The 57,671-nt window shown below is 67.3% G+C and carries 47 protein-coding genes (2 of these 47 cut by a window edge); 23 read left to right on the top strand and 24 right to left on the bottom strand.

Translation table 11 applies throughout. The annotated features are described in order from the left end of the window. Together ACGVWT_RS01075 and ACGVWT_RS01070 are read left to right on the top strand one after the other, a co-directional pair. Positions 1 to 1,470 carry the 3' portion of a hypothetical protein gene (locus ACGVWT_RS01075; RefSeq protein WP_394425113.1) on the top strand. 753 nt of this gene lie to the left of the window's left edge, so only the last 1,470 of its 2,223 coding nucleotides appear in the window; its start codon lies off the left edge, out of view; the stop codon is at positions 1,468 to 1,470. A gap of 2 nt (positions 1,471 to 1,472) precedes the next feature. Further along, positions 1,473 to 2,207 carry an SDR family oxidoreductase gene (locus tag ACGVWT_RS01070; RefSeq protein WP_315462149.1) on the top strand — a complete coding sequence of 245 codons (735 nt, stop codon included), beginning with the start codon at positions 1,473 to 1,475 and terminating at the stop codon, positions 2,205 to 2,207. 116 nt (positions 2,208 to 2,323) lie between these two features. Here the strand turns inward: ACGVWT_RS01070 and ACGVWT_RS01065 are convergent, their stop codons facing one another. Further along, entirely contained in the window at positions 2,324 to 2,614 is a 291-nt protein-coding gene (locus tag ACGVWT_RS01065) for a hypothetical protein (RefSeq protein ID WP_315462150.1), read from the bottom strand. 766 nt (positions 2,615 to 3,380) lie between these two features. Here ACGVWT_RS01065 and ACGVWT_RS01060 point away from each other — a divergent pair. Next, the gene (locus ACGVWT_RS01060) at positions 3,381 to 4,109 is read left to right on the top strand and encodes a ZIP family metal transporter (RefSeq protein ID WP_315462151.1); all 729 of its coding nucleotides are present in this window, start codon (positions 3,381 to 3,383) and stop codon (positions 4,107 to 4,109) included. Between the two features lie 78 nt (positions 4,110 to 4,187). Here ACGVWT_RS01060 and ACGVWT_RS01055 read toward each other — a convergent pair whose 3' ends face one another. The 7 genes from ACGVWT_RS01055 to ACGVWT_RS01025 form a co-directional block, all read right to left on the bottom strand. Continuing rightward, entirely contained in the window at positions 4,188 to 5,270 is a 1,083-nt protein-coding gene (locus ACGVWT_RS01055) for a hybrid-cluster NAD(P)-dependent oxidoreductase (protein ID WP_315462152.1), read from the bottom strand. A gap of 22 nt (positions 5,271 to 5,292) precedes the next feature. Then, positions 5,293 to 6,543 carry an aromatic ring-hydroxylating dioxygenase subunit alpha gene (locus tag ACGVWT_RS01050; protein ID WP_315462153.1) on the bottom strand — a complete coding sequence of 417 codons (1,251 nt, stop codon included), beginning with the start codon at positions 6,541 to 6,543 and terminating at the stop codon, positions 5,293 to 5,295. A 118-nt stretch (positions 6,544 to 6,661) separates the two neighbouring features. Continuing rightward, complete coding sequence (folB, locus tag ACGVWT_RS01045) at positions 6,662 to 7,120, bottom strand: dihydroneopterin aldolase (protein WP_315462154.1); 459 nt, start codon at positions 7,118 to 7,120, stop codon at positions 6,662 to 6,664. A 13-nt stretch (positions 7,121 to 7,133) separates the two neighbouring features. Next, positions 7,134 to 9,695 (bottom strand): FAD-dependent oxidoreductase, encoded by a 2,562-nt coding sequence (locus ACGVWT_RS01040; protein ID WP_315462155.1) that lies wholly within the window; start codon positions 9,693 to 9,695, stop codon positions 7,134 to 7,136. A gap of 74 nt (positions 9,696 to 9,769) precedes the next feature. Continuing rightward, positions 9,770 to 10,627 carry a formyltetrahydrofolate deformylase gene (gene purU, locus ACGVWT_RS01035; RefSeq protein ID WP_315462156.1) on the bottom strand — a complete coding sequence of 286 codons (858 nt, stop codon included), beginning with the start codon at positions 10,625 to 10,627 and terminating at the stop codon, positions 9,770 to 9,772. Positions 10,628 to 10,645: 18 nt separating this feature from the next. Next, positions 10,646 to 11,578 (bottom strand): electron transfer flavoprotein subunit alpha/FixB family protein, encoded by a 933-nt coding sequence (locus ACGVWT_RS01030; RefSeq protein ID WP_315462157.1) that lies wholly within the window; start codon positions 11,576 to 11,578, stop codon positions 10,646 to 10,648. Between the two features lie 22 nt (positions 11,579 to 11,600). Beyond that, a complete protein-coding gene (locus tag ACGVWT_RS01025) occupies positions 11,601 to 12,350 on the bottom strand; it encodes an electron transfer flavoprotein subunit beta/FixA family protein (protein WP_315462158.1) in 750 nt (249 codons plus the stop codon). Between the two features lie 165 nt (positions 12,351 to 12,515). Between ACGVWT_RS01025 and ACGVWT_RS01020 the strand changes: the two genes are divergently transcribed. Further along, entirely contained in the window at positions 12,516 to 13,562 is a 1,047-nt protein-coding gene (locus ACGVWT_RS01020; RefSeq protein WP_116462199.1) for a GlxA family transcriptional regulator, read from the top strand. Position 13,563: 1 nt separating this feature from the next. Here the strand turns inward: ACGVWT_RS01020 and ACGVWT_RS01015 are convergent, their stop codons facing one another. From ACGVWT_RS01015 to ACGVWT_RS00965, 11 genes are all read right to left on the bottom strand, one after another. After that, the gene (locus tag ACGVWT_RS01015; protein ID WP_315462159.1) at positions 13,564 to 14,529 is read right to left on the bottom strand and encodes a LysR family transcriptional regulator; all 966 of its coding nucleotides are present in this window, start codon (positions 14,527 to 14,529) and stop codon (positions 13,564 to 13,566) included. A 106-nt stretch (positions 14,530 to 14,635) separates the two neighbouring features. Next, positions 14,636 to 15,121: a prolyl-tRNA synthetase associated domain-containing protein gene (locus ACGVWT_RS01010; protein ID WP_315462160.1), complete on the bottom strand. Its 486-nt coding sequence runs from the start codon at positions 15,119 to 15,121 to the stop codon at positions 14,636 to 14,638. Between the two features lie 10 nt (positions 15,122 to 15,131). Then, a complete protein-coding gene (locus ACGVWT_RS01005) occupies positions 15,132 to 16,493 on the bottom strand; it encodes an L-serine ammonia-lyase (RefSeq protein WP_315462161.1) in 1,362 nt (453 codons plus the stop codon). 3 nt (positions 16,494 to 16,496) lie between these two features. Next, positions 16,497 to 17,036 carry a sarcosine oxidase subunit gamma family protein gene (locus ACGVWT_RS01000; RefSeq protein WP_315462162.1) on the bottom strand — a complete coding sequence of 180 codons (540 nt, stop codon included), beginning with the start codon at positions 17,034 to 17,036 and terminating at the stop codon, positions 16,497 to 16,499. Beyond that, positions 17,029 to 20,010, bottom strand: coding sequence for a sarcosine oxidase subunit alpha family protein (locus ACGVWT_RS00995; RefSeq protein ID WP_315462163.1), 2,982 nt, complete (start codon positions 20,008 to 20,010; stop codon positions 17,029 to 17,031). The genes ACGVWT_RS01000 and ACGVWT_RS00995 overlap by 8 nt, the downstream gene beginning before the upstream one ends. Next, positions 20,007 to 20,291: a sarcosine oxidase subunit delta gene (locus tag ACGVWT_RS00990; RefSeq protein WP_116462204.1), complete on the bottom strand. Its 285-nt coding sequence runs from the start codon at positions 20,289 to 20,291 to the stop codon at positions 20,007 to 20,009. The genes ACGVWT_RS00995 and ACGVWT_RS00990 overlap by 4 nt, the downstream gene beginning before the upstream one ends. An 11-nt stretch (positions 20,292 to 20,302) precedes the next feature. After that, complete coding sequence (locus ACGVWT_RS00985; protein WP_315462164.1) at positions 20,303 to 21,556, bottom strand: sarcosine oxidase subunit beta family protein; 1,254 nt, start codon at positions 21,554 to 21,556, stop codon at positions 20,303 to 20,305. Continuing rightward, positions 21,556 to 22,866, bottom strand: coding sequence for a serine hydroxymethyltransferase (glyA, locus tag ACGVWT_RS00980; RefSeq protein WP_315462305.1), 1,311 nt, complete (start codon positions 22,864 to 22,866; stop codon positions 21,556 to 21,558). Before glyA ends, ACGVWT_RS00985 begins: the two co-directional genes overlap by 1 nt. 340 nt (positions 22,867 to 23,206) lie before the next feature. Then, positions 23,207 to 24,865, bottom strand: coding sequence for a choline dehydrogenase (betA, locus tag ACGVWT_RS00975; RefSeq protein ID WP_315462165.1), 1,659 nt, complete (start codon positions 24,863 to 24,865; stop codon positions 23,207 to 23,209). 10 nt (positions 24,866 to 24,875) lie between these two features. After that, the gene (gene betB / locus ACGVWT_RS00970) at positions 24,876 to 26,888 is read right to left on the bottom strand and encodes a betaine-aldehyde dehydrogenase (protein WP_394425103.1); all 2,013 of its coding nucleotides are present in this window, start codon (positions 26,886 to 26,888) and stop codon (positions 24,876 to 24,878) included. A 173-nt stretch (positions 26,889 to 27,061) separates the two neighbouring features. Next, complete coding sequence (locus ACGVWT_RS00965; protein WP_315462167.1) at positions 27,062 to 28,711, bottom strand: APC family permease; 1,650 nt, start codon at positions 28,709 to 28,711, stop codon at positions 27,062 to 27,064. Between the two features lie 1,114 nt (positions 28,712 to 29,825). Between ACGVWT_RS00965 and ACGVWT_RS00960 the strand changes: the two genes are divergently transcribed. The 10 genes from ACGVWT_RS00960 (at position 29,826) to ACGVWT_RS00915 (ending at position 43,376) form a co-directional block, all read left to right on the top strand. Continuing rightward, positions 29,826 to 32,150: a TonB-dependent receptor gene (locus tag ACGVWT_RS00960; RefSeq protein ID WP_394425100.1), complete on the top strand. Its 2,325-nt coding sequence runs from the start codon at positions 29,826 to 29,828 to the stop codon at positions 32,148 to 32,150. A 561-nt stretch (positions 32,151 to 32,711) separates the two neighbouring features. After that, a complete protein-coding gene (locus ACGVWT_RS00955) occupies positions 32,712 to 32,846 on the top strand; it encodes a hypothetical protein (RefSeq protein ID WP_315462170.1) in 135 nt (44 codons plus the stop codon). Then, positions 32,843 to 34,924: a TonB-dependent receptor gene (locus tag ACGVWT_RS00950; protein WP_315462171.1), complete on the top strand. Its 2,082-nt coding sequence runs from the start codon at positions 32,843 to 32,845 to the stop codon at positions 34,922 to 34,924. Before ACGVWT_RS00955 ends, ACGVWT_RS00950 begins: the two co-directional genes overlap by 4 nt. A 216-nt stretch (positions 34,925 to 35,140) precedes the next feature. Next, a complete protein-coding gene (locus ACGVWT_RS00945; protein WP_315462172.1) occupies positions 35,141 to 36,130 on the top strand; it encodes an alpha/beta hydrolase in 990 nt (329 codons plus the stop codon). A 276-nt stretch (positions 36,131 to 36,406) separates the two neighbouring features. Next, entirely contained in the window at positions 36,407 to 38,425 is a 2,019-nt protein-coding gene (locus ACGVWT_RS00940) for an HAD family hydrolase (protein WP_315462173.1), read from the top strand. Continuing rightward, positions 38,422 to 39,564, top strand: coding sequence for a glycosyltransferase (locus tag ACGVWT_RS00935; RefSeq protein ID WP_315471924.1), 1,143 nt, complete (start codon positions 38,422 to 38,424; stop codon positions 39,562 to 39,564). Before ACGVWT_RS00940 ends, ACGVWT_RS00935 begins: the two co-directional genes overlap by 4 nt. Further along, positions 39,561 to 40,487, top strand: coding sequence for a galactosyltransferase-related protein (locus ACGVWT_RS00930; protein WP_315462175.1), 927 nt, complete (start codon positions 39,561 to 39,563; stop codon positions 40,485 to 40,487). Before ACGVWT_RS00935 ends, ACGVWT_RS00930 begins: the two co-directional genes overlap by 4 nt. Beyond that, complete coding sequence (locus ACGVWT_RS00925) at positions 40,484 to 41,557, top strand: glycosyltransferase (protein WP_315462176.1); 1,074 nt, start codon at positions 40,484 to 40,486, stop codon at positions 41,555 to 41,557. The genes ACGVWT_RS00930 and ACGVWT_RS00925 overlap by 4 nt, the downstream gene beginning before the upstream one ends. Continuing rightward, complete coding sequence (locus ACGVWT_RS00920) at positions 41,554 to 42,444, top strand: polysaccharide pyruvyl transferase family protein (protein WP_315462177.1); 891 nt, start codon at positions 41,554 to 41,556, stop codon at positions 42,442 to 42,444. Before ACGVWT_RS00925 ends, ACGVWT_RS00920 begins: the two co-directional genes overlap by 4 nt. Beyond that, entirely contained in the window at positions 42,441 to 43,376 is a 936-nt protein-coding gene (locus tag ACGVWT_RS00915) for a glycosyltransferase family 2 protein (RefSeq protein WP_315462178.1), read from the top strand. The genes ACGVWT_RS00920 and ACGVWT_RS00915 overlap by 4 nt, the downstream gene beginning before the upstream one ends. A gap of 3 nt (positions 43,377 to 43,379) precedes the next feature. On the opposite strand, the gene ACGVWT_RS00910 is transcribed toward ACGVWT_RS00915, so the two are convergent. After that, entirely contained in the window at positions 43,380 to 44,465 is a 1,086-nt protein-coding gene (locus ACGVWT_RS00910; RefSeq protein ID WP_315462179.1) for an anhydro-N-acetylmuramic acid kinase, read from the bottom strand. A 138-nt stretch (positions 44,466 to 44,603) separates the two neighbouring features. On the opposite strand from ACGVWT_RS00910, the gene rimO reads away from it, so the two are divergent. The 5 genes from rimO to ACGVWT_RS00885 all read left to right on the top strand — a co-directional run bounded on the left by rimO (position 44,604) and on the right by ACGVWT_RS00885 (position 49,971). After that, entirely contained in the window at positions 44,604 to 45,929 is a 1,326-nt protein-coding gene (gene rimO, locus ACGVWT_RS00905; RefSeq protein WP_315462180.1) for a 30S ribosomal protein S12 methylthiotransferase RimO, read from the top strand. Positions 45,930 to 46,004: 75 nt separating this feature from the next. Continuing rightward, complete coding sequence (locus ACGVWT_RS00900) at positions 46,005 to 46,118, top strand: ATP-binding protein (protein ID WP_315462181.1); 114 nt, start codon at positions 46,005 to 46,007, stop codon at positions 46,116 to 46,118. A 6-nt stretch (positions 46,119 to 46,124) separates the two neighbouring features. Further along, positions 46,125 to 47,162: an AAA family ATPase gene (locus ACGVWT_RS00895; RefSeq protein WP_315462182.1), complete on the top strand. Its 1,038-nt coding sequence runs from the start codon at positions 46,125 to 46,127 to the stop codon at positions 47,160 to 47,162. A 30-nt stretch (positions 47,163 to 47,192) separates the two neighbouring features. Further along, positions 47,193 to 48,605, top strand: coding sequence for a serine hydrolase (locus tag ACGVWT_RS00890; RefSeq protein ID WP_394425092.1), 1,413 nt, complete (start codon positions 47,193 to 47,195; stop codon positions 48,603 to 48,605). 1 nt (position 48,606) lies between these two features. Further along, the gene (locus ACGVWT_RS00885) at positions 48,607 to 49,971 is read left to right on the top strand and encodes a M17 family metallopeptidase (RefSeq protein WP_315462184.1); all 1,365 of its coding nucleotides are present in this window, start codon (positions 48,607 to 48,609) and stop codon (positions 49,969 to 49,971) included. Between the two features lie 66 nt (positions 49,972 to 50,037). On the opposite strand, the gene ACGVWT_RS00880 is transcribed toward ACGVWT_RS00885, so the two are convergent. The 3 genes from ACGVWT_RS00880 to tpiA all read right to left on the bottom strand — a co-directional run bounded on the left by ACGVWT_RS00880 (position 50,038) and on the right by tpiA (position 52,070). Continuing rightward, complete coding sequence (locus tag ACGVWT_RS00880; protein ID WP_315462185.1) at positions 50,038 to 50,403, bottom strand: glyoxalase superfamily protein; 366 nt, start codon at positions 50,401 to 50,403, stop codon at positions 50,038 to 50,040. 99 nt (positions 50,404 to 50,502) lie between these two features. After that, positions 50,503 to 51,264, bottom strand: coding sequence for an energy transducer TonB (locus tag ACGVWT_RS00875; protein ID WP_315462186.1), 762 nt, complete (start codon positions 51,262 to 51,264; stop codon positions 50,503 to 50,505). A 59-nt stretch (positions 51,265 to 51,323) separates the two neighbouring features. After that, positions 51,324 to 52,070 (bottom strand): triose-phosphate isomerase, encoded by a 747-nt coding sequence (tpiA, locus tag ACGVWT_RS00870; protein WP_116462224.1) that lies wholly within the window; start codon positions 52,068 to 52,070, stop codon positions 51,324 to 51,326. A 128-nt stretch (positions 52,071 to 52,198) separates the two neighbouring features. On the opposite strand from tpiA, the gene ACGVWT_RS00865 reads away from it, so the two are divergent. Together ACGVWT_RS00865 and trpE are read left to right on the top strand one after the other, a co-directional pair. After that, positions 52,199 to 54,139, top strand: coding sequence for a peptidylprolyl isomerase (locus tag ACGVWT_RS00865; RefSeq protein WP_315462187.1), 1,941 nt, complete (start codon positions 52,199 to 52,201; stop codon positions 54,137 to 54,139). A 1-nt stretch (position 54,140) separates the two neighbouring features. Continuing rightward, positions 54,141 to 55,643 (top strand): anthranilate synthase component I, encoded by a 1,503-nt coding sequence (trpE, locus tag ACGVWT_RS00860; protein ID WP_315462188.1) that lies wholly within the window; start codon positions 54,141 to 54,143, stop codon positions 55,641 to 55,643. A 173-nt stretch (positions 55,644 to 55,816) separates the two neighbouring features. Here the strand turns inward: trpE and ACGVWT_RS00855 are convergent, their stop codons facing one another. Then, positions 55,817 to 56,248 carry a hypothetical protein gene (locus tag ACGVWT_RS00855; protein WP_315462189.1) on the bottom strand — a complete coding sequence of 144 codons (432 nt, stop codon included), beginning with the start codon at positions 56,246 to 56,248 and terminating at the stop codon, positions 55,817 to 55,819. A gap of 163 nt (positions 56,249 to 56,411) precedes the next feature. Here ACGVWT_RS00855 and ACGVWT_RS00850 point away from each other — a divergent pair, with 163 nt between their 5' ends. Together ACGVWT_RS00850 and trpD are read left to right on the top strand one after the other, a co-directional pair. After that, positions 56,412 to 56,996, top strand: coding sequence for an aminodeoxychorismate/anthranilate synthase component II (locus ACGVWT_RS00850; RefSeq protein ID WP_315462190.1), 585 nt, complete (start codon positions 56,412 to 56,414; stop codon positions 56,994 to 56,996). Beyond that, positions 56,993 to 57,671, top strand: partial view of an anthranilate phosphoribosyltransferase gene (trpD, locus tag ACGVWT_RS00845; RefSeq protein ID WP_063685274.1) — the 5' portion only. It continues 317 nt past the right edge of the window; 679 of the gene's 996 nt are visible here — the first part of the coding sequence; its start codon is at positions 56,993 to 56,995; its stop codon lies off the right edge, out of view. The genes ACGVWT_RS00850 and trpD overlap by 4 nt, the downstream gene beginning before the upstream one ends.

Here is a 57,671-nt window from a genome sequence, read left to right as displayed (position 1 = left end):
GTCCAGATGCTGGGCAGTGCCTACGATCTGCTGGACCCACCCCCCGTTGCCTATCGCGACTGGCTCGGCCGCGCGGAGCGATCCGCCCACGACCTTTCGACGGCGCCCACCGCGACGATCCGTCATTACGGCCATCGTTACGTCCACCCCTACACCGGCGCCGAATATCCCGACATCATGGTGCAGATGTCGGTCATCACGGCGCTTCACCAATGGGGTCGGTGGCGCGGCGAACCGCATCCGCTGGAGGCCGAACTCCGGGCCGGGTTGCGCAAATTCTTCGACGACGGACTGGGTACGTTTCGCCGCTATCTGCCCAATGTCGGCCCGGACAAGAACGCCGACGCGGTCGACAGCTGGTACCTCTACCACCCTCTGCTCAACCTGGGCTCGCTTGCCCTGGACAACGACGACGACGCGCGGGACCTGTTCCTGAAGGCGATCGGCTATGGCGTGAAGGCCGCGCATCATTTCCAATATCGTTGGCCAATCGAATATGACGTCACCGACTTCTCGATCATTACGAAGGAAGCGCCCGTCGATGGCCGCGGCCAGACTGATGTCGGCGGCATCTATGCCTGGGTGATGCTCCAGGCGTTCGAACTGACCGACGACAAGACTTATCTCGACGAGGCACGCGCGGCGATCGATGCCGCCATCGGCCTGCGTTTCGACATCAATTACCAGGCCAATCTCACCGCCTGGGGCGCCGCCGCCTGCATGCGGCTGTGGCGGATCACCAATCGCGACGTCTATCGCGAGCAGAGCTACGTCTATCTCGCCAGCTTCCTGCACAATGCCGTGCTGTGGGACAGCCAGATCGGCCACGCCGAGCATTACGAAACGTTCCTCGCCGTCACCTGCCTTCAGGATGCGCCGTACATGGCGATGTACGAATGTTTCGACAGCTTCGTCGCGTTCGAACATTATCTGGATGACGGCGGCCCCGACCTCGATCCCGAGGCGCGGATGCTGATCGGCGAATATTGCCGCCATGCCTTGTCGCGCGCCTGGTATTACTACCCCGACGCCTTGCCCGACGACACCATCGCGACAACGCAGCGCGAGGCCAACGGCCATATCGACCCGACTCTCTCCTTCCCGCTCGAAGACCTGTACCCGGACGGGCAGCCGGCCGGTCAGGTCGGGCAGGAAGTCTATGGCGCCGGCGCCGCCTTCATCTTCGCCAGTCGCGCCTTCCACCATGTCGAAGGCGCGCCCTTCCGCCTCTATTGCGACATGCTTATCCGCGCGGTGGAACGGATCGGCGACCACGCGCTGTCGATCATGCTCGATGGCGGCGAGACACGCACCGCCTGCCTTCGCCTCGTTCGCCTCAAACGGCGCAAGCTGACCCCCAGCCACGTCACCACGGCGACCGGCGAGACGATAGACCCCGAAGCGACCCATGACGACCGGGTCGATTATTGCGTGCCCGCGCAAGGGCGCCTCATTCTGACCTGGGAATAGCCATGACCAAAGCCCGCACCGACATCTCCGGCCGCCGGATCCTCCTGACCGGCGGCACCACCGGCATCGGCCGTGCCACGCTGACGGCACTGGCGGCGGAGGGCGCGCGCATCGTCACCTTCGGGCGCCATCAGGAGGCGCTGGACGAGGCGCTGGCAGGCGCGGAGGGCGACGTCAGCGGCCTCGTCGCCGATGCCGCCACGGCCAAGGAGGTCGACCGCGTCTTCGCCACCGTCGACGATCGGCTGGGCGGGATCGACATCCTGGTCGCCTGTGCGGCGCTGGGTGCCCAGCCGATCCACGAGATGGCGGATGCTGACTGGCGCTATGTCATCGATGCCAATCTGACCGGCTATCTCGCCTGTGCCCGCGCCGCCATTCTGCGCATGGAACAGCAGGGCGGAGGCCATTTGCTGTTCGTCGGATCGATCAGCGCCGAGATCAAGGCAGCGGGCGAAAGCGTCTATGCCGCGACCAAGGCGGGCATTCAGGCCTTTGCCGAGACGCTGCGCAAGGAAGTGGCGGACAAGCGCATCAAGGTCAGCGTCATCCAGCCGGGCTCGATCGACACCGAGATGCAGGAATGCAGCGACGACGAGAAACGTGAAGCGGTCGCCGACGGCCGCATGCTGGCTGCCGAAGAGGTGGCCGACGCAATACTGTTTGTCCTGACCCGCTCCGCGACCTGCGACGTCGTCAATCTTCGGATCGAACCGCTGCTCCAGAAAACGGCCTGAGGCGGGCCGTCACAGCCTCACGCTCCGAACACCGACACCCAACGTCCGCATCCTCTTCCGGAAAATCGGCGAACGCGCATTCTCCGGTTTTCAACGCCATCCCGCACGCCTTCTGGCTACGTGATCGCGATGGTGGCGGACAAAACCTCGTCATAGATGGATTGCAAGCTATCCTCCGGCACCAGCCGTGCGGAAAGGCTGCGCAGCCGTTCCGCACTAGCAAGATCAAATGCGAGCGCGTGCTCGCTCTCCCGCAGCGCCATTTCCGCCCGTTTGCGGGCATCGATGTAGATATTGCGCCCGGCCCAGCGGGTTATGATCCCGCCCGCGTCCGTCAGCGGCACCCCGCGGACGTTGGTCCATCGCCAACCGCCATGCGGCGCCCGAAGGCGAAATTCGGCGTCCACCGGACTGCGGCAATCATCGCCTCACGCCATTGCCGTTCCGCAAAGGCCCGGTCGTCGGGATGGATCGCAGTCGGCCGCCATAGCCCAGCCATTCGTCCACCGTCTGGCCAATATAGGCGCGCTAACTCGGACTATCGCTGACGACCGCGCCCTCGGCATCGGTCTCCCACATAGCCTGAGCAACGTCACGGAGCAGCAAGCGGAGCAGCATCGCGCTCTCGCTGCCGGTTTGCAGGGCGCCACTGTCTGCCGTGTCCTTGGGCAGCCTCACCCTATGCGATCGGACATGTCATTGAAGCAGATGTGTTTGTCAGGCCGATAGTTCCGGATATCGGCTCGCGGTGCGGCCAGCCTGCGCCATTTTCGTAGCCCCAAGAACCGACCGCGGATAATCCAATTGTCAGGTACGTTATACCATACCATACTGGATATATACAGGAGGGAGCCGAGACGAATGCCACCTGACCTGATCCCGTGGGCGGATGCATCCGCGACGTTCGCGCTTCACCGGCGCCATCAGGCACGACGAAACACCGGGCAATCGAAACCCCGGCCACCCGTATCCGGGGGCGCGATGCCAGCGGGTCTTTGCACCCGTCGGTAACGGACAAACGCGCAGCCCAGCTGCCAGCGCCATCGGGGGCGCAGGCCAGCGCAGCCCAGCTGCCAGCGCCATCGGGGGCGCAGGCCAGCGCACCCAAGCTTCAGGGCCTGCGACAAACGAACACCCAAACCTTCGACAGGATCGAACGGGAGCAGCCGCATCATGCACCGGGACCTTCTTCTTGGTCTTCTCACCGCCATATTGGTCGTCGTCGCGATGGCCGCAGCCGCACCGGTGTTTCGCACGCCCCGGTCGTCGCGCAGGTCCTCCATCGCCGCCACCGCGGATGCGCTCGCCGCCGGCATCTTCCTGGGTGCGGGCCTGATCCACATGCTGCCCGACTCGGCGCAGGGCTATCTGACCTATGGCGCCAGCTATCCCTGGCCGTTCGTCATCTGCGGCGCGACGATCCTGGGCCTCGCCCTGCTCGAACGTCTGGCTTGGGGCAGCGGCCGGTCCGCTGCCCCCGCGCTCGCCGCGGCCATCGCACTGGCCGCCCACAGCTTTCTGGCCGGCGCGGCGCTGGGGGCTACCTCGCGCCAGGCTGCCATTCTGGTGCTGTTTCTCGCGCTGATCGCGCACAAGGGCGCCGCGTCCTTTTCCCTGGCACAGATCCTGACCGAAAGCTCGCTGTCCCGCCGCAGGGCGTTGATCGTGCAGAGCGCATTCGTCGTCGCCCTGCCGCTCGGCGTCGTGCTAGGCGCGGTGGCCACGCGACAGGAGCAGGCATGGCCTCTGGTCAAGCCGACGATCCTCGCGCTCGGCGCCGGCACGTTCCTGCACTTCGGCATGCAGCGCCATCGCACGACGGCACAGGCGCTGGGCATGGCGCGTCAGCTGGCACCCTGGTGCGGCTTTGCGCTGATGGCGCTGATCGCGGTCGTGGACTGAGCACGCCAACGCCGCTCAGGCGCCCGCCGTCATCGTCGTCACCCGGACGATAGAGCCACGCGAGGCGCAACGCCCCCCTTAAGCGTCGACGTGCAGTTCCTGGTCAGGTCGGGAACAGCAGGCGAGGATATATCCCTCCTCGATCTCCTCATCCAGGATCCCGCCATCGTGCTCGATCACGACGCTGCCGTGTTGCTTCAGGATCTTGCACGTCCCGCAAAGACCGGCCTCGCAGGCCGCTGGAATACGGACGCCCGCTTGACGCGCGACCTCGAGCACCGTCTGGCCCGGCAGGCACGGCGCGGTAACGCCCGATGCGGTGAAGGTGATCGACACCGCCTCACCCGCTGCATGCTGCGCGGCCACCACCTGCTCGCTCGGCGCGCTTACCGGCGCCTCGCCGAAGCTTTCCTGATGATAACGGGCCATGTCGAGCCCCGCACCACGCACGATGTCACCGGCAAGCGCCATGAACGCATCCGGGCCGCAGCAGAACACCTCACGCTCGGTCAGGTCAGGCACCAGCATCGCCAGTCGCCCCGCATCCAGCCGACCGCGATGCCCGCTCCAGGTGTCGCCCGGCGGGTTGTCACGCACGACCATCGCAAGCGACAGGTTCGGCATCTGCCGGTCGAGCGATTCCAGCTCGCGACGGAAGATGATGTCCTCCGGCCGCCGCGCGACCGTGACGAACGCGACATCGCTGGCGGGCGCGCAATCGGCCATCCAGCGTAGCATCGACATCATCGGGGTGATGCCCGATCCCGCCGACAGGAACAGATAGCGCGCGGCGGGATGCGCGACATGCGTGAAATGCCCGGCCGGACCGTAAGCGCGGATGCGCGCGCCGACCCGCAGATGCTGAAACATCCAGCGCGTGCCGACGCTCTCCGCCTGCGCCTTCACCGTCACCGCAATCGAGAAGGGGCGCGACGGCGACGACGACAGCGTGTAGGTGCGCAACATCGGGCCACCGTCTGCGGGCAGTTCCAGCGTCACGAACTGGCCGGGACGATACCGGAACCAGCGGTCGGAATCGGACCGGAAAGTAAAGGTCTTCACCCCCGGCGCCTCGTCGGCGATGCCGATGACCTCCAGCTGGTACAGCCGATCGCTCCACGGCGACATCTCGTCGAGGTGCAGATACCGCCCGGCCGTCATCGATCGCTCCGTCGGCGTGCGATCACGCGACCCGCCGCACACGGTCCTGACCCATGTCGTCCAGCCGCGCCTCGATCGAAAGCGCATACCAATCGACGAACTGGATCACCCCGCCTTCGTGAAGCGGCGAATAGGGGCCGGGCTCATAGGCGGGCGATCGGATGCCAAACGCATTCTCCTCGACGATGCGGCGATCCTGGTCGTTGGTCTGCGTCCAGACGTGAGTCAGCGTGTCGAGGTCGTAATCGACACCCTCGACCGCATCCTTATGGACCAGCCATTTGGTCGTCACCGCCGTCTCGTTCGGGCCGATCGGCATCACGCGGAAGGTGACGGCGTGATCGACGAGCACGTGGTTCCACGTCGTCGGATAATTGAACAGCATCAGCGCGCCGATCCGGTCGGCCGTGACGCTATCCGACAGGCCGCGCGCCACCGCCCGCTTGCCGGTCATCGTATAGCTTTCGGCCTCGCGCAGCAGCGGCGCGCGGATCGCGCGGAATTGCCCGCTGTCGTGCATGCGGAACTGGGCGGGTAGCCCGGCGGCCTCGCACCGCGCCCAATGCTCCGCCATCTCCGGATCCTCCTCGCCGCCCGCCACGCCGGTGACGTTGGGCGATTCCGAATAGGTCTTGCACAATTCGGGATGGCTGCCCGCGCAATGATAGCATTCGCGATTGTTTTCCCAGACGAGCTTCCAATTGCCCTTTTCGACGATCGTCGACTGGAACGCGATCTTGGCGTCGGCCAGATTGTGAGGCGCGAAATAGGGGCGCATCAGGTCGTCGAAGGGCGCGAAGGCGGGCGGCCGATCGGCGAGGCAGATGAAGATGTACCCCGCGACGCTCTCGCAGGCGACGGGCTTCAGACCGTGCTGCGTACGGTCGAACCCCTCCCCCATCTGCCGCGCGAAGGCGAGCGAGCCGTCGAGATTGTAGGTCCATTGGTGATACGGGCAGACCAGCTTGGGCGCGACGCCGCGTTCGGCCTTGCACACCCGACTGCCGCGATGCCGGCAACTGTTGTGAAAGGCGCGTAGCGTGCCGTCGCGATCGCGCACCACGACGATTGGATAGGCGCCGACCTGCAGCGTGAAATAGCTGCCGGGCTTGGTCAGCTCGCAATCATGTCCGGCGAACAGCCAGTCCCGGTACCAGATCAGCTCCAGGTCCAGATCGAAGAACTGCTGGTCGATGTAAAAGGGCTGGGGCAGAGAATAGCCCTGCTTCCGGTGGCGGATCAGATCCAGCATCTCGCTACGGACGTTCATCATGCCACCCTTCCCCACGCAATCCCCGGCCCCGCCGCTCGTCGGCACAGCGGGGCCCATGCCATTCTTGCGCCGCCAGCATTATGGGCAACGCGATATTTCCTAATGGTCGCCACGATATTCAGGCGCGGTCTGCCGAACATAGGACAGGTGCGTCGCCCGCGCCCTGCGATCGCGACACCGTGGAATTGGCAGCAGTGATCGTCTCCGCCGGCGGCCACGCGACCTCCACCTCGACATGGTCCAGGATGCCGTCGATCGGCACGCACGGCTTGCGCAGCCGGATGCGTGCACCCGCGACGGCGGGAAAGCGGTCGCACAGCCCCCGCGCGATCTCCAGCGCGAGCGATTCGATCAGCAGGTGCCGTCGCCCGCGCACCAGTCGCTCGATCTCGGCGAAGATCTCGCCATAATCGACCGTGCCGACGATCCCGCGGCCATCGTCGCCGAGTTCGGCATCGACCTGCACCTGCGCATCGACATGGAAGCGCTGGCCGAGCCGTTCCTCCTCGTCGAACACGCCGTGACGCGCGAAGAAAGCGCAGTTCTCCAGACGGATGACATATCGCACGCTGGCCACCGGCGCCCGACGATCAACTCTTCGGCTTGCGATTGTCGGGGTCGTAGAGCGGGCGATACCCCACCGACGCGACCTCGACCGGATAGCGCTCACCGAAATATTCGACCTCCAGCATGCGCCCTTCCTGACAGAGCGCCCAGGGCAGATAGGCCAGCGCGATATTCTTGCCGATCGACGGGCCATAGGCGATCGAGCTGGTGTAGGAGCGCCTCCCCAGCGCGTCGACCGGCACCTCGCCCGTCTCGGGATCGATGACCGGCAGGATGCCGACCGGGTAGCGCCTCACGCCCTTCGCGTCGGTGTTGTCGGTCATCACCAGCGTGCAGAGCTTGGCGGGCTGATGCTCGCGGGCGCGGTGTTCCAGATGCTTGGCCTTCCCCCGGAAATCGGCCTCCTTGGCCTTGGGGCGGGCCAGATCGGCCTCCAGCAGGTTATAGTGCGTCAGCAGGTCGGCATTCTGCAGGCGCAGGCTCTTCTCCATGCGGCGCGAGTTCGCATAGGTCTCGATGCCCACCGCGATGACGCCGGTGGAGCGCAGCGCGTCCCACACCGCCAGCCCGTCCTCATAGGCCATGTGCAGTTCCCAGCCCTGCTCACCGACATAGGAAATGCGGAACGCCATCACGTCCTTGCCCGCGATGCGGACGGTGCGGATCGCCGCGAAGGGGAAATTCTCCAGCGACAGCGCCTCGGGGTCCTCGACGACCTTCTGCAGATTGACCCGCGCATTCGGCCCCCAGATGCCGACGGTCACGTACTTTTCGGTCACGTCGGTGACGGTCACGTCCAGCCCGCGATCCTGCGCGACGCGGCGCATGTAATGGACGTCGCGCGGCCCCGCATCGGCGCCGTTCACCAACCGGCAGCGATCGGGCAGGCGGAAGACGGTGAAGTCCGCCCGCACATTGCCTTCGTCATCAAGGAAGTGGGTATAGACGCCCTTCCCCACCGTCGCATCGCCGCCGACCTTGGCCGCGCACAGCCATTCCATCAGCGCGACATGATCCGGCCCCTCGATATCGGTGATATGGAAGTGCGACAGGTTGATGAGCCCGCAATCCGCGCTCAGCTCCAGTTGCTCGGCGTTCGACACGCGCCAGAAGTGGCGATTGTCCCACTCATTCTCGCGCACCGGCACCTGATCGGCGTATTTCTCCAGCAGATGCTCGTTCGCGGCATAGCCATGCGCGCGTTCCCAGCCGCCCAGCTCCATGAAATAGCCGCCCAACTCCTTTTCCCGCTCCCAGAAGGGCGAGCGGCGGATACCGCGCCCGCCCGCAAACGGCTCGCGCGGATGGACCGGCGGGTTGTAGATCTTGGCGGCGGTTTCGAGGCAGCGCTCCTCGATGAACCTGGCCTCCAACTGGAACGGGTTGAAGCGCGCATAGTCGATGCTGGCATGGTCGATCGCGGTGCGCCCGTCGGTCATCCAGTCGGCGACCAGCTTGCCCATGCCGGGGCCGTCCTTCACCCAGATGCCGACGGCATACCACAGGCCGCGCACCTTCTGGCTCTCGCCGATCGACGGCCCGCCGTCGGTGGTCGTCTGCAGCAACCCGTTGAACGAATGGCTTTCGTTATAGCCCAGTTCGCCCAGGATCGGCGTCAGCTCCATCGCGCGCTCCAGCGGCGCAATGATCTGCTCCATCTCGAGATCACGCTGCGACGGCGACAGGCGGGCGAATTCCTTTTCCAGCAGATCGCGCGGGTGAACGAGGCGCGGCGCATGCTCCTCGTAATAGCCCCATTCGATCTGGCCGCCCTCGGTCGTCTTGGGGTCGCCGGTGTCGCGCATATAGGCCGAATTGCCCTGATCGCGCAGCAGCGGATAGCCGATGTCCTTCCCCGTCCCCTCGAACTCGGTATACGGCCCGAAGAACGTCAGCGGATGGTCGACCGGGAAGACCGGCAGGTCTTCGCCCGCCATCTCTGCGATCAGCCGCCCCCACAGGCCGGTGCAGACCACGACATACTCCGCCATGATCGTGCCGCGCGTCGTGACGACGCCCTTGATCCGGCCATCCTCGATGATCAGCGATTCCGCCTGATTGTTGGCGAAGACGGTCAGTGCGCCGGCATCGACCGCCTGATCGATCAGCTTGCCCGCCACCGTCTGCGACCGCGGCACGACCAGCCCCGCATCCGGGTCCCACAGCCCGCCCTGGATCAGGCTTTCCTCGATCAGCGGGAATTTCGCCTTGATCGTCGCGGCGTCGACCAGCTCCGCCCGCGTGCCGAACGCCTTGCCCGAGGCGACCTTGCGCCGAATCTCGTCCATCCGCTGATCGTCGCCGACGCGCGCGACCTCCAGCCCGCCGATCCGCGAATAATGCCCCATCTTCTCGAAGAAATTCATCGAGTAGAGCGTCGTCCACGTCGTCAGATAGTCATGGCTGGTCGCGTAGCAGAAGTCGGAGGCGTGCGCGGTCGAGCCGATGTCGGTGGGTACGCCCGACTTGTCGATGCCGACGATGTCGGTCCAGCCCCGCTCGACCAGATGGTGGACGACCGATGCACCGACGATACCGCCGACGCCGACGATCACGACACGGGCCTTTTCGGGGAGCGCAGCCATTCTCTATTCCTCTCGGTACGGGATCGCGCCGACGCAGCGCAGTGATGGGGGCGTGAGCAGGGTCGACGCGGCGCTCAGGGCGTGAACACCACGGTCCGGTGGCTGTTCAGCATCACCCGCCCTTCGAGATGGTATTTGACCGCACGGGCCAGCACGCGCGATTCGATGTCGCGCCCGGCGGCAACGAAATCCTCGCTCGTCATCATATGGCTGACGCGCTCGGTTTCCTGTTCGATGATCGGCCCCTCATCGAGGTCCGGCGTCACGTAATGCGCCGTGGCTCCAATCAGCTTCACGCCCCGATCGTGCGCCTGATGATAGGGCTTGGCGCCCTTGAAGCTCGGCAGGAACGAATGGTGGATGTTGATCACCCGCCCGTACAGGCGTTCGGACAGATCGTTCGACAGCACCTGCATGTAGCGGGCGAGCACCACCAGCTCCGCGCCGGTTTCCTCGACCAGTGCGAGCAGCTTCTGCTCCTGTTCGGCCTTGGTTTCCTTGGTGACCGGCCAGTGATGGAACGGCACGCCCTCGATCTGTGCCGCGGCGCGCGCACTGTCGTGGTTGGAGACGATCGCGACCACCTCGGCATTCAGCCAGCGCACTTTGATCTGGTAGAGCAGATGGTGCATCGCATGATCGAATTTCGACACCATGATGATGATCTTCGGGCGTTCGGCGACGTCGACGACCGTCAGGTCGAGCGCGAAGCGGGCGGTGGCGGGGCGCAGCGCCTCTTCGATCGCATCGCGCGTGACCCAGGCGGGAACGGTGATCGCGATCCGCAGGAAGAAATGGCCCGCCTGCCGATCCCAGAACTGGTTCGATTCCAGGATATTGCCGCCCATATGCGCCAGGACGGTGGTCACGGTGGCGACGATACCGGGCTGGTCTTTGCAGCCCAGCCGTACGACATAGGATTTCTCGGTCATGGAAAGCCTTTCGATGGCTCAGAGCTGGCGTTCGAGTTCGGGCAGGACGTCGAACAGGTCTCCGACCAGGCCGTAATCGGCGACCTGGAAGATCGGCGCATCCGCGTCCTTGTTGATCGCGACGATCACCCTGGCGTCCTTCATCCCCGCAAGATGCTGGATCGCGCCGGATATCCCGCAGGCGATGTAGAGATCGGGGGCGACGACCTTGCCCGTCTGGCCGACCTGCCAGTCGTTGGGGGCATAGCCGGCGTCGACCGCCGCACGCGACGCGCCGACCGCCGCGCCCAATTTGTCGGCAAGGGGCAGGATCGTTGCCTGGAACTTCTCCGCCGAACCAAGCGCACGGCCACCCGATACGACGATCCGCGCCGCGCCCAGATCGGGTCGGTCGCTCGCCGCGAACCGGTTCTCGACGAAGCGCGACAGGCCGGCATCGACGGCATCGCCGATCGTGACGACATCGGCCGCGCCATCACCCGATGCCGTCGGCGCGAAGGCCGCCGTGCGGACGGTGACCACCTTCACGGGGTCGCACGATCGCACCGTCTGTATCGCATTGCCGGCGTATATGGGTCGCTTGAATGTGTCGGGCGCGACGACCTCGACCACTTCGGACAGCTGCATCACGTCGAGCAGCGCCGCGACGCGCGGCAGCACGTTCTTGCCGGTGCTGGTCGCGGGTGCGACGATCGCCCCATACTCTTTGGCCAGCGCCACGATCAGCGCGGCGGTCGGCTCGGCCAGTCGATGCTCGAATGCGGGCGCCTCGGCCAGCAGCACCCGGCGCACGCCGGACAGCCGCGCAGCCGCCGCCGCGACCCCTTCCGCGCCAAGCCCCGCGACGAGAATATCGACCGCCCCGCCCATGTTCGACGCGGCGGTCAGCGCCCGCGCGGTCAATTCGGACAGGGAGGCATTATCATGTTCGGCAAGCAGCAGGACGGTCATTTCCGGGCTCTCCCGATCGCGGTCACAGGACACAGGCTTGGGCCTTCAGCGTGTCGGCCAGCTCGGCGATCGATCCGACGCGGACACCCGGTCCGCGCGACGCCGGCTCTTCGGTCGACAGGATCGAGAGGCGCGGCGCGACATCGATCCCGAATTCCTCCAGCGCGCGCTCCTCGAGCGGCTTTTTCTTGGCCTTCATGATGTTGGGCAGCGTCGCATAGCGCGGCTCGTTGAGGCGCAGATCGACCGATACGACTGCGGGCAGCGCGACATCGATCACCTGCAGCCCGCCATCGACCTCCCGCGTCACCGTCGCCCGGCCTTCCGCGATCGCGATGCGGGACGCGAACGTCGCCTGCGACCAGCCCAGCAACGCCGACAGCATCTGTCCGGTCTGGTTGGCATCGTCGTCGATCGCCTGCTTGCCGAGCAGGACGAGGCCGGGCTGCTCGCTGTCCACCACCGCCTTCAGCAGCTTCGCCACCGCGAGCGGCTCGGGCATCTCGCCCGCGCGGATCAGGATCGCGCGGTCCGCGCCTACGGCCAATGCGGTGCGCAGCACGTCCTGCGCCGGTGCCGGGCCGATCGACACGACCAGGATCTCGCTTGCGACCCCCGCCTCTTTCAGACGAACCGCTTCTTCCAGCGCGATCTCATCGAACGGATTGATCGACATCCTCACGTTGGCAAGATCGACACCCGTACCGTCGCCTTTGACGCGAATCTTGACGTTGTGGTCGACCACCCGTTTGACCGGCACCAAGACTTTCATACTGCCGCCCCCCGCCGCGCCCGGAAGCGCGGATATGCAAGATTAGCCTTGAACCTCAGTAGGTTTGCGACAAGCTCTGCGGGGCGGGAAAGGATAATTGCGTCAGACCACCACAAACTCTACGACATGGGGTGCAAGATCTCTCGAACTGGGGCGGGGTGGAGCATGGCGCAATCGGTACTGGACGCGTCCTTGCGCCGTCGGGCTGCGGGGCTGCGATTGTCGGTCGGTTTCATTCTCGCCCGACGGTTTACGCTCTGTGCCTTCGCCAATTTCGTCGACGTGCTGCGCCTTGCCGCGGACGAAGGGGATCGCAGCCGGCACATCGCCTGCGACTGGAAGGTGATATCCGACAATTCGTCGCCGATCCCGTCCAGCTCCGGCATTTCGATCCAGCCCGACGAACAACTCGGCGACCCTGCCCGCTTCGACTATATCGTCGTGGTTGGCGGCCTGATCGACGAGATCGACGGGTTCGGCAGCGAATATACCGCCTATCTCCGCCGGGCCGCCGCGCTCGGGATACCGCTGGTCGGCGTCTGTACCGGTGCCTTCCTGCTCCACGGCGCGGGTCTGCTCGACGGGTATAAATGCTGTGTCAGCTGGTTCCATCATCGCGACTTTCTGGAACAGTTCGACGGCCTCGATCCGGTGTCCGACCGCATCTTCATCGTCGATCGCGATCGGCTGACCTGTTCGGGCGGCGCCAGCTCCGCGCATCTCGCCGCCTATCTGGTCGACCGCCACGTCGGCCGCGCACAGGCGAGCAAGAGCCTGCACATCATGATCATCGACGAGGCGCTGGGCGGTGAGAAGGCGCAGCCTGGCGCCATGCTCAACTATCGCACCGACGATCCGATTGTTTTGCGCGCGTTGCTGATCACGCAGCAGAGCATTGACATGCCCCTGTCGGTCGCGGGCATCGCCGAACGAATGGGCAAGAGCAAGCGGCAGCTCGAGCGCCGGTTCAAGACCGCGCTCGGCGTGTCGCCGCAGGTCGCGTTCATGGACGTGCGTCTGTCGCTGGCGCAGCACATGCTGGAAACCACCGACAAGTCGATCACGGCGATCGCGGTCGAATGTGGCTTCTGCGATTCCTCGCACATGAGCCGCATGTTCCGGCGCCGCTTCGGCCGCTCGCCGCTGGAAGAGCGCGCGTCGCTGTCGGGCGCCCGGCAAGCTGCCGCGCTGCCCCGTGCCGGGGCCGGTTAGGTTATTCGCTCCAGCTCACGCAATTGGCGATCCAGGGCAAGGTGTTGGTCAGCTGCTCCAGCTTGCCGGCCTGCAGCAGCGCGGTCGACCGCGTCGCGATCTCCTGCGGAAGGCCGCCGAACTCGCCCTTGCGTGCGACCAGCTGGATCCGGCGGCGGAAGCTCGCCCGCGGCATCGGCGCTACGCGCAGTTCCGGCAACAGCTCCAGCTGGCTCGCAAGGCACAACGGCGTGGTAATGCTCCATCCGACGCCCGCAGCGACGCTGGACACCTGCTGAAACGTCGAATCCACTTCGATCACGTTGGGCATTTGCATCCGCATCCGCGACAACTGCCTCTCAATCCGCTGCCCCATCGCCGACAGTAGCGAATAGCGCACGAGCGGGAGATCCGTCAGCGTTTCGATCGGCTCCAGCGGGCCCGCATAATCCGCCGGCGCGATGATGACGAAGGCCTCGTCCATGATCGGAAAGTGTTCGACCTCCTCCAGATTTTCGAGCTGGCTCGACCCCGTAATGAGGAGGTCAATGCTCCGCGACAGGAACTCGCGCTGCTGCATGAGCGATATACCCGATCGCATCTGCCAGCGTAGCGCGCGCGGACCAACCGCCTTCAACAGCGGCGCGGTCAGGTGATTGGCGAGGCTTTCGGCCATTGCGATCGTGATGCAATCCGCCGGCCGGGCGGTTTCGTCGCGCACCTCACGCGCCAGCAGCTTCGCCGCGGCGATCAGCTCGCCGCCATCCCGCCGCAGCAGCTTGCCCGCCGGCGTCAGCGCCACCGGGCGCATCGTACGATCGAACAGGCGGGCACCTAGCGCTTGCTCCAGTTTCGAAATCGTCTGAGACACGGCCGATTGCGTCATGCCCAAATGCCGTGCGCTTTGCGTCATCCCCCCGAGTTCGGCGGTGAGGATAAAGACCTCCACCGAATTGAGGTCAAAGCCGGATGACAGCTTGGTGGACATGATCGGCCTTTTCAGTGTCCCCTATCCGCGATGCGGACGTTCATTGTGATCCGCGCGATAGTGCGCCAACGTCGCTGACCGCATCCGCATGACCCCGCTTGACCGATCAAGGAAGCGGTACGGTGCGCACAGAGTGTCCGCGCGCTTCGAGCCACGTCACGAGAGCGGCGAAGGGCATCGCGACGGTCGCGGTGTTCCGCAACGGATGCACGGCGATCCGTTCAGACCCGGCGAATGCGGCGTCGAACACCAGCGAGACCTCACCAGGCGTCGTATTCGCGATCGCGAGCGGCGTCACCGAACCGGGCGAGACGCCGAGCACCTGCTCCATCTCGTCCGCCTTGCCGAACGAGAATTTGCCCGCCCCGAGCAGCTCCGCAAAGGCCTTCAAATCGGCACGCCGATCGCTTGGCAGGACGATCAACCACAGTCGCTTGTGCTTATCCTTCAGGAACAGATTCTTCGTATGCGCCGCTGGCAACGCGTCATGAATCGCGGTGCTTTGGTCGACGGTGTAGACGGGGGGATGTTCAATCGTCTCGGTGGCGATGCCGGCGCGGGCGAATTCTGCGTATAATTCGTCTTCGGTCATGATCCACCATTCAGCATTCGGGGAAATTCACGGCAAGGCCGCCCTGCGACGTTTCCTTGTATTTGGCGTGCATGTCGGTGCCGGTGCGCATCATCGTTTCGATGACCTGATCGAGTGACACGATATGCTTGCCGTCGCCGCGCAGCGCGAGGGAGGCGGCGTTGATCGCCTTGACGGCGCCGAAGGCGTTGCGTTCGATACAGGGCACTTGGACCAGCCCCGCGATCGGATCGCAGGTCATGCCCAGATGATGCTCCATCGCGATCTCGGCGGCATTCTCCACCTGCAGGTCGGTCGCGCCCATCACCGCGGCGAGCCCCGCAGCGGCCATCGCGCTCGCCGTCCCCACCTCGCCCTGGCACCCGACCTCCGCGCCCGAGATCGAGGCGTTGAGCTTGGTCAGCACGCCGATCGCGCTGGCGGTGAGGAGCATATCGTGCATCCCCGCACGGTCGGCGCCGGGCCAGAAGTCGCGATAATAGCGCAGCACCGCCGGCACGACACCTGCCGCACCATTCGTCGGCGCGGTTACGACCCGGCCACCCGCCGCATTCTCCTCGTTCACCGCGATCGCGAACAGGCTGACATGGTCCATGATGCTGTGCGGCGCCTGGCGGTTACGGAAGCGATCACCGTCCAATTTCTGCCGCAGCGGCCGGGCGCGGCGCGGCACCTTTAGCCGGCCCGGCAATATGCCATCGGTCTGCATCCCCCTGTCGATACAGGTCATCATCACATCGATGACGCGATCAAGATAGGCGTCGAGCTCCGCCGCCGACGTGCGCGACAATTCGTTCGCGCGCATCACCTCTGCGATACTGAGGCCATGGCAACGGCAGATGGCGAGCAATTCCTCGGCGCGTCGGAAAGGGAACGGCGGCGGCGCCTCATGCTCCTCCAGCGTGGCGTCGCCGACCAGATCCTCGCGCACGATGAAGCCGCCGCCGATCGAGCACCAGCGTTCGCTCACCACGACGGCACCGTCCGCATCAAAAGCGGTGAAGCGCAGCGTGTTGGGATGGACAGGCGTCTCGCTGTCGCGGTCGAACACGATGTCGGTTTCGGGATCGAAGGCGATGGCGCGACCCGCAACGATCAGGCTGCGATCGTCCCGCGCCTGCTCCACCACGCGGTCGATCTGCTCCGGCTCGATGGTGTCGGGCAAAAAGCCCGCAAGACCCAACACGACCGCCTTGTCGGTCGCATGACCCGCACCCGTCCAGGCGAGCGAGCCGAGCAGATCGCAGCGGATGCGGGCGAAGGCCGAACCGCGCAAGGTGCTGGCGAAATCGTGGGCGGCCCGCATCGGCCCGACGGTGTGCGACGACGACGGCCCGATGCCGATACGAAACAGGTCCCGTACGCCGAGCATCCCTTACGCCTCGGCCTCGGCGATCCGCAGCAGCCCTTCGACATAGCGGGCGAACGACCGCCACACCTCGAGGTGAAAGCGATCGGGCGCACGGCGCCACAGGACGATTTCCGCCTTGTCGTACATCGTGCGGGTACACATGCCGACGGGGAAGGCGCGGAGCGACAGGTCCAGCGCGCAGCCGCTCGCCAACAGCGTCTCCGCGCCGACGGCGCCGTCGATCACCTCCAGCGCGACCTGGCGGTGGCTGACGTCGACGAGCGAGCACAGCGCATCGCCCAGCCGCGACTGCAACGAGGCTACCCAATCGTCCGTCGCGCTCGGCGTCAGCAGCAGCCATTCGTCCGGCCCGAGCCACAGCGCCGACAGCCCGGCAGCATCGGCGGACCGACAGGCCTCGATCGGCAACGCGACGCCCAGACGCGCCGCGACCGTGTCGATCATCGTCGCCGGGCAGCGCAAGACGGCGCGGCCGGCATGCCCCACCCGGCGGATCGACGCGGTGCCGGCGGTGAAGGGCGTGGCAGGAGACAGGTCAGACATCGATGCGGGTGCCTTCCGGATCGTAGAAGATGGGCGAGACGACTTGCACCGCGATCGGCCCTGCCGGCATCGGGACATGCAGCATTTCGCCGAGCCGCGCGCGACCGCCACGCACAAGCGCCAGCGCGATCGGCGCGTTCACCGCCTCGCTGTAATAGGCCGAGGTGACATGACCGATCGGCGTCGTGGCGGCGGCCGGCGTGACGATCTGTGCGCCCTCCTCCAGCACCGTGCGGCCATCGACGGTCCTGAGGCCGACCAACTGCTTGCGATCGGGCGCGGACATCGCCGGGCGCGCCAGCGAACGCTTGCCGACGAAATCGGGTTTGGCCTTGCCGATCGCCCAGGAGAGGCCGACGTCGTCGGGGGTCACGGTGCCATCGGTTTCCTGGCCGACGATGATATAACCCTTTTCCGCGCGCAGGACGTGCATCGTCTCGGTGCCATAGGGAACCATGTCGAACGGCTTGCCCCGCTCCCAGATCGCCTCCCATACCATGCGGCCATAACCGCTCGGCACGTTCACCTCGAAGCCCAGCTCGCCCGTGAAGCTGACCCGCATCAGCCGCATCGGCACGCCGCAGATGCGCGCGTCGGCAATGCTCATATGCGGGAAGGCCTCGGCCGAGACATCCAGCCCCTCGATCAGCGGCGCGATCACCTCACGCGCGCGCGGGCCCTGTACGGCGATGACCGACCATTGCTCGGTGGTGGAGGTCAGCCAGACGTTGAGGTCGGGCCATTCGGTCTGGAGATAGTCCTCCATCATGTTCAGCACGCGCGCCGCGCCGCCGGTGGTGGTGGTGACGTGGAAGCGATCCGCCGCCAGCCGCCCGACCACGCCGTCGTCCATCACGAACCCGTCCTCGCGCAGCAGCACGCCGTAGCGACACTTGCCGACGCCCAGCTTGGTCCAGGCGTTGACGAAGAAGCGGTTCATGAATTCGGCCGCATCCGGGCCGACCACTTCGATCTTGCCCAGCGTCGAGGCATCGAAGATGCCGACGCCCTGGCGGACTGCTACGCACTCGCGGTTGACCGCCGCATGCATGTCCTCGCCAGCGCGCGGGAAGTAGTGCGCGCGTCGCCAGTTGCCGACATCCTCGAACGCGGCGCCGTGCGCCTTAGCCCAGTCGTTGATCGCTGTGATCCGCGCCGGATCGAACAGGTCGCCGCGCGCATGGCCCGCCAGCGTGCCGAAGGTGACCGGCGTATAGGGCGAGCGGAAGGTGGTCAGCCCGATCTCCGGGATCGACCGCCCGGTCGCCTCCGACACGATGCCCAGCGCGTTGATGTTGGACAGCTTGCCTTGGTCGGTCGCCATGCCGGTGGTGGTGTAGCGTTTGACATGCTCGATCGACAGGAACCCCTCGCGCGTGGCGAGCATGATGTCCTTGGCGGTCACGTCATTCTGCCAATCGACGAACGCCTTGGCCTTCGTCAGGTCGCTCGTCGTGGGCGCAGCGCCCATATAGCCGCCCACGCCTTGGAGGTGGCGGACGAACACGGCGGGCACCGATGCCGGCGCGGAGGGGGCGAAGCCCGCGGCCGACGCTGCGTCGCGTCCGGCGTCGATCCCGTCGGCGATCGCCTCCGCCAGCGCGAAGCGGCCGCGACACGCACCCGCCGATCGCTCCGCCTCGGCGGAGACGGACGGCAGATAGGCTTGGAGCCCCTCGTCCCAGGCGAGCTTTCCGCGCGACTGCGAGAAGAGGTGAACGCTGGGGGTGAAGCCGCCCGCCATCAGCACCGCATTACAGGGATAACGGCGCGTCGCACCATCGCCGGTGATGGTGATCGACGCGACGCGTAGACCGCCGGTCGTCCCGTCGATCTTCGCATCGGTGACGACCGGCAGGCCCGCCAGCCGTGCCGCCTCCGACACGGCGGAGCGTGGGCGGATATCCGCGACTGCCGCGATGGTGACGCCCGCCGCCGCCATTTCCTGCGCGACGCGATAGGCGTTGTCATGCGCGCCGACGATCACGATCGTCCGCCCCACCGCGACGCCATATTGCTGCAGGTAGGTGCGCGCCGCATCCGCTAGCATGATGCCGGGACGGTCGTTGTCGGGGAACACCAGCGGGCGCTCGATCGCGCCGGTCGCGAGCACCACCTGCGCCGCGCGCACCTGCCACAGCCGCTCGCGCGGGCGGCCCTGCGCCGGCGACGCGAGGTGATCGGTCAGCTTCTCGGTCAGGCCGATCCAATTGTGCGGATAATAGCCGAAGGCGATCGTGCGCGGCAGTAACGTGACGTTGGGCAGCGCGGCGAGCGCCGCCAGTGCGTCGTCCAGCCAGTCGGCCGCCGGATGGCCCGCGATCACGGTATCGACCGCCGCCAGCAGCGACCCGCCGAGCCGCGCGCGATCGTCGCACAGGATCACCCGCGCGCCGGTCTCCGCCGCCTCGCGCGCCGCGACGATCCCGGCGGGGCCACCGCCGATCACCAGGACGTCGCAATGGACGTAGCGCTGCGTATAATGATCGGGATCGGGATCGGACGGTGCGACGCCCAGCCCCGCCGCCTCGCGAATGCGCGGCTCGTACAGACGATCCCACGCCTTCTTCGGCCACATGAACGTCTTGTAGTAGAAGCCCGCCGGGATGAAGCGGCTGAGCAGCTTGTCGTTGACCGCCATGCGGTCATTCTCGAGGCTGGGGTGCCGGTTCTGGCTGACCGCGTCGAGGCCGTCATACAGCTCAACCTGCGTCGCCAGCAGATTGGGCGTGTAGCGCGCGCGGTCGCGCCGGACGCCGACCAGCGCATTGGGCTCGTCCGCGCCTGCGCCCAGAACGCCACGCGGGCGGTGATATTTGAACGATCGGCCGACCAGATGCACGCCGTTCGCGAGCAACGCGGAGGCGAGCGTATCCCCCTCCTGCCCCGCATAGCGTTTGCCGTCGAAGGTGAAGTGGATCGTCGTGTCGCGGATCACGGTGCCGCGCGCGATCCGGTGATCGGCGGTCTTCATGCGCAATCCACCTCCGGGGGCTGTTCGCCGACCTTGTACGTCGCCAGGAAAACGTCGCTTCGCGTGTCGCGGATGGCGTTGAAGAAGCGCCCGCACCCGTGCAGGTGCCGCCACCGCTCGGCATGCGCGCCCTTCGGGTTGGAGCGCGTATAGAGATACGTCGTCCAATCCTCGTCATTCAGGTCGGCCGGGCGCACGGGGCGGTCGATATGCGCCTCGCCGGCGTAGCTGAACTCCAGCTCGGGCCGCTGGCCGCAATAGGGGCAGGTGATGAGCAGCATCGGTGCGCCTCTCAGTGGGCGACGGCGGCGGCGGCCGCCTCGTCGATCATATAGCCGTCGCGGAAGCGCTCGATCGTATAGGGCGCGTTGATGGCATGCGGCGCGTCGTGCGCGATCGTATGGGCGAGCAGATGCGCCGCGCCCGGCGTCGCCTTGAACCCGCCGGTGCCCCAGCCGCAGTTAACGTACAGGCCGGGAACGGGCGTCTTGGCGATGATCGGCGAACGATCCGGCGTCACGTCGACGATACCGCCCCAGCTGCGCAGCATCCGCATCCGGCGGAACTGCGGGAAGAGCTCGCAAATCGCTTCCAGCGTGTGGGTCGCGATGTGCAGCCCGCCGCGCTGGGTATAGCTGGTATAGGCGTCGGTCCCCGCGCCGATCACCAGCTCGCCCTTGTCCGACTGGCTCATATAGGCGTGGATGGTGTTGGACATGACGACGCAGGGGAAGATCGGCTTCACTGGCTCCGACACCAAGGCCTGGAGCGGGTAGCTTTCCAGTGGCAGGCGGACGCCCGCCATGCCCAGCACGACGCTGGTGTGCCCCGCCGCCGAGACGCCGATCCGCTTCGAGGCGATGAAGCCGCGCGTCGTCTCCACCCCCGACACGGCGCCCGATGCATCGCGGCGGATGCCCGTCACTTCGCAATTCTCGATGATGTCGACGCCCAGCGCGTCGGCGGCGCGGGCATAGCCCCAGGCGACCGCATCGTGCCGCGCCGTACCGCCGCGCCGCTGCAACGCCGCGCCCAACACCGGATAGCGCATATTGGGTTCGATATTCAGCGGCGGGCAGAAGGCCTTGGCCTCTTCGGGCGTCAGCCATTCATTGTCGACGCCGTTGATCCGATTGGCGTGGACGTGGCGCTTGAACACCTGCACGTCGTGGATGTTGTGCGCCAGCATCATCACGCCGCGCTGCGAGAACATGACGTTGTAGTTGAGCTCCTGGCTCAACCCCTCCCACATCTTGAGCGCATGGTCGTAGAGCGCCGCGCTCTCGTCGAAGAGATAGTTGGAGCGGATGATCGTCGTGTTGCGGCCGGTATTGCCGCCACCGATCCAGCCCTTTTCCACCACCGCGACGTTGCGCATCCCGAACTGGCTGGCGAGATAATAGGCCGCGCCCAGCCCGTGCCCGCCGCCACCGACGATGATCGCGTCATAGGAGGGCTTCGGCGCGGCATTGCGCCATTGGGGCTTCCACCCCTTGTGACCGCCAAGCCCCTGTCGGAACAGCGCGAATGCAGAAAAGCGCTGCATCAGCCGCGCGCCGTGTCGTAGATCGGAAAGCGATCGCACAGGGCGATCACGTCGGCCCGCACCGCATCGATCAGCGCCGGGGGCACCTCCCCCTCCGACGCGGCGTCGAGGATGCGGTTGATGAGGCGTCCGACTTGCTGGACGGCGGCGACGTCGAACCCGCGGCTGGTCAGGGCGCCGCTCCCCAGGCGAATGCCGGATGTCACAGCGGGTTTCTCCGGATCGAACGGGATGCCGTTCTTGTTGCAGGTGATGCCGGCCTCATCGAGGACCAGCTCGGCGCGCTTGCCGGTCAGCCCCTTGGGGCGCAGGTCGACCAGGACGATATGCGTATCGGTGCCGCCCGAGACGATCGAATAGCCGTTGGCGGACAGCACGGCGGCCAGCGCCTGGGCATTCTCGACCACGCGGCGCGCATAGTCCTTGAAGGACGGCCGCAGCGCCTCGCCGAACGCCACCGCCTTGGCGGCGATGACATGTTCCAGCGGGCCACCCTGGATGCCGGGGAAGATCGCCGAGTTGAACTTCTTGGCGAGCGCCTCGTCATTGGTCAGGATCATGCCGCCGCGCGGGCCGCGTAGCGTCTTGTGCGTCGTCGTGGTGACGACATGCGCATGGTCGAGCGGGTTGGGATGCACGCCGCCCGCGACCAGCCCGGCAAAATGCGCCATGTCGACCATCAGCAGCGCGTCGACCGAGTCCGCGATCTCCCGGAACCGCGCAAAGTCGATTTGGCGCGGATAGGCCGATCCGCCCGCGATGATCAGCTTCGGGTGATATTCGCGCGCCAGCTCGGCGACCGCGTCATAGTCGATCCGCTGATCCTCCTCGCGCACGCCGTAGGGGATTGCGTTCAGCCACTTGCCCGAGAAGGTCGGCGCTGCGCCATGGGTCAAGTGCCCGCCGTGCGCGAGGCTCATGCCCATCAGCGTCTCGCCCGGCTTCATCAGCGCGAACTGGACCGCCATATTGGCCTGCGCGCCCGAGTGCGGCTGGACGTTGGCGAACTTGGCGCCGAAGAGCCGGCACGCGCGATCGATCGCCAGTTGTTCGGTGACGTCGACATGCTCGCACCCGCCATAATAGCGGCGCCCCGGATAGCCCTCGGCATATTTGTTGGTCAGCACCGAGCCCTGCGCCTGCAAGACCGCGGTGGAGACGATATTCTCCGACGCGATCAGCTCCAGCTTGTCGCGCTGCCGCCCGAGTTCGGCGTTGATGGCCGCATCGACTTCGGGATCCGCCTCGCTCAACGCACCGCCGAAAAACGCCCCCGCTGCATAGGCCGGATCGGCGTCACCGCTGCGCATGCTCATCTCCGCCATGATGGCTCCCCCGTCATCGTCGAGCGCAGGATGAGGGCTCGTCGCGCGAACCGCCGGGACAAGGGCGTCGCGGGGCGCGCAGATTTGCGACACCGCCATCGGGGCGGGCAAGTGACGAGGGACAGACGCAAAACGTCGGGCGCAGACCTGCGGCCGCGCCTGACGTTGCGATGCTGTGGATGACGCATTCTGCGCCGGGGCAAGCTTAGAACGGCGCCGGATCGGCGATGCCCTGCAGCGCGTGCGTCGCCCTTCCGCCAAGGTACGATTCAAGCCCCGCTCATCGCCCGCACGGCGATGCGGGCAATGGCGCGCTGGCCCGTCGCTAGCGCTGTCGCGCCTGCCAGCCCTCGGCCCGATAATATTCCGCGTTCGAGGCGGACAGCGCCGGGCGACCCAGGATGTGATCGGCTGCCTTCTCGCCGATCATGATCGTCGGCGCGTTGAGGTTACCGGTCGTAATCGACGGCATCACCGATGAATCGACGACGCGCAGGCCCTCGATGCCATGAACCCGCAGCATCGGGTCGACCACCGCCATCGGGTTCGACGCCTCCCCCATCGCGCAGGAACAGGACGGATGGTAGGCGCTTTCGACATGCGTGCGGACGAACGCATCGATCGCCGCATCGTCGGTGATGTCCGCACCAGGCTGGATCTCGCGCCCGGCGTACGGCGCCATCGCCGGCTGCGCGAAGATCTCGCGCGTCAGGCGGACGCACGCGCGCATCTCCGTCCAATCGTCCGGATGGCTCATATAGTTGAAGCGGATCGACGGCTTGTCCGCCGGATTGGCGCTGCGCAGCCGGACATGGCCGCGGCTCTTCGATCGCATCGGCCCGACATGCGCCTGGAAGCCATGGCCGGTCGCGAGCGACGACCCGTCGTAGCTGACCGCCAGCGGCAGGAAGTGATATTGGATGTCCGGATAGGCCACGCCGGCACGGCTGCGGATAAAGCCGCAGCTTTCGAAGTGATTGGTCGCACCCAATCCGCTTTTCCCGAACAGCCAGCGCGCACCGATCAGCGCCTTCCGCAAGGGATGCATCGCCGGGTAGAGGGTGATCGGCTGCTTGGATTCGATCTGGAAATAGAATTCCAGATGGTCCTGCAAATTCTCGCCAACGCCGGGAAGATGATGGACCGGCGTAATCCCATGCGCCTGCAATTCGTCGGCCGGGCCGATCCCCGACAGCTTCAGCAATTGCGGCGAATTGATCGGCCCGCCCGCCAGGATCACCTCGCGCCGGGCGTGGGCGAGCGTCTCCACGCCGTTGCGGCGATAGACGATTCCCGTCGCCCGCCGCCCGTCGAACACGATGCGACTGGCCAGCGCATGGGTCACCACCGTCAGGTTCGGGCGCCGCATCGCCGGTTTGAGATAGGCACTGGCCGCGCTCCAGCGGCGTCCGCGATGGACGGTCATGTCCATCCGGCCGAAGCCTTCCTGCTGGTAGCCGTTGATGTCCGCCGTCTCGGGATAGCCGGCTTCGCGCGCGGCATCGACGAAGGCACGGTATAAAGGATTGGCCAATCGGCCATATTGCGTGTGGAGCGGCCCGGCGTCGCCGCGCCATGCGTCCCCGCCTTCCTGCCGCGTTTCCGCGCGCCGGAAATAGGGCAGCACATGGCGATAGCCCCAGCCGGTCGCCCCCTCCCCTTCCCAGCGATCAAAATCGGCGGGATTGCCACGCACATAGACCATGCCGTTGATCGAGGAGGATCCGCCGATCACCCTGCCGCGCGGCGTGTGCAGCCGCCGACCGTCCAGATGCGGCTCCGGCTCCGTCTCATATTGCCAATTGTATCGCGCCATGTTCATCGGGATCGACAGCGCGCTGGGCATTTGGATGAAGACCGATCGGTCGGATCCGCCCTGTTCGAGCACCAGCACGCTGTGTCGGCCGTCCTCGGTCAGCCGCGCGGCGAGCACGCAACCCGCCGATCCGGCGCCGACGATGATGTAATCGAAGCTGTCGGTCATCCGCGGCACCTCAATAGGGGCAGTCGATGTCGGTCATGGCGACATAGACGCTCTTCAGACGGGTATAATGTTCGATCGCGGCCAGCCCGTTTTCGCGCCCGAGGCCAGAGGCCTTGTAGCCGCCGAACGGAAGCTCGATCGGTGTGATGTTGTACTGGTTGATCCAGCACGTCCCGGCCTCCAGCCGCGCGATCACGCGATGCGCGCGCGTGATGTCGGCGGTGAAGACCCCGGCGGCCAGCCCGAATTCGGTCGCATTGGCGCGGGCCACCACCTCGTCCTCATCGTCGAACGGCAGCACCGTCATGACCGGGCCAAACACCTCGTCGCGCACGATCGAGGCGCGGTCGTCCTGCGCGACGAAGATCGTCGGCGCGACGAACCAGCCGCGCGCCAGATCCCCCTCGGTCAGCCGCTTGCCACCCGCCAGCAGCCGCACGCCCTCCCGCCGCGCGCGCTCGATATGGCCGAGCACGATGTTCATCTGCGTCTCGGACACCAGGGGGCCGATCTGCGTGGCGGGATCGAGCGGATCGCCGACGACGAGGCGCGCGGTGCGCACCGCTAGCCGCTCCAAAAAGTCGTTCAGCACCGATCGGTGGACGAAGACGCGGGTGCCGTTCGAACAGACCTGACCGGTGGAATAGAAGTTGGCGAGCATCGCGCCGGACACCGCATTGTCGAGCGCGGCATCCTCGAACACGATCAGCGGCGACTTGCCGCCCAGCTCCAGCGTCACCGCCTTCAGCCCCGGCGCGGCCGCCGCCATCACCGCCCGCCCCGTCGGCACCGATCCGGTCAGCGAAACCTTGGCGATGTCCTTATGGGTGACGAGCGCGCGGCCGAGCGGACCATAGCCCTGCACGACCTGGAATATGCCATCCGGAAACCCCGCGTCGCGGAACACCGACTCCAGCGCCGCCGCGGTCAGCGGCGTCTGTTCGGCGGGCTTAAAGATCATCGCGTTGCCGCACGCCAGCGCCGGCGCCGCCTTCCAACAGGCGATCTGCAACGGATAGTTCCATGCGCCGATACCCGCGACGACGCCCAGCGGCTCGCGCCGGGTATAGCCGAACGCCTCCGCGCCCAGATCCAGATGCTGCCCCGCCACCGTCGCGGCGACGCCCGCGTAATATTCCAGGCAATCGGCGCCGGACAGGACGTCGACCGCTTCGGTCTCCTGTACGGGTTTGCCGGTGTTGAGCGTTTCGATCCGCGCCAATTCGACGTTGCGCTCCCGCAGGATATCGGCGGCACGACGCAGGATGCGCCCGCGCTCGCGCGGCGCCAGCGCCGCCCATCCCGGTTGCGCGGCGCGGGCGCGGGCGATGGCCGCGTCCAGCGCGGGCGTGTCCGTCACCGCGATCCGCGCGAGCGCCTCTCCCGTCGCGGGATTGCACGGCACGATCTCGCGGCGCGGCGGCGCGGCGGACGGGATGGCGGCGAGGCGGCTGTCGACGAACGATCCCAACAGCAGGCGCGCGCTGTCGCCGTCGATCTCGCTCCACCCGGACAGCGCGCCACGCAGCCATACGCCATCGATCATCGCCGCGATCGTGGCCGCGAGCGCCGGCGCCTCCTCGGCCGGCACCAGCGCGCGGAGCGGATGGCGCAGGTTGGACAGCATGCGGCGCTGATAGACGCGCTGGATGCGGAACAGGCGGGGCTGGTGCCGGACATGCCCCCAGAAGGCGAGCCAGACCTTGCTGGTCGCGCCGTCGAGTTCCTCGGGCGCCAGATTCGTGTCGATCACCGCCTGCAGCCGCTCGCGCGGCCCCTCTGCCTGCGCGAGGCGAAGGCGCAGCCTGGCGCCAAGCCGCGTGGTCAGCAGGCGGAACGCGGCCTCTAGCAGCCCTTCCTTGTCGCCGAAATAATGCGCCACCAGCCCGGGCGATACGCCCGTGCGCCCGGCGATCTGGATCAGCGTCGTGCCGACGAACCCGACCTCCGCCAGACTGTCGATCGTCATTTCGACGAGCTGTCTGGCACGACCATCATCAGCGATCGGCGAAGAGCGGGGCATAAGCAACATATCCTGATTGGGTGTTCAATGTGGGAGCGACTCGGCCTGCGATCGGCCGTGATTCGGCGCGCGCCCGATTGAATGCAGTCTGCATTGGCGTTGAACGCCCAGTCAATATGGGACTTGACCCATGGCAAATGGCAGCCTGACCTTCAAAGGACGGATGGCGCGTTTCACCGCGGCAACACGGAAAAATGATGCGACACCGCGATCACTACCGCCGCCAGCGCCAGCGCGGCGAAGGGCAGGATTCCAGCGCGCGGCCGATCGTCCATCCGCGCGTGATCGGGTTGGGATGGCGTCGGAAAGCGGCCGCCGTCCTGAATATAGTGTCGGAACACGAACACCGGCAGGATCAGCGCAGCGGCGAGCAGACCGTTGCGCAAGGTGCCGGGGCCCCACACCTCCGCCCCCGCGCCGAGCAGCACCAGATTGAAGAAGCCCAAGGCGGCCCCCACGCCCAACAGCCAGGTCGGCGCGCGGAACGGACGCGGCCAGTGCGGCCGGTCGATGCGATGGATCCAGCCCGCCTGCAGGTTCAGGAAGATGAAGATCATGTAGCAGACGTTAGAGAGCATCAGGACCATGAAATAGTCCGACATCATCAGCAGGATCAGGTTGAAGGCCAGATCGGTCCACATCGCCGCGGTGGGCGCGCCATGACGGTTCACGCGCGAAAGATATCGCGGCAGCCAGCCATCGACCGACGCCTGATACAATGTGCGCGACGATCCCATCATCGACGACATGACGATCAGCAACAGCGCCAGAATGAAGATCACGATGAACAGGTTGGTGACGATCACCCCGCCCTTGACGATGCTCGCCAGCGCGAGCGCCACGCCCGTTCCGTCGTAGATTGCGGGGTTCGTCATGCCGCTGAGCCCCAGCGATGCCTGAAACGCGAGTGGGACGAGCGTGAAGATCGCCAGACACAGCACCCCCGCCGAGATGATCGCCTTGTAGGTGTCGCGGGCGGGATCCTTGAACTCGCGGACATAGCAAACAGCGCCCTCGAACCCGTAGGTCGACCAGCCGGCACCGAAAAGGCCCGCCGCCAGCACCGTCAATCCGGCGGCATTCCAGCTGCCGAAGCCGACATGGCCCGCCGCATCGCGCACGATCGGGAGCAGCGGGAACAGATGGTCGGATGGCAGATCGCCCGTGACGATCGGCACCAGCCCGACCAGCACGAGCGGACACAGGCAGACGAGCGCCAGCACCTTTTGCGTGCCGGCGGCGCGGGCGGCACCCTGATGCTGCAGCAGGAAGGTCATGAGCAAAAACGCAGCGGCGATGATCGCGACCGTGTTGATGCGCAATGTCAGTCCGGGCTTGATGCTGCTCAGATCGAGCAGCGTCAGGTGCCACGTATTGATCGCCGCATCCGCCGGGAACAGGCTGGTGACGACGTAGCCGGCGGCCAGCCCCGTGCCCAGCGCGAGCACCGGCGACCACGCCAGCCAGTTGCACCAGACGGACACCGGCGCGACGAATTTGCTGTATTTGATCCAGGCCGCCGCACCATAGACCGACGCGCCGCCGGACTTGTCGGGATACAGCCCCGCGATCTCTGCATAGACGAAGCATTGCAGGAAGCCGATCAGGACCGAGACGATCCAGACCGCCCAGGATGCCTGGCCGACCACGGTGGAGACCCCGCCCATCGTCAGCAACACCCCGGCCGGAACGCCGCTGATCGCCCAGAATGCCCCCCGCCAGTCTAGCGTGCGAAGCAGCGTGGAAGATGGTGGCGTGCGTACGGGGCGCTGGGGAGCGGCACTACCGTCGCACGGCTTTGCGATCATCACCTCGTCCGCCATTCCGCCGCCCCCTCAATTCTGTACGGACGGGATGCGTGCGATCGGCGCGTCACGCGCCGACGGCACCCCTCCATCACCCGACCAACATCACCCGTCACCGCCTCCGCTTGCGACATTGCCCGCCCATGGCCGCACGCGAGGGCACCGGCGGGCCGAGCCGACATGGCTCCGCCGTCCGACCGCCCTCGATGTCGCGGGGTCCGGCGCGGTGCCGGCTGTGGACTGATGACTATTCCGCCTGACTCGCCGCAGACGGTACGCAACGGCATTTCGCATTCCGCACCTGCTCCCAAAAAGGTTCAGTACGGCCGGATTCGGCATTCAAATCTTCGCCGGTGACGAAATTATTGCAAGGCAGCTTGTCGCGTTGAACGAGTGATCAGCAGCTTACATGGGTAGCATTAGAGGGCGTGATACCTCCTTCAACGGTAGCCACGTACGTTGGATGTGGATGACGCCTCGCCGGCTGTTCAACCCGCAAATCAATTGATTGGTTATTCAACAACTAAGCTGATGGCGGGGTGTAGACGAGGATCACCCTTTAAAGTGGGTTCGCTGAGTGTGGGCGATCCGCCCCACGGGTGCTACCTTTCGAACACCGCAAGACCCTGACGGAAAGCGCTTTTATCGACGCGAGAGACAGTGGCACGGAGGTATGCCGCCCTTGGAAGCGACACCGCGATGGCGGAAAAACCCTGGGCCTCGATACGCCGCTCCGTCCCGATAAATAGAGTTGGGTTGCGATTGCTCGGCAGCAGGAGATCAACGGCTTTTTCTGATCCTTTTCAATAGCAAGAGGCCTCTAAACTCTTTGCCCCGCAATGACGTCATGCCATCTCCGAACGGATGTCACGAGAGTAAATTTGCCTGCTGCTCGGCCACCTCGTAAGATGGTCTGCACGATATCAGCCCGCCCCGCGATCCTCCGCTGATAAGCCCAGCTTATGTGTCGCATCTGTACGGCAATGCTGTCGATTCCATTCAAGCCGTTCCGCCGCATCGTCGCAGGATAGTCGTCCATAAGGATCGGGGAGAGGCGAAGTATCGACGTGCCGGTGTCACGGTTGACCTTTCCCCAATCGTGATGCCCGCCACAACAAAAGGGGGTCATTCCATGTATCGCGAACACCGTTCGGGCGATCTTCGCCGTCTGCTGCTCTCTACGGTTACAACATGCGCTATCCTGGCATGGTCCCCGGTCGCTGCCGCGCAGGACAAGGAAAACTCCAAGGACTCCGACGACATCGTCGTGACGGCCCAACGTCGTGAACAGAAATTGCAGGATGTTGGTATCGCCGTATCGGTGATGACCGCGGATTCGCTGCGCGACATGAACGTGCAGACCGCGACGGATCTGACGCGGGCGGTCCCCGAACTCAAGATGAACGCCTATTCCAGTTCGCAGGTGGTGTTCAATATTCGTGGCGTGTCGCAGAACGACTATGGCGACCAGCAGGAACCGCCCGTCGCCGTCTATCAGGACGACAGCTATTCCAGCTCGATCAACCTCGCCAGCTTCCCCACCTTCGACCTTGCGCGGGTCGAGGTGCTGCGTGGGCCGCAGGGGACGCTGTTCGGCCGCAACGCGACCGGCGGCGCGGTGCAATTCATCTCGAACCAGCCGACCCGCCAGCTGGACGGCTACGGCTCCGTCACGGTCGGAAGCTATGGGCAGATCATCACCGAAGGCGCCGTGTCGGGTCCTCTAACCGACAATCTGCAGGTCCGTGTCGCGGGCACTCGCAACCGGGACCAGGGCTACATCCGCAACATCAACCCGGGCCAGCCCGCGCGGGGGGCCAACAATCACTGGGCCCTGCGCGGCATTGTGGCGTGGCAGCCAACCGCGGATATCGAATCGACGCTGACGCTCCGCTATATGCGCGCCGACAAGGAGCGGCAGGCCGGCCTGTATTCGCTGGTGGCCAGCTGTCCCAATGCCCGACTGCAAGGCGAAGTGCTGGCCCCCGATCGCAGTTGTGCCTATTGGGGGACCGGCCCGGGCGAAACGGGCGCCGGCTATCGCAACGACGCGATCAATCCCGAGCGCGGCGGCGATCCGTACAGCACCGCGGCGACCGATCCCAGCTATGTCGACCGCAAGGTCTTCGGCGCGGACCTGAAGATCCAGGCACGCGTGTCCGACGCGGTGACGCTGGTGTCGATTACCGATTACCAGCACGGCAACAAATTCTATACGGAAGACGGCGACTCATCACCCGCCAGCGGCGTCTATTTCACGCAAGGGTCACGGATCGACCAATGGTCGCAGGAAGTCCGCCTTCAGGCGGATCTTGGCGCCAACCAGTTGACGGCCGGTGCCTTCGCCATGTCGATCGACGGCAATTATACCGGCAAATACGCCTCGCTCTTCTACGGCTACGATCCCACGGTCGCCTTTTCACAGAACACGCGGTCGTTCGCCTTCTTCGTGCAGGACGAATGGAAGGTTGCCGACCGCGTGACGCTGGTCGGCGGCCTGCGCTATTGGAACGATCGCAAGACCGGCCGCTATTTCGGGTCGGAGCCCAGCACGGGCGTGTCGATCATCTTCAACCCGCGCCAGGTCGCTTATGGCTCGTTCGGCGTGATCCAGCCGCGGACCGGCATTATCGCGACGCCGGCCGATGCGACCCCCGTGTTCGACGGGGTCACCGCGCGTGCGCTGATCAACTACAAGCCCACCGATCACGTGTTGCTGTATGCGAGCTATAACCGCGGATCGAAGAGCGGCGGCTTCACCTTCTCGACCGGCACGCCCTTCCCCGGATCGGAAGCGGCTACGCTGAACGGCATCAACTATCGACCCGAAACGCTCAACGCCTGGGAAGTCGGTGCCAAGACGCGGCTTGCGCCGGGCACGACGCTGAACCTGTCCGCCTTCTATTACGATTATCAGAACTACCAGGCCTTCGCGCAGTATTCGACGGTACAGACGGTCGTGAACCTTCCAGCAAAATCGGCGGGCCTGGAGGTTGAATTCGCGACGCGCCCGATCCGTGGCCTGACGCTGCAAGCCAATGCGTCGTTCCTCGACACGAAGGTCCGCAACGTCGAACTGCCCGATCTGGTCACCGTGGAAGATCATCGCCTGCCGCAGGCGCCGAGCTTTTCCGGCAATCTGCTGGCCCGCTACGAATTCGCGGTCGCGGGCGGCACCGCCTCGCTTCAGGCGGATGCGCAGCATTCGAGCAGCTTCTGCTTCACGGTGCTGTGCGCGCCGGTCGAGCGCGAGCGCGCCTACACGGTGGCCAATGCGCGCATCGGCTTTGCCGGCCCGGCGAACCGCTGGGAAATCGCTGTGTTCGTCAACAACCTGTTTTCCGAGCGCTACCGCGTCTACGGATATGACAACACGCTGTTCGACGGGACGGTTGCCGGCGTCTACGCCAAACCCCGCGTGTGGGGGCTGACCGGGATCGTGCATTTCGGCACCTGACGCCATCGGCGCCGCGCGTGACGCGATTTGATCGCATCCGCGCGGCGTTGTGCCTTGCAAATCCAGCCTCATCCCAAGTGCGTCCACGCGGCATTGGCCACGGCACGAGCGCGGGGAAGTCTCTCCCCCGAACGATAACGCCGTCGGGCGGGTGCGAGCCGTCTTCGTTCCCGCGTGCGATCACACCCGCACTGGCGACGACGTCCCCGGCACACCTCATTAGAGGCCGTTCCTGACCTTTGGCAGCGACAGGCGAGACGCCAGCGCCTGCTCGAGCACCATGGCCGATTGTAACTGAGATGTTCCGCCCCCCCTTCCTGAGTCGCGCGCATCTATGCCGCCGCGTTCGCCGCACTGGTCGATGCCCGCCGAGGGCGCGATACTTACGGCGGACGGTCGCTGGTAACTCACCCGCGACCAGCGCGGCATCGCGGGTGCCGCCTGGTTTCCTGAAGCGGGGCGTGGGGCGATTGATGCCGCCATCGAACGCTGGTTCCTGCGCTGCGGCGCCCGCCGGCGCCACGCAGCTCGGCGACCGTCTTCTGTCTCGCGGATTGCTGGATGAGCTGGAATGCGGCGTGGCGTTTGCGCCGGGCGGGCTATAGGCGGATGCGCTGGTTCGCCGAAGGTGTCGATGGCTGGCGCGACCCGGGCCGCCCGCTGGTGCCGATCACCCCCTATCCGGAGCCGTTATGACCGTTCGAGCCATCGCCCTGTTGCTGTGCGGCGTCTCTGCCCTTCCCGCGGCGGCGCAGGAGCGTCCCGCCGCGGACGTCTCTCCCGCGCCGGACATCGTCGTGATCGGCCGCGGCCTGCCCGCCAGACCGGGAGATCGCACCGCAGACGTCGTCGCGATCGACGCGGCGCGCATCCGCGAGAGCGCCAGCGGCCGACTGGAAACGGTGCTTGCCGACGTCGCGGGGCTCCAGCAGTTCCGACGCTCCGATTCGCGTTCGGCCAATCCGACCAGCCAGGGTCTGTCGCTGCGTGGCATCGGCGGTAACGCGTCCAGCCGCGCGCTGTTGGTCCTGGATGGGGTGCCGCAGGCGGACCCGTTCGGCGGCTGGGTGCCCTTCCCCGCCTACGCCACCGATCGCATTGGCCTGATCCGCGTCACGCGCGGCGGCGGCAGCGGCTATTTCGGACCCGGCGCGCTCGCCGGCACGATCGAAATCGCCAGCGCCGATCCCGCCGACCAGCCCGCGCTTGCCGCAGACGTCGCGTACGGCAGCCGCCGGTCGCTGTCCGCTGCCGCATCGGGACTGCTGCGGCGTGACGGCGGCTTCGCCACTGTGTCGGCGGCCTATGATCGTGGCGACGGCTTCGTGCCCACCGTCGCCGAAAGCCGCGGCTCCGCTGATCGTGCTGCACCGTTCGAGCAGTTTTCTGCCGCGGCGCGCGCGGTGGTCGCGCTTGGCGGACAGACCGAATTGCAGACCAACCTGTCGGGCTTCACCGATACGCGCGAACGCGGCACGGCCTTCACCCGCAACCGTAGCCAGGGCGCCGACGCCAGCGTCCGCCTGATCGGGCGCGGCGACTGGGGCTGGTCCGCGCTCGCCTATCTCCAGACCCGCGCCTTCGCGTCGCAATTCGCCAGCGTCGATGCCACCCGGACGACTGCGACCCAGACGCTGGACCAATATAACACGCCCGCTACCGGCACCGGCGGCCGGATCGAATTGAAGCCCTCGGTCGGCGAGGGCCGCGATCTGCGCCTCGGCGCCGACGTGCGACGCGTCTCCGGGCAGACGCAAGAGCTGTACACCTATGCCAACGCCCTCCCCACGCGGCGGCGCGTAGCGGGCGGCACCGCGCTGACCTATGGCCTGTTTACCGACGCGAGCCTGACCGCCGGCCCTGCGACGCTGACACTCGGCGGGCGGGTGGATCGCTGGCGACTGACGGACGGCGCCCTGCGCGAGGCGGTGATCGTTACTGGGGTGCCGCTGACCAACGCCATCTTCCCGGAGCGGCGGGGGACGGAATGGACCGGGCGGGCCGGTATTGCCGTCACGCCGGTCGCGCCGGTGACGCTGCGCGCCTCAGCCTATCGCGGTTGGCGCCTGCCGACGCTCAACGAGCTGTACCGGCCGTTCCGTGTCGGCGCCGATGCGGTCGCCGCCGATGCCGCGCTGGAGCCCGAGCGGTTGAGCGGGATCGACGGCGGTGTCACGCTGGCGCCCGGCGCTGGCGTCTCGTTCACCGCGACCTTGTTCTGGAACCGGCTGGACGGGGCGATCGCCAACGTCACCGCGGGACGCGGGCCCGGCACCTTCCCCGGCGTCGGCTTCGTCGCCGCGAACGGCATCTACCGCGTCCGCCGCAATCTGGATGCGATCCGCTCGACCGGGTTGGAGCTCGACGCCCGCTGGCAGAGCGGGCCCGTGTTCGCCCAGGCATCCTGGTCACATGTCGATCCCCGCGTCGTCGCCAGCGGTGCCGCGGCCGCACTCGACGGACTGCGGCCGGCGCAGACGCCGCGCGACCTGACGTCCGCCACGCTCGGCTGGCGCAAGGGCGGCGCGGCGGTCTCGACGACGCTGCGGCATGCCGCCCGCCAGTTCGAGGACGACCAGAACAGCCGCTCGCTCGCGCCGGCGACGACGCTGGACGGCTATGCCGCCTTGCCGCTGACCCGCACGCTTGGGGTGGAGCTGCGGGCGGAGAACGTCTTCGATGCGCGGGTCGAAACGGGGATCAGCGGCAACGCGATCGTCGAGCGCGCCACGCCGCGGACCGTTTGGGTGGGGCTGACGCTGCGGACCGGGTGATGTCCGGCCCGCCCGACGTCGGGTGCCCCTCATCGGCATCGGAGCAGGTCGCCCATCCACCGGCGACCGATAGCTCGATGCGAGACCGGCAGGGCTGAGCCGAGATTAAGCGGCTTCCGATCCCAGCCCTCGACACGGGCCGGAAGGACGTTCAGACGCCCCTATACCCGCCCGTGGCCGGACCGACCGGTGGGGCCGAAACCGCTGGACCGCCCCATGACAACACACCCACGTTCGATCCGGCTGACGCCGCGAGACATTCCCTCGCCCAGCTCGATTAGCGGCGAGGCGCGGGCGGCGCTGGAGCGACTGATCGACACCGAAGGCGTGCCGATCAACGCGCGATTCACCATGCCTGACCATGACGACGAGGCGGGGTGGCAGGCGGTCAAGGCGTCGGTCGATGCCCAATATGCGCGCATGCTGGCCGCGGCCTCGGAGGCGCCCACCGCCACTGTCGAGACGATCCGGTGCGACGGTGCGCTCGTCCATGTTGCCACCCCCGCTACGCCGATCGCAGAGGATGCCCTGTATATCGACCTGCACGGCGGCGCGCTGGTGTTCGGCGGTGGCGAGGCCTGCCGGCATGGCGCGCGGACGCTGGCCGATCAACTGGGCTTGCGCATCTGGAGCATCGACTATCGCCTGCCGCCCGAACACCCCTTTCCGGCGGGCCTCGACGATGGCTTGGCAGCCTATCGCGCTGCGCTTCGACTGTACCCGGCGGAACGGATCGTTGTCGGCGGCCGCTCTGCGGGTGGCAATCTCGCCGCCGCGATGCTGTTGCGCGCAAAGGCAGAGGGCCTGCCGTTGCCGGCCGGATTGGTGTTGCTGTCGCCGCAGGTGGATCTGACGGAAAGCGGCGACAGCTTCGCGACCAACGCCGGGCTGGACGCAATGCTGCCGACGTCGCTGATGTCCAGCAATCGACTGTATGCGGGCGGCGCCGATCTGAGCGATTCCCTCCTGTCGCCGTTGTTCGGTGACGTGGCGAACTTCCCCCCGACGTTTCTTCTGACGGGCACCCGCGATCTGTTCCTGTCCAACACCGTGCGCATGCACCGCCGGCTCTTGTCGGCGGGGGTCCCTGCGGACCTCCACGTGTTCGAAGCCATGCCCCATGGCGGCTTCGGCGGATCGCCCGAGGACAGGGAGGCTGCGCGCGACATGACGCGGTTCGTCCATGACCGCCTGTCGAGACGGTGACGCAAGAACGCCAAGCTCGGGCCATTTCTGTGCGACTTTTGTTAACCAACCCGTTTGTCGAGCCGGAAGCCCGGCAATAAGACAATAATGGATCAATATTTGGCGGATGCAATAATACGCCAAAAGCCCCGAATCGTATTGATGCAGATTTATATGAAATGTTGATCGCCGACGGAACGAAATTTTGGTTCCGATAACTACCTATCTTCCTGATTTGCGTTGGATACAAATCGATCAAACTGTCGTTGAGCCCCGATAAAGCGAAAAGGGGCGCTCGTGATCATCGTACATTTGGCGCTCGGCGGTTGTCTGAAGGCGCCGCCCGTCAATTTCGGCGTGACGGCAGATACGGGCGGCCATATCGCCTATGTGCTCGATGCGGCATGCCATCAGGCAGTGCGGTCCGACGTCGAGGCGGTCACGATCGTCACACGCCTCTTTACCGATGAACGGCTCGATCCGATCCACGCACAGGTCGAAGAAACCGTCTCGCAGAAAGTGACGATCCGCCGGATCGCGACCGCGGACCATCGCTATCTGGAAAAGGAGGCGCTCGGCGCCGACCTCGCCGCCTTCACCGAGGCGTTCTGCGCGATGCTGGAGCGGGAAGAGCGGCGCCCGGATGTCATCCATGCGCATTTTGCAGACGCCGCCGCCGTCGCGATGGCGGCACAGCGCCGGTTCGGTATCCCCTTCGTGTACACGCCGCATGCGCTCGGCATCGACAAGCGGATGCAGCGCCTGGAGTGCCCCGGCCTCGACGCCCGTATTGCCGCCGAACGCGCCGCGATCGAAGGTGCCTCTGCGATCGTGGTCTCGACCGAGGAAGAGGCGGCGCGTCAGGTCGGCGGGTATGGCGTCGCGCTCGGCGACCGGGTGACGGTCGTCGCCCCGGGCGTACCACGCCGCGACTGCGTGCCCGGGCCCCATACGCTCGCCGACCGGCTGGACGATTGGTTCGAGACGCCGGACCTGCCGATCATCCTCGCCATCGCGCGGCCCGTCGCGAAGAAGAACCTGGCCGCGCTCGCGCGTGCCTATGCCGACGATCCCGCGCTACAAGCGCAGGCGAACCTCGTCATTTTGGCCGGGCAGCATGCCTATGCCTCGGCCGACGAGCGGGCATCGCTCGCCGAATTGCAGGCGATCGCTGATCGGCCGGGCATGCGCGGCCGCATTGCCTTGCCGCCACAGCACGACGCCGATGACGTCGCGGCGCTGTACGCGCGAGCCGCGCGCGGCGGCGTGTTCGTCAATCCCGCGCTGCACGAGCCCTTCGGCCTGACGCTGGTCGAGGCGGCGGCGGCGGGCGTGCCGGTGGTCGCGACGCGCAACGGCGGTCCGGCCGATATCGTCGCAACGATCGGCCATGGCCTATTGATCGATCCGGAGGATACGGCCGCGATCGGTGCGGCGATCCGGGCAATCGTCGGCGATCCTGCCCGCCATCACGCCTTCGCCACCGCAGCCCGCGCTCATGCCGATCTGTATTGCTGGCATCGTTATGCGGCCGCGACCCGCGCGCTATACAGCGAGCTGGCATCGCCCCGCCTGCTCGCCTGCGACATCGACAATACGCTGACCGGCTGCGTCGAGGGTGCGCGTGCCTTCGCGGCGTGGCGGGCCGCGAGCCCCTTACCCTTCATCATTGCAACCGGCCGCGGCTTCGATGCGGCGCGGATGATCCTGAAGCGCTGGCGCCTGCCGCAGCCCGATGCGTTCATCGTCGATGTCGGTACCCGGTTGATGCTGCCCGACGGAACCGGCGGCTGGCGCGCCTGTGCCGACTATGCGCGCACGCTGGACGCGGAATGGGATCGCGACGCCGTATCCGCGACGCTCGCGCCGCTGGGCGTGACGGCGCAACCGGCCGCAACGGCAGGGCCGCACAAGATCAGTTTCTACGGCGATGCTGCCGACGCCGGCCGCATCCGCGCGGCACTGTCGGCCGCGGGGCTGGCGGCACGCGTCATCTTCTCGCATGGCCGCCTGATCGACGTGCTCGCGCCCACCGGCGGCAAGGCGCAGGCGATCGCCGCCTATGCCGCCCGGCGCGGACTGACGCTCGCGGACTGCATCGCGGCGGGGGACAGCGGCAACGACGCCGACATGTTGGCCGCCTGCGGTCATGCGATCGTCGTCGGCAATGCGGGGTGCGAGTTGGACCATCTGTCGCCACGCCCGGGCCTGCTGCGCGTGCGGCGCCATCATGCGGGCGGCGTGCTGGAAGGGTTGGCGACATTGGGTCTGGCAGATGCATGTCCGGCCGACCTGCCCGTATCGGTGGCGGCATGATGCGCCCCTTCGGCTATTTCGTGCATCATCAGGGCCGCGGCCATGCCGAACGCTGCGCCGCGATCGCGAACGCGCTGCCACCGACGCGACCGATGACGATCTTCTGCGCGCGCGACGACATCTTTGCCGCGCTGCCCCCGCAGGTCGATATCGTCCGCCTGCCCTCGCTGTTCGAAGCCACGGGAGACGAGGCGACGACGATGGACTGGGTGCCGACGCCGCAGACGTTGCACTGCGCGCCGCTCGGCTGGCCCGGCATCCGCCGTGCGATGGCGGTGCTGGCGGGGTGGTTCGATGCCGCCGATCCGGCGTTGATGATCTGCGACGTCTCGGCAGAGATTGCGCAGCTGTCGCGCATCTGTTCGGTGCCGCACGTCAAGGTCCTGCAACATGGCGACCGCGGCGATGCGGGCCACCGCGCCGCCTATGACGGAGCGGCGGGCTTGCTCGCGCCCTTCCACGCCGATCTTGCGCAGCCGGACTGGGACGCGTCGTTGCGCGCGCGGACCTGTTTCGCCGGCGGGCTCGGCGTCGACGTGCGCGTGCCCGAGCGCGAGGTCGCACGGCAGCGGATCGGCATCGGCGCGGACGAGGAGATGATCCTCGTCCTGTCAGGCGGCGGTGGCGATGGTTTCGCACAGGCGCCGATCGGCGTCGGCGCGCGCGCGCGTCCCGCCGCGCGCTGGATCACGATCGGCAAGGTCCAGCGCGACTGGCATGCGACCGAGCCCGCTAACGTCGAACATCGCGGCTGGGTGGACGATGCCGCCGACCATATCGCCGCGGCGGACCTCGTCATCGCATCGACCGGCAACACCACCTGCCAGCAGATCCTCGCCTCGGGCCGGCCATGGCTGGCCGTGCCCGAATGGCGCTATTTCGACGAACAGCATCGCAAGGCCGACGCACTCGCGGCGGCCGGCGTCGCGACCATCCGGCCGCATCTGCCCTCGTCGGCGCATGGCTGGACGGCGGCACTGGCCGACACGCTGCGCGACCACCGCCCCGACCGCCAGCGCGCGATGATCGACGACACGCCCGCCGACCGCGCCGCCCTCTGGCTCGAAGCGCTCGCCGACCGGTTGTGGACGCCGCTCATTGCCACCCCTTCCCTCTCCCTGGAGCCCCGCACCCTATGACCTCCGTCTCCGTCGTGACCCTGGCGAAGGGCCGCCCCGATCACCTCGTCAACGTCGTGCGCGGTCTATCGCAGCAGACGATGCGCCCGGCCGAGCTGATCGTCGCGGTGATGCAGGACACGCTCTACGATCTGCCCGACGCACCCCTCCCCATCCGGCAGATCCGGATCGATGCCGATGCGCTGCCGCTGGCGATGGCACGCAACGTCGCGGCGGGCGCGGCGCAGGGCGAGGTGCTCGTCTTCCTCGACATGGATTGTATCCCGACGCCGGAGCTGGTTGCCGATTATGCCGGCTTCGCCGCCACGTTCGACGGCCTGCTGATGGGCGAGGTGATGTATCTGCCCGGCGGCGCAACCGCGGGCGACTGGTCCTATCCCGGCTTCGCCGCGGTCGCCGAACGGCACTCGGACCGCCGCGGACCGCCGGCGGAGGGGCTGGAGGTCTGTGCCGACTATCGCTGCTTCTGGTCGCTCAACTTCGCGATGCGCCGGGAGACCTTCCTGCGCGTCGGCGGCTTCGACGAACGCTATGTCGGCTATGGCGGCGAGGATACCGATTTCGGCAAGACGCTAGATCAGGCGAACGTTAAGATCGCCTGGATCAAGGGCGGGCTCGCCTATCACCAATATCACCCGCACCACATGCCGCCGGTCCACCATATCGACAGCGTCGTCCGTAACGCGCAGCTGTTCGAGGCGAAGTGGGGCTATCGAACGATGGGCCACTGGCTGCACGCATTCCGCCTGATGGGGCTGATCGACGACACGCCCGGCCGGCCGATCCGCATCCTGCGCGAAGCCCATGACGGCGACCGCGCGCTGACCGGCCAGCAGAGCCACCAGCCCTATGCCAATACCGCACGCGTGCTGCGCGAACTGGAGGCCGCCGCCGCCCGCGCGCCGGAGGCGGTCGCCGCGTGAGGATCGCCATCCTCGCGCATGTCCGCCAGCGTATCGCACAGCCGTTCGCGGGCGGCATGGAGGCGCATTGCTGGCACCTCGCCGCCGGGCTGCAAAGCCGCGGGCATGACGTCGTCCTGTTTGCCTCGGGCGACAGCGATCCGCGCTTTGCGATCGATCCCGTACTGGCCGAACATTACGAGCGCACCTTCCCCTGGGCAGAGCATCGCGGCTCGGCACCGCTGATCGCGCACCTCGACGCGGGCTACGCCGCGGCGTGCGACCGGATCGCGGCGGGCGGGTTCGATGTCGTCCACAACAATAGCCTGCACCGCTTTCCACTCGAACACCGGCGGACCGAGGCGGTGCCGACGGTCACATCGCTGCACGTGCCGCCCTATGACGCGCTGCACTGGTTCGTGCAGCAAAGCCCATCGCCGCGCCATCACCTGACCGTCACCTCGGCGCGGCAGCGTGAGGCCTGGTGGCCGAATGGCGCACCGGCGAAGGTATCGGTGCTGCACAACGGCATCGACATCGATCGCTGGCCGTATCGCCCGCAGGGCAATGGCGAGGCAGTGTGGTGCGGGCGCATCACGCCCAACAAGGGACCGCATCTTGCCGCGCAGGCCGCACGGGCCGCCGGGATCCGCCTGACGCTGTTCGGCGGGATCGAGGATCCCGATTATTATGCCGCAGAGGTCGCCCCGCTGCTCGGCGACGAAGTCGTCTATGCCGGGCATCGCAACGCCGAGGAACTGGCGGTAGAACTCGGCCGCGCATCGCTGTTCGTCTTCACCCCCTGTTGGGACGAGCCGTTCGGACTGGTGGCGGCAGAGGCGATGGCGTGCGGCCTGCCGGTCGCCGCATTCGACATGGGCGCGGCACGCGAGGTCGTCGGCGAAGCGGGGCGGTTCGCGGCCCCGGGCGATGTCGCCACGCTGGCCACGGCGATGCGCGAGGCCATGACGATCCCGCCCAACGTGCCGCGTGAGCGCGTGCAGCGGCTGTTCACGCACGATCGCTGGCTCGACCGGTGCGAGACGCTCTACCGTACGGTGATCGCCGGCGACGTCAGGCTGGCGGCATGAGCGACGTCGTACCGGCGCAGCGGACCGCGCTCGACACCCTGTATCGCCGGCACCTGACGCTGGGCAGCCGCTATGCGCTGCTCGACTTTCCCGATCACGCCAATGTCGGCGACAGCGCGATCTGGCTGGGCGAATTGGTGATGCTGCGCGGCATCACCGGACGCGATCCGGACTATGTCTGCACGTGGCACGATTTCGACGAACAGGCGCTGCGCACGGCCTGCCCGGACGGCATCGTCTTCCTGCACGGTGGCGGTAATCTGGGCGACATCTGGCCGCATCACCAGCAGATGCGCGAAACCGTGCTCGAGCGGTTGCGCGACCGGACCGTGGTGCAGCTGCCGCAGTCGATCCACTTCCGCGACGCGTCGGCAGCGGCGCGGTTTGCGGGCATCGCAGCACGGCATCCGCAGCTGACGCTCTATGCGCGCGACACCGCCAGCCTCGCCATCGCACAACAAATGGTCGGGACAGTCGCGGCGCTCGCCCCTGACTCCGCTTTCGCGCTCGGGGGGCAGGCGCGCCGGGAGCCGGACGTGCCGGTGCTGGCGCTGATGCGCACGGACAAGGAGCGCGTCGATAGCACCCCGGCGCTGCCAGCGGGCACATTCGTCTGCGACTGGCTTGAGGACGACGACGGCCTGTCCGGCGACCACGCGGCCCTCGCCACGGCGCGTGTCGCGCGCGGCCTGCGCCTGCTGTCGCGGGGGCAGACGATCGCCACCGATCGCCTCCACGGACATATCCTCGCGCTGCTGCTGGATATCCCCCACATCGTCTTCGACAATGATTACGGCAAGATCGGCCGCTACGTCGCGACATGGACCCGCGACAGCCCGCGCCTGCTCCGCGCGCTGCCATCGCCGCCGCGATCCGTCGCGGCATGACCGCCATCCCGGCGATCAGCCTGCTCGTCTGCACGCGCAACCGCGCCGATGCGCTGCCTCGCCTGCTCGCCTCGATCACCCACGCCGCCGCGCAGGAGGGCGCGCCTGCGATCGAAGTGGTCATCGTCGACAACGGCTCGACCGATGCCACGGCCGATCGGCTGGCAGCATGGCAGGTGCAACAGTCCTTTCCCGTCCGCCTGCTCCACAGCGATCGGCCCGGCCTGGCGCGCGCGCGAAACGCCGGCCTCGCCGCCGTGCGGGGCGCGATCATCGCGATGACCGACGACGACTGCCGTCTCCACGCCGACTATTTCATCGCGCTCGCCCGCTGTTTCGCGGCGCTGGAGGGATCGGCGATCGTCGGCGGGCGCATCCTGCCCGGCGATCCCGAGGACCTGCCGATTACGATCAAGCTGGAAGACCATCCGATGGTCGCGACGCCCGATCGGTTTCCGGGCGGGTTCGTGATGGGCGCCAATCTGGCGATGACGCGCGATGTGCTGCACCGGGTCGGCGCCTTCGACGAGCGGTTCGGGGCGGGCGCGCCGTTTCGCGCGGCGGAGGATACCGACTATTTGCTGCGCGCGCAGGCGGCGGGGATTGCGCTGCGCTACGAGCCTCATTTCGTCGTCGACCATCACCACGGACGCCGGCTCGCCGCCGAGGAACGCGCCCTGCTCGCCGGGTATAGCGTCGGGGACGGCGCGCTCTACGCCAAATTCCTGTTCAAAGACCGGCGGGTGCTGCGCTACCTCTTGCAGGACGTCGGGTCGCTTCGTCTCGACCTGCTACGCCCCGTCCGTGCGCATAAGAGCATTCGGGCATTCTATATGTTCTGCCTGCGCCATAAGCTGATCGGCATGGCCGCTTTCCTGACGGCGAACGCCAGGAGCGGCCGGCGGACTATCGATCACTACGGCCGGGCATAAGCGTCAGGGCCGGTCGATACGGCCGCCCGGCAGCGGATGTGGCACGCCGGTCGTGCCGGGAAAGCTGATCGGCAGGCCCTTCAGCGTCCGCACCGCCATATAGGCGAAGCCCTCCGCCTCCATCGCGTCGCCATCCCAGCCGAGCGTATCGCTGGCTTCCGGTGCGATGCCGGTGCGCTCGCCGATCATACGCAGCAGCGTCGGGTTGTGACGGCCACCGCCCGCGACGATCAGGCGCTTCGGCCGAGCGGGCAGCTGGTCCAGAGCCTCGGCCACGGTCGCGGCGGTAAAGGCGGTCAGCGTCGCCGCCCCGTCCGCCGCCGACAGGCCGCGCGCCGGCTGAATGGTGAAATCGTTGCGATCGAGGCTCTTGGGCGATGGCGCGGCGAAATAGGGATGGTCGAGCATCGCGGTCAGCACCGCCTCGTCCACACGCCCCGACGCGGCAAGCGCACCATCGGCGTCGTAACGCGCGCCGGTTTCCGCTTCGACCCAGCTGTCGATCAGGCCGTTCGCCGGCCCGGTATCGAAGGCGACCAGATCACCATTCGCGCCGACGAAGGTGACATTGCCGACGCCGCCGAGGTTGAGCACCGCGACCGGCCGCTCCAGCCCGGCCGTCAGCGCGGCATGATAGATGGGGAGCAGCGGCGCCCCCTGCCCGCCCGCCGCCACGTCGGCGCTGCGCAAGTCGCTGACCACCGCGATGCCGGTGGCGCGCGCCAGCACCGCGCCGTCGCCGATCTGCCACGTCCAGCCGCGATCGGGCCGGTGTGCGACGGTCTGCCCGTGATAGCCGATCACCGCCACGTCCGCCGCCGCCACGCCGGCATCGCGCAGCAGCTTGTGGACGGCAAAGGCATGCGTCCGGTCGATCAGCTCGCCCGCCGCGACGATATCGGGCGAGGCGCGCGGCCGATCGAAGGTCAGCGCCAGCGCGGTCGCCGCGGCTAGCTGTTCGCGCGCCGCATCCGAATAGGGCTCGCCGCGAAAGGCCAGCGCCCGCACCTCTCCCTCGCCGTCCGTATCGATCAGCGCCGCGTCGATCCCGTCGAGCGACGTCCCGGACATCAATCCTATTGCCAGCATGCACGATCACTCCCGTTGGTTCGATGTGGCGGCTGCGCGGCAGGCTGTCGAGCGGCATCGGCCTTGGATGCGACGAACGGTCGCCCCTGCCGCACCATCTGGCAAAAGCGCGCGAAATCGACTATGTGGCGCGCTCTCATGGCAACTCGTCTTCCTTCTCCGCCGCGCGTCGGCATGGTGTCGCTTGGCTGTCCCAAGAATCTGGTCGACAGCGAACGCATCCTCACCCAGCTGCGCGCCGACGGCTATCAGATGTCCGCCGATTATGCCGGCGCCGACGTCGTACTGGTCAACACCTGCGGCTTCCTCGATTCCGCCAAGGAAGAAAGCCTGGAGGCGATCGGCGAAGCGATCGCGGAAAACGGCCGCGTGATCGTGACGGGCTGCATGGGGAAAGAGGCGGAGGTCATCCGCGCCCGCTTCCCGCAGGTGCTCGCCGTCACCGGCGCGCATCAATACGAACAGGTGGTCGAGGCGGTACATGAGGCCGCGCCCGCAAACCTGTCGCCCTATATCGACCTCATCCCCGACGCCGGCCTGAAGCTGACGCCGCGCCACTACAGCTATCTGAAGATTTCGGAAGGCTGCAACCACCGCTGCTCCTTCTGCATCATCCCGTCGCTGCGCGGCGACCTCGTCAGCCGCCGCCCCGACGCGATCCTGCGCGAGGCGGAGAAACTGGTCGCCGCCGGGACGCGCGAATTGCTGGTCATCAGCCAGGACACCAGCGCCTACGGCATCGACATCCGTAAGGAACCGCGGATGTGGAAGGGGCGCGAGGTCGTGCCGCACATGACCGATCTCGCGCGCGAGCTCGGCCAGATCGCGCCCTGGGTACGGCTGCACTATGTCTACCCCTACCCCCATGTCGATCAGGTCATTCCGCTCATGGCGGAGGGGCTCGTGCTCCCCTATCTCGACATCCCGTTCCAGCATGCCGCGCCGTCGGTGCTGAAGGCGATGAAGCGCCCGGGCAACGACGCCAAGGTGTTGCAGCGCATCCACCAGTGGCGCGAAATCTGTCCGGACATCGCGATCCGATCGACCTTCGTCGTCGGCTTCCCCGGCGAGACCGAGGCCGATTTCCAGTATCTGCTCGACTGGCTGGACGAGGCGCAGCTCGACCGCGTCGGCGCGTTCCGCTTCGAGCCGGTCGAGGGTGCCGCCGCCAATGCGCTGCCCGATCCGGTGCCGGAGGAGGTCAAGGAAGAGCGCTATCAGCGGATCATGGAAAAGACCGCCGCGATCAGCGCCGCAAAGCTCGCCGCCAAGGTCGGCCGCACCCTGCCCGTCATCATCGACGAGGTCGGCGAGGAAGGCGCGACAGGCCGCAGCCAGGCCGATGCGCCCGAAATCGACGGCCAGGTCTTCCTGCGCGACGCCGCCCATCTGTCGGTCGGCGATATCGTGCCGGTAACGATCGAGGACGCCGACGAACACGACCTGTACGGCGTGCCGGCGTAAGCACTTAGCGGTCCGCGCTGGACGTCGCAGCGTTCCCCTGCAAGGATCATCGGTCTGCGGCGGGAGACGACGGCGATGATGACGCGGCTCGCGATCGGCGGCTATCGTTCGATCCGCGACCTTACGCTGGAGCTGTCGCCGCTAACGATCGTCACCGGACCGAATGGTTCGGGCAAATCCAGCCTGTAGCGCGCGTTGCGTCTGCTGGCCGACGTAGCGCAGGGCCGGCTCATCGCCTCGCTCGCCCAGGACGGCGGACTGGCGTCGGTGTTATGGGCTGGTCCAGAGACGATCAGCCGCGACATGCGCGCCGGGCGCGTGCCTGTGCAGGGAACGGTGCGGACCGGACCGGTCAGCCTCAGGCTGGGTTTCTCCGGTCCCGACTTCGGTTATGCGATCGATATTGGGCCGCCGATCCCAGGCACCGGCTTCGCGGGCGATCCTGAGATCAAGGTAGAGGCGATGTGGACGGGCGAAAGGCTCGGCCGCGCCAATGCCTTCGCCGAGCGTCGAGGGCGCGTCGTCAACCTGCGCACGGCCGACACCGGCGAATGGCGGCGAAGCCCCATCGACCTGTCAGGCTTCGAATCGATGGTCACGCACGCGGCCGATCCCGTCGATGGCCTGGAGTTGCTGCTGATGCGTGAGCGCATGCGCAACTGGCGCTTCTACGACAGCCTGCGCACGGATATGGACGCGCCGGTTAGACGGCCGCAGATCGTCACCTACACGCCCGTCATGGCGGGCGATGGATCGGACCTCGTTGCCGCGATCGCGACCATCCAATTCTTTGGCGATGGGGAGGCATTGGCAGCCGCGATTGACGACGCCTTTCCCGGGTCGACGATCACGCTTATCGGTGGCGAGGGCGTTCGTCCGTCGTTTGGCCTGCGCCAGCCGTGTATGCTTCGGGCGCTCGACGCACGCGAATTATCCGATGGCACCCTGCGGTACGTCCTGCTGGTCGCAGCGTTACTGTCGCCTCGTCCGCCCGAACTGATGGTGCTGAACGAGCCTGAGGCGAACCTCCACCCCTCTTTGCTGCTGCCGCTCGCCCGGCTCCTCACCGCCACCGCCCGCTCCTGCCAGATCATCGTTGTCTCCCACAGCAGCGCTTTGCTCGATGCGTTGCGCGCCAGCGGCGACGTCGGCGACATCGCGCTGGAAAAGGAATTGGGCGAAACGCGCACGCAGGATCGCTTCGGCCCGCAATGGGCGTGGCCGAAACGCTGACGTCGATTTCACTTTCGCCCATCGCGGCCAATGTGGCAGCTAGGCGCGATGAAGCTCCCGACATTCGCCGCAGCCTGTGCGCTCGCCATCGCTCCCGCAGCGGTGCAGGCGCAGGCGCTCTCCCCCACCGAACTCGCTGCGGTCGACAAGGTCGTCGCCGATGGCCTCGCCGCCACCGCCACGCCGTCCGCGCAGGTTGCGATCGTGCGGGGCGGCAAGATCGTGCTGGTCAAGGCCTATGGCGAGCAGGCGAAGGGCGTGCCCGCTCACACCGACGCGCCGTATCAGATCGCGTCGATCTCGAAACAGTTCACCGCCGCGGCGCTGCTGCTGCTTGCCGATGACGGCAAAGTGTCGATGGACGATACCGTCGCCAAATGGCTGCCCGGCATCAGCGGCGGCGATAAAATCACCATCCGCCAGTTGCTCAGCCACACCTCGGGCCTGCAGGATTACTGGCCGCAGGACTATAGCTTCGCCGCGATGGAAAAGCCGACGACGCCGCAGGCGATCGTCGATCGCTGGGCGAAGAAGCCGCTCGATTTTGCGCCGGGCACGCAGTGGCAATATTCGAACACCGGCTATGTCGTCGCCGGCATGATCGCCGAAAAGGCGGCGGGCGAGCCGCTGATGACGTTCCTGCAACGCCGCATCTTCGCGCCCCTGGGGATCAAGGCGATCGATCAGGACAAGGCGGTCGGCAAGGGTTTTCCCGTCGGCTATCACCGCAACGCTTTGGGCCCGGTCCGCGCCGCGCCGCCACCCGCGGAGGGCTGGCTGTTTGCCGCGGGTGAGCTGTCGATGAGCGCCGCCGATCTCGCGAAATGGGACGTCGCGCGCATGGATCGCAGCCTGCTGCCCGCCGCCGACTGGGCCGCGCAGGAAAAGCCGGTGCTGCTCAACGACGGCAGCACGACCAATTACGGCCTGGGCGTCAGCCTCGGCAAGCGGGCGGGCGTGCCCTATGTCGAGCATAGCGGCGAGGCGGTCGGCTTCCTATCCGAAAACATCGTCTTCCCCGAACAGAAAGCGGCGGTGGTCGTACTGACCAATGCCGATTTCGGCGACGCCTTCGTCACCATCGCCAATGGCATCGCGAAGGTCGTGCTGCCCGCAACGGCGGATGCGGCGGAAGTCCAGAAGACAGCGCAGGCCCGTGCGCTGTTCGATTCGCTGCGGTCCGGCACGCTCGACCGATCGAAGCTGACGCCTAATGCGTCCTATTATTTCACGCCGCAGGTGCTCGCCGACTATAAGAGCAGCCTCGCGCCGTTGGGCGCGCCGACCAGCTTCGAACTCGCCGGACCCAAGCGCTTGCGCGGCGGCTTCGTCCAGCGGCGCTATACCGTGACCTATCCCGACCGGAAGCTGTCGATCGCGACCTTTGCGGAACCCGATGGCGCGCAGCGCTACGAACAATTCCTCGTGTTCCCGGCCAACTGACATGCCCGATACCCTGCTGCAGCCCGACCGTGGCCAGGCCGCCCGCACGATCGACCTGATCGCTCCCGATGCCTATGACGCGTGGCTGGGTGGCCAGCCGCAGCGGGTGCGCACCGCGCTCGCCGCGCAACGCTTCACCGGCAAGGCGGGCAGCGCGGCGGTGTTCGTCGACGAGGACGTGCATGGCATCGCCATCGTCTGTGCCGCCGACCCGTGGTCGCTGGCCAAGCTTGCCGAAACGCTGCCCGCGGGCACCTATCGCGTCGCGGGCGAGATCGGCCCGGCGGCGCTCGGCTGGGTGCTCGGCCAATATCGCTTTGATCGCTACCGCCGCCCCGACGACACCGGGCCCCGAATCCTGCTGACCCGCGACGCGGCGGGGATCGAGGAGGTGCTGCGCATCGCCGCCGCGACCGCCCTGGTCCGCGACCTCGTCAACACCGGCGCCGGCGATTTGGGGCCGGCCGAGCTGGAAATGGCCGCGGAGAAGCTGGCGCGCGAGCATCATGCGGCGCTGACCGTCACGCGCGGCGACACGCTTGCCGCCGACTATCCGATGATCCACGCGGTCGGGCAGGCCGCGGTAAAGGAACGCCATCCGCGCCTGATCGAGTTGGAATGGGGCGACCCCACCCATCCGCGCATCGCATTGGTCGGGAAGGGCGTGGTGTTCGACACCGGCGGTCTCGATATCAAGCCGTCCGCCGGCATGCGGCTGATGAAGAAGGATATGGGTGGCGCGGCGCATGCGCTGGCGCTGGCGAGCCTCGTCATGGCGGCACGGCTGCCGGTGCGGCTCCACCTGCTGATCCCGGCGGTGGAAAATGCGATCGCCGGCAACGCCTTCCGCCCCGGCGACGTGCTGCGCAGCCGCGCGGGGCTGACGGTCGAGAACACCAATACCGACGCCGAGGGACGCCTGATCCTGGGCGATGCGCTGACCAAGGCAGGCGAAGGAAAGCCCGAACTCATCCTCGACTTCGCGACGCTGACCGGCGCGGCCCGCGTCGCCCTCGGCCCCGATTTGCCGCCGCTGTTCACCGACGACGAGGATCTGGCGCGCGATATCCTGGCCGCCGGCGATGCGCTCAGCGATCCGCTGTGGCGCATGCCGCTGTGGAGTGCGTATGACGACATGTTGAAGTCGGACATCGCCGACATGGTCAACGCGCCCGACGGCGGCTTCGCCGGTGCCGTCACCGCCGCGCTGTTCCTCCGCCGCTTCGTGCCGCAGGATGTCGCCTGGGCGCATATGGACGTCTTCGCCTGGCGCCCCAGCGCCAAGCCCGGCCGACCGAAGGGCGGCGAGGCCTATGCTCTGCGCGCCTGTTACGCTGTGCTGAAGGCGCGCTATCCGCGCACCTGATGCCGTCACGATCGTCATCCCCGCCTCCGCCGGGATGACGCTGGGGGGCTAGGCAGTCAGGTCAGCCTACATCCGCTCGCCCACATCGATCCGGTTCCCGTCGGGATCGGCGAAGACGAAAGCCCGCTGGCCATACGCCTTGTCCGCCAGTCGCTTGATGATCCGCACGCCCTGCCCCTCCAGCCAGCGATACAGCGCATCGGCATCATCGACAAACAGGTGCATGACGTTGGCGGTCGACGCCGCATGATCGGCCTTGCGGGTCAGGTGAATTTCCGCGGCATCCTTCTTCAGCACCGCAAAGCCCACCGGATCGCCGTTTTCGAAGACGGTCGTGAAACCCAGCACGCCGCCATAAAAGCGCAGGGCTGCTTGCATATCGCGCACGCAGATCGTCGGCGCCGCGCGCCCGAACGTGACCGGCTCATCCATCGCAAATCATCCTGTCGGGCAGCGGCGGCGGTGCGCATGCCGAGTGATGGAGCGGTGTCCGTCGTCTAGCTGCGCTGCGGGGCGCGCATTGTCAACGCATCACCGGTCGGTCGCGGGCGGGTCGATATCCCATTGCTGGTCGCGCAACACGGTCGACGCCACGGGCTTGCCCGCCGCATCGCGCCACGGATCGTAGCGGAAACGCTTCTCGATCGCCCGGCACGTCGCCTGATCCATCAGCGCATTGCCGCTCGACTGCGCGATCCGGCAATTGGTGACGTGGCCATTGGTCTCGACCCGGTAGCGGACGCTCACCACGCCGCGAAAGCCGGTGTCGAGGATCGAATCGGGAATGTCCGATCCCTTGATTCGCCCGTTGATCAGCCGCGGTACGCGTTCCCAGCCGCTGCCGTCGCCATCGCCGTCGCCGCCCGCGCCATTGCCGTTGCCAATCCCGCCGGCGCCCGTGCCCGGGCCCGGCTTGTCCGACGCGCCGGAGGTCGCCTGCACACCGATATTGGGAAGCGGCGCGACGATGACCGGGGGCGGTGGCGCAACCTGGATGACCGGCACCGGCGCGGTCACTTCGGTCGCCTTGGAGCGCAGATTGGGCGGAGAGGCCTTGCCGCTTGGCCGGTTGATCTTCTTGGGCGGCGGCACCACGCGTTCGGGCGGCGGCGGATCGGGCATGACGGTAAAGGTCGCCAACGCCTGCTGCACCGCCTGCGGCGCTCCACGAAAGGCCAGCCCCATCACCAATGCATAGCCCAATGCCGCCACGACGCCCCCGGTCAGGAGCGCCGCACCAATCCGCTCGCGCCGTGAAGCGCCGTATTGCGAAGGGCCATAGGTCGTCACCATGCGACAGATGATGTCGCATGGCGCCTTTCGCAACGCTGACTGGCAGCCTCAGTCGGGCGTTACAGCGTCGCCGCCGCCTCGATGATCGGCACGAACTTCGCCGCGGTCAGGCTCGCGCCGCCCACCAGCGCACCGTCGACATTTTCGCAGGCGAGGATCGTCGCGGCATTATCGCCCGTCACCGATCCGCCGTACAGGATGCGGATCCCGTCCGCCGCGTCGCCGACCAGCTGGCGCAGCTTGGCGCGGGCGATCGAATGGATCGCAGCGATTTGGTCCAGCGTCGGCGTGCGGCCGGTGCCGATCGCCCAGCGCGGCTCGTAGGCGAGCGTAAACCAGCTGCCATCGGCATTGTCGGGCACCGATTTCTCGATCTGCGCCTGCACCACGCGCTCAGCGCGGTCGGCGTCGCGCTCGGCCTCGGTCTCGCCGCAGCAGGAGATGACGTGCAGTCCCGCACGCCGCGCCGCCGCCGCCTTCGCCCAGGCGTCATGGCTGGTTTCGCCCTGGTCCGCCCGGCGCTCGCTATGGCCGACGATGGTGAAGCGCGCGCCGGCCTCAGCGACCATGCCCGCCGAGACGCAACCGGTATGGGCGCCGCTGTCCGCCTCGTGCACGTCCTCGGCGCCGATCGACAGGCTGGGCACCCGTTCCGCCGCGCCCGCGATCAGCGTGAAGGGTACGGCAACCGCCACGTCCACACCCGGCGCTGCCTCTGCCGCGGCGGCGATCGCGTCCAGTTCGGCGAGCGCCGCACGCGACCCGTTCATTTTCCAGTTTCCCGCCACGAACTTGCGCCGAGTCATCCGACCTCCCGTCCTGCCTTATCATTCGTTTTACACGTTAAACGCGTCATGCCTGCCCGCGCGCTTGATGGCAAGGCACTGCCCCCCTAAAGCGTGGACCAAATCTTTCAGGGACGATCGGCCACTCCATGCTCAGCTTTTTCCGCCGGATCATCAATTCCAAGGCCGGCGTCGTCGTCACCTTCATCGTGCTGGGCGTCATCGCGCTGGCCTTCGCCGCGGGCGACATCACTGGCCTCGCCGGCAACGGCCCCAGCCTGTCGGGCGGCAGCGTCGCCACCGTCGGCGGCACGAAGATCTCGCCCGCCGAGCTGCGCCAGCGCGTGCAGACCGAGCTGGCGGGCGCCCGCCAGCGCATTCCGACGCTGACCATGGAACAGCTGCTGGAACAGGGTGGCCTGCAATCCACGCTGGACCGCGCCGTCAACGGCGTCGCGCTGGAACGCTTCGGTCAGGACCAGGGCATGGTCGTCAGCAAGCGGTCGATCGACGGCGTCATCGCCGGCATCCCCGGCCTGCGTGGCCCCAACGGTCAATTCGATCCCGTCCGCTATCAGCAGCTGCTCGCCGACCAGAAGCTCACCGACGCGCAGGTCCGCACCGACATCGCGCGCGACATCATCGCGCAGCAGCTGATGCTGCCGACACAGGGCGCCACGCAGGTGCCGCAGAAGGTCGCGCTGCCCTATGCCTCGCTGATGCTCGAAAAGCGGTCTGGCCAGATCGCCTTCGTCCCCGCTTCCGCGCTCGCTGGCGGCCCGGCGCCGACCGACGCCGAACTGCAGGCCTTCTATCGCCGTAACGTCGCGCGCTTCACCGTGCCGGAACGCCGCGTGATCCGCTACGCGCGCGTCACGCCCGAGATGGTGAAGGCCGCCGCCACCCCGACCGATGCCGAGGTCGCCGCCGCCTACAAGAGCCAGGCGTCGCGCTTCGCTGCCGCCGAAAAGCGCACGATCGCACAGGTCGTGGTCGCCGATCAGGCCGGTGCCAACGCCATCGCCGCCAAGGTGAAGGGCGGCACCGCGCTGACCGACGCCGCCCGCGCCGCCGGCCTGGAAGCCGCGACGCAGACCGCCGTCACCAAGTCGGCCTATGCCGGCACGACCAGCACCGCGATCGCCGACGCCGCCTTCGCCGCGCCGCGCGGCGGCGTGATCGGCCCGGTGCGCGGGCCGCTCGGCTGGGTCGTCGCCAAGGTCGAATCGATCGAACAATCGCCCGGCAAGACGCTGGAACAGGCGCGCCCCGAACTGGTCGCGGCGCTGTCGAAAGACAAGCTCGCCCGCGCCCTGTCCGACGTGCATGACAAGCTGGACGATGCGCTCAGCAAGAGCGCGACCTTCGACGAGGTGACCGCCGACCAGAAGCTCAGCGCCACCACCACGCCCGCGCTGCTCGCCAACGGCACCAACCCCGATTCGCCCGGCACCGCCGCCGATCCGGCGATCGCTCCGATCGTCGGTGCCGCCTTCCAGATGGCGGAGGGCGACCCCGCGCAGCTGGTGCCGACGGGCCAGGACGGCAGCTTCGCCGTCGTCGCGCTCGGCCGCGTCGTTCCCGCCGCGCCGCGCCCGCTGGATCAGGTGCGCGCACAGGTCGCCGCGGACTATGCCGCCGATCGCGCCCGCGCCGCCGCGCGCAAGCTCGCCACCGACATCCTCGCCAAGGTGAACAAGGGCACGCCGCTGGCGCAGGCGATGGCGACCGCCGGCCGTCCGCTGCCGCCGGTCCAGCCCGCCGTGGCGACGCGCGCGCAGCTTGCGGCCGCGCAGGGCCAGGTGCAGGCGCCGCTCGCGCTGATGTTCGCGATGGCCAAGGGCAATGCCAAGCTGCTCGAAGCGCCGAACAACGCCGGCTGGCTGATCGTCAAGCTCGACCAGATCGTGCCGGGCGACGCCAAGGGCGTACCGCAGGCGGTGGCCGGCGCCCGCGCCAGCATCGCGCAGCTCGTCGGCCGCGAATATGCCGAACAGTTCGCCCGCGCCGTCCGCAACGCCGTCGGCGTGAAGACCGATGCGGCCGCGCTCGCCAAGGTGCGCGCCGATCTGACCGGCGCTGGCAACTGAGATGAGCGCCAGCGCCGCGGCGATCGCGACCCTCGCCGCCGGGCGCCCGGCGTTCGTCTGGCGGCGGCAGGTCGCCGATACCGAAACGCCGGTCGCCGCCGCGCTCAAGCTGATCGAGCCGGGCCGCGGCGACTTCCTGCTCGAATCGGTCGAAGGCGGCGCGACGCGCGGGCGGCACAGCCTGATCGGCCTCGCGCCCGATCTCGTCTTCCGCGCGCATGGCGACACGGCCGAGATCAACCGCCACTGGGCGACCGATCGCGACGCCTTCCAGCCGACCGGCACGCCGACGCTTGCCGCGCTGCGCGCGCTCGTCGCCGAATGCCGGGGAGACGTGCCTGCAGAGCTGCCGCGCGCGCTCGCCTGTCTCGTCGGCTATTTCGGCTATGAGACGATCGGCCTCGTCGAGCGCCTCGATGCTCCTGCCGCCGATCCGCTCGGCCTGCCCGACATGCTATTCGTCCGGCCGACGGTGATCTGCGTCTTCGACCGGCTGGCCGATGCGCTCTATCTGGTCGCCCCGGTGTGGCCCGATGCCACGCGCTCGCCGGAGAAGCTGGTCGCCGCGGCGGAGGACCGGCTGGACGACGTCGCCGCCCGCCTCGCGCATACCATGCTGCCGGCGCCCGTCACGGCGCCCCCCGAAGAGCCCGCCTACACACCCGTCATCGCGCCGCAGGACTATGCGACGATGGTCACCCGCGCGCAGGACTATATCGCCGCGGGCGATATTTTTCAGGTGGTGCTGGCGCAGCGCTTCTCCGCGCCCTTTGCGCTGCCGCCGTTCGAACTGTACCGCAGCCTGCGCCGCATCAATCCCTCGCCGTTCCTCTATCACCTCGATCTGCCCGGCTTTGCGCTGATCGGATCGAGCCCTGAAATCCTCGTCCGGGTCCGCGACGGTCAGGTCACCATCCGCCCGATCGCCGGCACCCGCCCGCGCGGCAAGACCGCGGCTGAGGATGAGGCGAATCGCGAGAGCCTGCTCGCCGATCCCAAGGAACGCGCGGAGCATCTGATGCTGCTCGACCTCGGCCGTAACGACGTCGGCCGTGCGGCGGCGCCGGGAACGGTGCGCGTGACGTCGAGCTACGGCGTCGAATTGTACAGCCATGTCATGCACATCGTCTCGAACGTGGTGGGCGACCTGTCCCCCGCCGCCGACGCGATCGACGCCCTGTTCGCCGGCTTTCCCGCCGGAACGGTCAGCGGCGCGCCCAAGGTGCGCGCTTGCCAGGTCATCGCCGAACTCGAGCCGGAACGGCGCGGCGCCTATGCCGGCGGCGTCGGCTATTTCTCGCCGGACGGATCCATGGATTCATGCATCGTCCTGCGCACCGCGATCGTAAAGGACGGCACGATCCACGCGCAGGCCGGCGCCGGCATCGTCGCCGACAGCGTGCCGGCGTACGAACAGCGTGAGTGCGAGGCGAAGGCTGGGGCGATCCTGGCGGCGGCCCGCGACGCCGTGGCGCGCGCGGCTGAGGGGCGGTTCGGGCAGTAGACCGTCTTGGCGGTACTCCGCCGGCCCCGCTGTCAGCTTAATCCGCCCTCCGCCCATTATCCGTCATCCCAGCGAAGGCTGGGATCTCCCGGTTAGAGCGCACGCCGAAAGCCGCAAAAGACCCCAGCCGTCGCTGGGGTGACGAGCTAGGTCAGGAAACGAAGTCTCCCGCCTCAGGGAATCTGCGCCTGCGCATCGCGCTGCGCGCGCCGCTCCGCCGCCCACTGGCGGTTCTGCATCAGCGCACAGCCGCTCTGACCACCGGTTCCGACGGGCGAGCACGTATCCGGCAACCCGGCCGCGGCGCGACCGATCTGGTCCTGCACCGCCACCTTGTTCGACCATGCCTGGTTCTGCGCCGGGATCGGCCCGCTGTCGCGGAACTGCTTCGGGATGCGATAGGGCTGGTCGAGCGTCGAGCACACGACGATCTCGGTCGACGTGCTCTGCGGGCACTTCTGTCCCACCCCCAGCGTCACGCTGCGCACCCGCTGCGGCGGCGAGCCTGCTTCCGCCGTACCGTCCGTCCCCGTGGCGGGGGCGGTCTGCGCGGAAGCGACCGCCGGCAGGGCGATGAGAACGGCGAGCAGCAACGGGCGGATCATGACGGGCACTCCTTCAGGTCGTTCAACGTGCAGCCGCCGCCATGGCTCCCGCCGGCGTGGCATGGTTTTTCGGGTCTAACCGAACCGACATTGCTACAGGATTGCCGCGACGCAAGAGGGTGCGACAGGTTGCACGCCCGCGCTCTTCGGCTATGGCGGCGCGATGATCCTCGTCGTCGACAATTACGACAGCTTCACCTGGAACCTCGTCCACTACCTCATGGAGCTGGGCAGCGAGGTCGAGGTGGTGCGCAACGACGCCATTTCGGCGGGGCAGGCGCTGTCGTCGGGCGCCAGCGCCTTCCTCATCTCGCCCGGCCCGTGCACCCCGACCGAGGCGGGCGTCAGCCTCGATCTCGTTGCGGCGGCCGCGGATGCCGGGCGTCCGCTGCTGGGCGTGTGCCTGGGCCATCAGGCGATCGGCCAGCATTTCGGTGGCAAGGTGGAGCGCGGCGGGCTGATGCACGGCAAGACCTCTGCGGTCGAACATGACGGCACCGGCCTGTTCGAAGGGCTGCCCTCGCCCTTCATGGCGACACGCTATCACAGCCTGATCGTCAACGACGTGGCCTCGCCCCTGGTCGTCAACGCGCGCACCCAGGATGGCATCGTCATGGGCTTCCGCCACGAACGCCTGCCGATCCATGGCGTGCAATTCCACCCGGAAAGCATCGCGACCGAACACGGCCATGCCATGCTCGCCAACTTTCTGACGATCGCCGGCATTCCGGTGCGCGAGCGCCCGTGACCAGCGTCGTCTTGCTTCCCGATCCATCCTCGCCACTGTCGCGCGAAAGCGCGGCGCAGGCGTTTGCGGATATCCTCGATGCCCGCGTCTCGGCAGAGGCAATCGGCGACTTCCTGCTGGCTCTGTCCGATCGCGGCGAAACCAGCATCGAAATCGCCGAGGCCGCCCGCGCGCTGCGGGCCCGCCTGATCCCGATCGCCGCACCCGACGGCGCGATCGACGTCTGCGGCACGGGCGGCGACGGGCATCATACGCTCAACGTCTCGACCGCGGTCGCGCTGGTCGTCGCGGCTTGCGGCGTGCCGGTCGCCAAGCACGGCAACCGTGCCGCCTCCTCGAAAGCCGGTGCTGCCGACACGTTGGAGGCGCTCGGCCTCGACATGGAGATCGCCGGCGCGACGGCGGAGGCGAGCCTCGCCGATATCGGCATCGCCTTCCTGTTCGCCGCCAACCACCATCCGGCGATGGCACGGATCACGCCGATCCGTCGCCGCATCGGCAAACGCACGATCTTCAACCTGATGGGGCCCCTCGCCAATCCGGCGCGCGTGTCGCACCAGCTGATCGGCATCGCCCGCCCCGATTACGCCGGTCTCTATGCCGAGGCGCTGGAACAGCTCGGCACCGCACGGGCCGCGGTGATTTCGGGCGAAGAGGGCCTCGACGAACTCTCCA

This window comes from Sphingomonas sp. S6, assembly GCF_043498045.1.
GTDB lineage: Bacteria > Pseudomonadota > Alphaproteobacteria > Sphingomonadales > Sphingomonadaceae > Sphingomonas.
Note: the sequence above shows the minus strand (reverse complement) of the source record. Positions and strands in the feature narration are given on the sequence as shown.

What these genes read in the sequence shown, in the direction of transcription:
- ACGVWT_RS01070 (WP_315462149.1), top strand. Translation starts at nt 1,473, where the DNA reads ATGACCAAAGCCCGCACCGACATCTCCGGCCGCCGGATCCTCCTGACC.
- ACGVWT_RS01060 (WP_315462151.1), top strand. Translation starts at nt 3,381, where the DNA reads ATGCACCGGGACCTTCTTCTTGGTCTTCTCACCGCCATATTGGTCGTC.
- ACGVWT_RS01055 (WP_315462152.1), bottom strand. Translation starts at nt 5,270, where the DNA reads ATGACGGCCGGGCGGTATCTGCACCTCGACGAGATGTCGCCGTGGAGC.
- ACGVWT_RS01050 (WP_315462153.1), bottom strand. Translation starts at nt 6,543, where the DNA reads ATGATGAACGTCCGTAGCGAGATGCTGGATCTGATCCGCCACCGGAAG.
- ACGVWT_RS01040 (WP_315462155.1), bottom strand. Translation starts at nt 9,695, where the DNA reads ATGGCTGCGCTCCCCGAAAAGGCCCGTGTCGTGATCGTCGGCGTCGGC.
- purU (WP_315462156.1), bottom strand. Translation starts at nt 10,627, where the DNA reads ATGACCGAGAAATCCTATGTCGTACGGCTGGGCTGCAAAGACCAGCCC.
- ACGVWT_RS01030 (WP_315462157.1), bottom strand. Translation starts at nt 11,578, where the DNA reads ATGACCGTCCTGCTGCTTGCCGAACATGATAATGCCTCCCTGTCCGAA.
- ACGVWT_RS01025 (WP_315462158.1), bottom strand. Translation starts at nt 12,350, where the DNA reads ATGAAAGTCTTGGTGCCGGTCAAACGGGTGGTCGACCACAACGTCAAG.
- ACGVWT_RS01020 (WP_116462199.1), top strand. Translation starts at nt 12,516, where the DNA reads ATGGCGCAATCGGTACTGGACGCGTCCTTGCGCCGTCGGGCTGCGGGG.
- ACGVWT_RS01015 (WP_315462159.1), bottom strand. Translation starts at nt 14,529, where the DNA reads ATGTCCACCAAGCTGTCATCCGGCTTTGACCTCAATTCGGTGGAGGTC.
- ACGVWT_RS01010 (WP_315462160.1), bottom strand. Translation starts at nt 15,121, where the DNA reads ATGACCGAAGACGAATTATACGCAGAATTCGCCCGCGCCGGCATCGCC.
- ACGVWT_RS01005 (WP_315462161.1), bottom strand. Translation starts at nt 16,493, where the DNA reads ATGCTCGGCGTACGGGACCTGTTTCGTATCGGCATCGGGCCGTCGTCG.
- ACGVWT_RS01000 (WP_315462162.1), bottom strand. Translation starts at nt 17,036, where the DNA reads ATGTCTGACCTGTCTCCTGCCACGCCCTTCACCGCCGGCACCGCGTCG.
- ACGVWT_RS00995 (WP_315462163.1), bottom strand. Translation starts at nt 20,010, where the DNA reads ATGAAGACCGCCGATCACCGGATCGCGCGCGGCACCGTGATCCGCGAC.
- ACGVWT_RS00990 (WP_116462204.1), bottom strand. Translation starts at nt 20,291, where the DNA reads ATGCTGCTCATCACCTGCCCCTATTGCGGCCAGCGGCCCGAGCTGGAG.
- ACGVWT_RS00985 (WP_315462164.1), bottom strand. Translation starts at nt 21,556, where the DNA reads ATGCAGCGCTTTTCTGCATTCGCGCTGTTCCGACAGGGGCTTGGCGGT.
- glyA (WP_315462305.1), bottom strand. Translation starts at nt 22,866, where the DNA reads ATGCGCAGCGGTGACGCCGATCCGGCCTATGCAGCGGGGGCGTTTTTC.
- betA (WP_315462165.1), bottom strand. Translation starts at nt 24,865, where the DNA reads ATGACCGACAGCTTCGATTACATCATCGTCGGCGCCGGATCGGCGGGT.
- betB (WP_394425103.1), bottom strand. Translation starts at nt 26,888, where the DNA reads ATGCCCCGCTCTTCGCCGATCGCTGATGATGGTCGTGCCAGACAGCTC.
- ACGVWT_RS00965 (WP_315462167.1), bottom strand. Translation starts at nt 28,711, where the DNA reads ATGGCGGACGAGGTGATGATCGCAAAGCCGTGCGACGGTAGTGCCGCT.
- ACGVWT_RS00960 (WP_394425100.1), top strand. Translation starts at nt 29,826, where the DNA reads ATGTATCGCGAACACCGTTCGGGCGATCTTCGCCGTCTGCTGCTCTCT.
- ACGVWT_RS00955 (WP_315462170.1), top strand. Translation starts at nt 32,712, where the DNA reads ATGAGCTGGAATGCGGCGTGGCGTTTGCGCCGGGCGGGCTATAGGCGG.
- ACGVWT_RS00950 (WP_315462171.1), top strand. Translation starts at nt 32,843, where the DNA reads ATGACCGTTCGAGCCATCGCCCTGTTGCTGTGCGGCGTCTCTGCCCTT.
- ACGVWT_RS00945 (WP_315462172.1), top strand. Translation starts at nt 35,141, where the DNA reads ATGACAACACACCCACGTTCGATCCGGCTGACGCCGCGAGACATTCCC.
- ACGVWT_RS00935 (WP_315471924.1), top strand. Translation starts at nt 38,422, where the DNA reads ATGATGCGCCCCTTCGGCTATTTCGTGCATCATCAGGGCCGCGGCCAT.
- ACGVWT_RS00930 (WP_315462175.1), top strand. Translation starts at nt 39,561, where the DNA reads ATGACCTCCGTCTCCGTCGTGACCCTGGCGAAGGGCCGCCCCGATCAC.
- ACGVWT_RS00920 (WP_315462177.1), top strand. Translation starts at nt 41,554, where the DNA reads ATGAGCGACGTCGTACCGGCGCAGCGGACCGCGCTCGACACCCTGTAT.
- ACGVWT_RS00915 (WP_315462178.1), top strand. Translation starts at nt 42,441, where the DNA reads ATGACCGCCATCCCGGCGATCAGCCTGCTCGTCTGCACGCGCAACCGC.
- ACGVWT_RS00910 (WP_315462179.1), bottom strand. Translation starts at nt 44,465, where the DNA reads ATGCTGGCAATAGGATTGATGTCCGGGACGTCGCTCGACGGGATCGAC.
- rimO (WP_315462180.1), top strand. Translation starts at nt 44,604, where the DNA reads ATGGCAACTCGTCTTCCTTCTCCGCCGCGCGTCGGCATGGTGTCGCTT.
- ACGVWT_RS00900 (WP_315462181.1), top strand. Translation starts at nt 46,005, where the DNA reads ATGATGACGCGGCTCGCGATCGGCGGCTATCGTTCGATCCGCGACCTT.
- ACGVWT_RS00890 (WP_394425092.1), top strand. Translation starts at nt 47,193, where the DNA reads ATGTGGCAGCTAGGCGCGATGAAGCTCCCGACATTCGCCGCAGCCTGT.
- ACGVWT_RS00885 (WP_315462184.1), top strand. Translation starts at nt 48,607, where the DNA reads ATGCCCGATACCCTGCTGCAGCCCGACCGTGGCCAGGCCGCCCGCACG.
- ACGVWT_RS00880 (WP_315462185.1), bottom strand. Translation starts at nt 50,403, where the DNA reads ATGGATGAGCCGGTCACGTTCGGGCGCGCGGCGCCGACGATCTGCGTG.
- ACGVWT_RS00875 (WP_315462186.1), bottom strand. Translation starts at nt 51,264, where the DNA reads ATGGTGACGACCTATGGCCCTTCGCAATACGGCGCTTCACGGCGCGAG.
- tpiA (WP_116462224.1), bottom strand. Translation starts at nt 52,070, where the DNA reads ATGACTCGGCGCAAGTTCGTGGCGGGAAACTGGAAAATGAACGGGTCG.
- ACGVWT_RS00865 (WP_315462187.1), top strand. Translation starts at nt 52,199, where the DNA reads ATGCTCAGCTTTTTCCGCCGGATCATCAATTCCAAGGCCGGCGTCGTC.
- trpE (WP_315462188.1), top strand. Translation starts at nt 54,141, where the DNA reads ATGAGCGCCAGCGCCGCGGCGATCGCGACCCTCGCCGCCGGGCGCCCG.
- ACGVWT_RS00855 (WP_315462189.1), bottom strand. Translation starts at nt 56,248, where the DNA reads ATGATCCGCCCGTTGCTGCTCGCCGTTCTCATCGCCCTGCCGGCGGTC.
- ACGVWT_RS00850 (WP_315462190.1), top strand. Translation starts at nt 56,412, where the DNA reads ATGATCCTCGTCGTCGACAATTACGACAGCTTCACCTGGAACCTCGTC.